The following is a 57027-nucleotide window of genomic DNA, read 5'->3' on the forward strand; positions in this document are numbered from 1 at the left end:
GCTAGTGACTAACGTGCTCGGCTAGCTCACGGTAGCGCGAATAGCAAACCGCTCCCCGCAGCTGCTATCGAGCAGCCGCAGAATAGACGCAACGTCCGTCTGACCACAACCAGGGGCCGCAATGGCCCCCGCCTCAGCTCAATGTCTGCGGCGCACGCGCTCGAGCACGTGATGCTCGGCGAGCCAGTGGTGCATCATGCCTTCCCCGTTGTGTTCCTTCCGGTAAGCGCGCGATTCGAAAATCGATAGCCCCAAAAGAACGAGCAGGCCGACAGCAAGGCCAGCGAGCCCAGCGATGGTTTCGGTATCCATGGCAGCCTCCTTGGGTTGCAGCCATATCACCATCTTAGGACAGAGGCGGCCAGGAAAAAATGATGGTGTTTGCGAACCGGCGCGTCACGCGCGCAGCCTGTACACTGCTGCGCGGCAACATTTTTTTGGGATTTAAATCGATGTCACGTGTCTGGCTGGCCATCGCAATGGCCGCACTGCTTTCGGCTTGCGCCGACAATTCGGCGAGCAAGCATCATGGTCCGCCGCCTCACGATCCCGCCGACTATCACGGCGTACCGACCGACGACCGGCCGCCCGTGATGATCGAAACGCCGCCCGCGCAGTAATCGGCCCCGAGCAGGCAGAGCAGCGAAGCAGCAGAGCAGGGGAAGAGGACGATGAAGCCGCGCGCCTCAAGGAGCCTTGAGGCGCTCAGCGAGCCATCGCAGGCTGAATCGCTCCCGTAATGCGCGGGAGGAGCGGATAGAGTGTCAGACCGCGCGCCGCCATGAAGATCAGCAGCGCGGCCCAGAGCCCGTGGTTGCCGAACGGCGCAACGAGCGCCCACGAAGCGGCGAGAAACACCAGCAACGAAATCGCCATCGCCTGCATGAGCTCGCGTGTGCGCGTGGCGCCGATGAAGACGCCGTCGAGCAGGAAGCCCCACACAGAGATAATCGGCGAGAGTGCTGCCCACGGCAGGAAAGCCCGGGCCGCGGCGCGGACCGTCGACTGATCGGTGAGCTTGTCGATGATCCAGCCGCCGGCGCCCCAATAGACTACCGAGAATCCGAGCGCGCCGAGCGCCGCCCAGAACAGGTTCACCTTGACGGCTTGGCGGAACGCATGGCGGTCGCGCGCGCCGATCGCTGCGCCGACCAGCGCCTCACTCGCGTGAGCGAATCCGTCGAGCCCATACGCCATGAAGGTCTGAAAGTTCAGCAGCAGCGCGTTGGCGGCGAGGATCGCGTCGCCCTGCCGCGCGCCCAGGTGGGCGAACCAGCCGAACGAACCGAGCAGACATATCGTCCGCAAAAAGATGTCGCGATTGATCGCGACTAGCCGTTTGAGCGCGGCCGGTTCGACGGCGGCGCGCCAGTCGAGCGGCGTGAGCCCGCGCGGGCGCAGATGCCAGAGCACTGCCGCGCCGAAAAAGAAACCAACTGTGTCGGCGGTCGCGGTCGCCGCGCCGATGCCGGCGATACCCCAGCCGAAGCCGTAGACGTAAGCCAGCACGGCCACAATATTGACGGCGTTGATCAGCACTTGCGAGACCAGCGCGATACGCACGCGTTGCATCCCCAACAGGTAGCCGAGGACGACGTAGTTCGCCAGCGCGAACGGCGCCGAGCCAATGCGCGCGTGGCTATACACGGTGGCGTTGCGCTGCACCGCGTCGCTGCCGCCGATCAGCGCGAGCGCGTAATGGATCAGCGGCGTCTGCACGAGCAGGATGAACGCGCCGATGCCGAACGCCAGCACTAACGCGCGTACGACATTCACGCGCAATGCCGCCTGGTCGCCGGCGCCGTGCGCCTGCGCGATCAGTCCGGTCGTGCCCATGCGCAGGAAACCAAAGCCCCAGAAGACGAAATTGAAGAAGAGGCCGCCGAGCGCGACGCCGCCCAGATCGGCGGCGCGGCCCAAATGCCCGGCGACGGCCGTGTCGACGGCGCCGAGAATCGGCTGGGTGAGATTGGCGAGGACGATCGGAAACGCGAGCGTCAACACGCGCCGATGCCAGTCGCCCCGCGAAGGCAGGGAGGCGCCGTCGCTCAACTGCGCTCCTGCACGCAGACCCACGGCGAGACGACCACCGCCCACAATTCCGGCTTGCGATCGGCGAAATCGGCGGCCGTCTCGGCTTGCATGCGCTGCACGAGACCCGACGAGAGCCACTGCGTCACGCGCGTGCCGTCGTCGCTTGCGATCGCTTCGGCGACGCTCACGAGGTCGAGGTCGCGCGCCACCGAAAGCAGCTTGCCTTGGGCGAAGAAACGCTCGAGATCCTGCCAGTCGATCTTGGCGGTCTCTCCGAGCAACTTGGCGTAGAGGGGGCTGGGCGTGGCGTTGTCGTTTTGGGTCATGATCGTGAGAATCGATTGCGGCCGATACTATAAACGATAGACGGCGAGGCGGTCTGGCGCTTCCGAACTGCGACGCTCAGGCGTGCAATCCCGCTTGCGCTGACGTGCGCATTTCGTCTGATAAAAAGTCGGTAAATTAACGATTAACGCTTTATTCGATCGGCGCGAACTGAAGGATATGAAGAAGCGCGGATTAATCGGACGAAAGGCAAATTGGCAATGCCCGTAAAACGTGATCGCCGTGAGCCGATTGGAAAACGGAGTCGGGTGTTCCAAAAAACCAACTTCGGCGAATAATTGCATTCCTTTGTGCGTTGGACCACTTAATGACTATCGGTGGCGCGCGGGTCGAAACTGCTCGCTGCGGTGCAGTGAAGGCAGTCCGTTCCGTCACTCGCGCGCTATTGATCAGTCTGTCGCAAAGTCCCGCCGCAAAAGGCTTTTCGGCGAAACGGCCGCGCAATCGTGCGCGCGCTGCAACGCGCATTTTTATGCGTGTAAGGCGGCGCTTTACAACATCGTTTCACCAGGGAAAGTCCGGGCGACACATAATCCGTGCGCCGCGACACATATTCGATCTAATTAAGTGATTGCGCGGGCAGGGTCGCGTTGATAGATTGCCATTCGGCGCATGGTAAACCGGTCCTTTGCCGATATGCGCCAAACCCCCGTTAGCCCGGCGCCACGCCGGGCTTTTTTTGTGCGTTCTATTTCATTCGCCGCGAGCGTTAATCGAGTAAAACGACGCGGCGAATGAGAACGTTCAGCGCGGCGGCAGATCGCGTGCCGGGTCGATCGAGCGCCCCTGGTAACGGAGTTCGAAATGGAGCATCACGCGGTCGTTATCCGAATCGCCCATCGCGGCAATCTTCTGTCCTTGCGCAACCGACTCGCCTTCCTTTACGAATAGCGCCTGATTGTGCGCATACGCGGTGAGGTAATCGCCGCCATGTTTGATGATGAGCAGGTTGCCGTAGCCACGCAGGCCGTTGCCCGCGTACACGACGGTGCCGGGCGCGGCGGCGACGATCGGCGTGCCGGGAGCATTCACGATGTCGATGCCTTTCGAGTTGCGGCCGTCGAAGTTGCGGACCACCTGGCCGGCGGTCGGCCAGATCAGCGAAATGGACGAGACGGGTGCGGGCGCCGGACCCGAGCTGTCGGGCGCCGACTCGCGAGGCGCGGCAGCCGTGGCGCGCGGCGTGGTGCGCTCCGCGCCCGCCGCGGAACCGGCCGGCGGCGCGACGCGCAACACCTGGCCGACTTCGATCGCATCGGGGTTCGACAGATTGTTCCAGCGAACGATGTTCGACACCGATTGCCGATTGCCGCGCGCGATCTTGCTGACCGTGTCGCCGCGTTCCACGCGGTAGAAACCCGGGCCGACCGGTGCCGAGCCGCAGGCGGCGAGCAGCGCGACGAGCGCCGCGCACGCGAGTTGTCTGAATCCTCGTCTAAATCGTTGTGCCAATGTTGAACCTCGCAGGACGCCGTCGCGCGGTTCGACCGGAAGGCGAAACGCGGCGGCAAAACGTCTGATTTTAACGGTTTTGCCGCCGCGCCAGCGCCTTTCAAGCCGGCGGGAACGGATGCGTCAGACGAGCGCTTCGACGTGCAGACGCAGCGTCGCGGTTTCGGTCGCGCCCGGCGCGAGCCAGCGCAGACCGAGCCCGTTGTGGATCGCGTCGGGCAGACCGAGCCACGGTTCGACGCAATAGAAGTCCGAATCGGCGGCTTCCGTCCACGTCGTCACCGCGTACCACGGCAGCGAATCGGGACGGTCGAGATCGATCGTGACCGCGCGCCGCAGGCCCGGCGTGACGAGGCGCACCGGGACCGACGGCGGCGTCGGTTCGAGCACGTGAAAGCGGTCGATGATGCCGGCGTCGTCGAGACGATAGAGCGTCTCGCCGCGCTCCGGCGCGCTGATCGAACCGTCGGGCGACTGGTGACGGCGCACCGCCAGCGGCATCTCGAGCGTGCTTTCAGCGCGCTGCGCGTGCGGCAGCGCAAAGTAAAAGTGATGGCCCGCGTACCAGGGCAGCGGCGCGTCGCCGGTATTGGCGACGGTCAGCGACACGTCGAGCGTGTGATCGTCGGCGAGACGGTAAGCGGCCTCGAAGCGAAAGCCGAACGGATAGCCCGCGCGCGTCGCCGCCGAGTCGTCGAGCGTCATGCTCACGCCACGCCCGTCGTCGTCCACCTGGGCGGCAAACGGCAGGTCGCGAGCGAAACCGTGCATCGGCAGATCGCGCACGACGCCGTCGGCGTCACGCCAGCGGCCGATCTGGCCATCGACGAAATGGCGCCCAAGAAATGGAAACAGCAACGGATTGCCGCCGCGTATGCGCGCGGGCTGCTCCCAGTTCGCGTTGTCGGGCCAGCGGATGACCGCTTCGCCGCCGACGTGCCACGAGAGCAGGCGGCCGCCGGCCCACGGTGCGAAGCGCAGCGTGGAGACGCCGCTGTTGAGTTCGAGAAGGTCCTGCGGAGGGCGTATTTCCATGGCCTGTCACTGAGTCGAGGGGAAGGAAAGGCCGCGCCGGAGCGGCGGCGGGCCGCGATTGCACGATTCTGGCGCAATTCTGGTCCGAGTCGCGCGGGTGCGCCGGATTGTGCGCCGCTTTCAGATGCGTGAAAACCCTCGTCGGGAAATCGTGGGTGTTGTGCAAGGCTGGCCGCCGCCATAATCGGCCTGAATGAATGTGCGATTTCGCACACTGCACGAGTGAAGGAGGGCGCGGAAAATGGATATCGCAATGGCCATGAGCATGGGATTGTTCAGCCTGTTCGTCGGGAGCAGCGCGTACTTCTTCTACAAGATGGCGCGCTAAGCGAAAAAACGCGCAAGCAGCGAGCCGTACACCGCGTGTGGCTTGCAGTTATCTTTCATTCTGGCTGGCGTTTGCCGGCTTGTTCCTTTCTGAATGGCGCGCGCTCGCTGCGCCTTCTGTCCATATCGCCGCTATTTTGTTGCGACGCGGTAACTTTTCCGACAAATGAGTCTTGAAGCTTGGCGCTGCAATTCGGGCCAGGCATAATCGGTGCGCTTTGCCGCACTGTCCCCGCGATGGTCGGCGCCATGTCCAACCATTCCGAGGATCCGCGCGTGAGTCTCTCGTTTCTTTTCTTCCTGAGCGTGCTGCAAGGCGTCACCGAACTGTTCCCGGTCAGCAGCCTCGGTCACACGCTGCTTGTGCCGGCGCTGTTCGGCATGCATATCGACAAACACGCTCCGCAACTGTTGCCGTTTCTCGTCGCGCTGCATCTCGGCACGGCGATCGCGCTGCTCTGGTATTTCCGTGCGCGTTGGGTCGCGCTGATCAGCGGTTTCTTCGCTTCGCTCGGCGGCCGCAAGAACGACGACGGTCACATGATGTGGGCGCTGATCATCGGCACGATTCCGACCGGCATCGTCGGTCTGGTACTCGAAAAGCGCATCGAGGCGATCTTTCACGACCTGCGCATCGTCGCCGCCGCGCTGATGGTGAACGGCGTGCTGCTGTGGCTCGGTGACCGTCTCCAGCAGGCGCGCGCGCATCGCGCGCCCGAAAAGCTCACGTTTCGCCAGGCGTTCCTGGTCGGTCTTGCGCAGATCGGCGCGCTGATTCCGGGTTTCTCGCGCAGCGGTTTGACGATGATCGCCGGTAACGCAGCGGGTCTCACGACCGAGAAGGCCGCGGAGTTCTCATTCCTGCTCGGCACGCCGATCATCTTCGCGGCGGGCGTGCTCGAACTGCCGAAGCTGTTCCATGCGCGCGACCAACTGACGACGGCGCTCGTCGGCGGCGTGCTGACCGGCATCGCCGCGTGGCTGAGCGTGAAGTTCCTGATGCGCTATTTCGAGGGCCGCGGCCGTCTGGCGTCGTTCGGCCTGTACTGCGTGATCGCGGGCGCGATTTTCCTCGGCTGGTTCGTGATGCATCCGCAACCCGCTTGATGGCGAGCTGTGGGCGGGACGTCCGGCGCGAGGCGAACGCGGTATAATCCACGCCCGTCTTCGGCCGCGCCCCGCGTTGGGCCGAAAATGCGCAGATTTTCCACGCGACAGTAGCTCAGCTGGATAGAGCATCGGCCTTCTAAGCCGAGGGTCGGGGGTTCGAGCCCCTCCTGTCGCGCCAAACAAAAAAAGCCCGCAATTTGCGGGCTTTTTGCCATTTATCTGCGATCACCATCGCGCGCGCCTCAACGAAAAGACGCCCCTCAAGCCGCCAGCTTCATCTGCGCGACGATCACCTCGCGCAACCTCGCGAGCCGCTCACGAAGTACGAAGGGTTGATCGATACTCGCGATCCTGAGCGCCGGCGCACTCGCGCGTCCGATCACAATCGTGCCGAAGTCGAACAACGCGCCCACCGGTCCTTGACGCACATGCACGCGGCGCACATCGCCCAGCTCGAACGCGACACGGCGATGACGCACGATGCCGAAGGTCGCGATCACGCGCTTTCTCGTCAGCGCGAGTTGCGTCGTCAGCAGCAGGGCGATTGCGAACGCGAACAACAACACGCCCGCGCCAAACAACATCGCCGCCGAAAACATCGCGTCGCCGAGACAGCCCACCAGCACGCCCCAGATCATCAACACGATGCCGAACGTGATCCACGGGCTCATGGCCCACATGCTGAGATGGCCCTCATAAACGACCCGCTCTCCGGGAGGCAGCACCGATTCGACGCGCACCATGTTTGATCTCCATTAAATATTGCCTAGTCAACTAATAACAGACTAGTGGATATGATGGAGTCGTGACTGTGGTCAAAAGTCGCGTTAGAAATGCTGCTCAAAACGCCAATAAATCGCGCTGTGTCAAAAAATAGCGGGCAGCCACATGGCTGCCCGCGAAGAAAGCTGGACACCCTGATGTCCAGCGATCGATGGCCGTTGTCGATCAGCGCATCAACGTCTCAAAACATCAGAGCTTCAGGTCGAGCGCGTTGGTCAAATCGCCCATCGCCTGGCCGCCGTTGCTCTTGAGCGCGGCGTCGCGCGTGGTGATGCCTTGCAGCGTCGGCAGCGAGAAGCGGCGCGTGATCAGGCGCAGGATCGACGTCGTGTCGTACTGCGTATGGTCGACGTAACCCTTCTTCGCGTAAGGCGAAATGACGAGCGCCGGAATGCGCGAGCCCGGACCCCAGCGGTCGCCCTTCGGTGGTGCCACGTGATCCCAGAAGCCGCCGTTTTCGTCGTAGGTCACCACGACAACCATGTCCTTCCACTGCGGGCTCTTCTGCAGATGCGAAATCACGTCGGCGATGTGCTGGTCGCCGCTCGCCACGTCGGTGTAGCCCGCGTGCTCGTTCAGGTTGCCCTGCGGCTTGTAGAACGACACTGAGGGCAGCGTGCCCGCGTCGATCGCCTTGATGAACTCGCTGCCGTCCATGCCGCCGTCGAGCAGGTGAGCCGCGCGCGCGGCGGTGCCCGGCGCGTAGTTCGAGAAGTAGTTGAACGGCTGATGGTGCGGCTGGAAGTTCGGCGCCGTCATGTTCGCGCCGTAGATCACGTTCGAGGTGCTGTTCTGCACCGCGCTCACGGCCGCGCCCCATGCGCCGCCGTACCACGCCCACGTGACGTTCGCGTTCGAGAGCAGGTCGCCGATGTTCTGCGCCGACTGCGGCGGCATCGTCGAGGCGTTGTTCGGATCGGCGAGATTCGCGTCGCCGCCCGAGGCGGCCGTATTGCCGCTTGGCTGATACGGCGGCTGCATCGTGTTGACGGCGTAGAAGTCGGGCGTCAGGTTGCCCGACTTCACGAACTTCGGCACGCCGGTGAGCGCCGAGGCCGGCGAGTTCGAAGCGAGCGTGAGCGACACGCCGTCGGCGTTGACGCTGGAAATGGTCGGCTGGGCGGTGGCCGTCGCGGCGTTCGCGTAGTACGGCGTGCACGCGCAGATCAACCATTGGTGGTTCAGGAACGAGCCGCCGAACGCGCCCATGAAGAAGTTGTCGGCGAGCGTGTATTGCTGCGCGATCTTCCAGAGCGGCAGTTTTTCGGTGCTGGTCGTGTAGTGGCCCATCACCAGGCCGCCCGAGTCGGCCCACGCGGCGAACATGTCGTTCTTGCCGCCGTGGATCTGCATCTGGTTTTCGTAGAAGCGGTGATAGAGGTCGCGCGTCGTCGTCGAGAGCGGGACGTTGAAGCCGTTCGGATCGTCGATGGCGAAGGGCGCGTTCGCCATGTTTTCGGTCATCGCCGCGGTAACGACGGGCGTCACGCCCGTTTGCGTCAGGCCGTTCCAGACCGTCGGCAGCGTGGCGAGCACCGAGCCGTCGCGATCGAGCTGCTGCGCGCTCGCGGCCGTGACGTTCTGCAGGCCGTTGGCGCCGGGGAAGTTGCCGTACAGGTTGTCGAAGCTGCGGTTTTCCGCATAGATCACGACGATGTTCTTCACCGACGACAGGCCCGGCTTGCTGTCATTGCCGCCGCAGGCCGCGACGGCCAATGCCGCCGCCGCTGCTGCGATCGGCGTCGCATAGAACCATTTTCTGTTGAACATTTTTTCTCTCTCGCGTTGGGGGCGCCGGGCGGCGAGCGCGGGAGTGACACCGGCCGTCGGGCGAGGCGCAGTGTCTCAGCGAAATTTGACAGCTATATGTAAATAATTACATTTAGCTTTTCTTATCCCTCGATTTGCGTAACGCGCAAATTACACGGCGTCATTGGAATGTCATGAGCCTGACATACGCTTTCGCGACTTCGATGCGTTGCCTGCTGGATGCATCGGTTTTCGCGGCAGCGCGGTGCGCGGGTTCGACGGACCGGACCTGAGCGTACTTTCGCGCGCGCCGCACACCAGTTCGGGGATCAGTTTATGTGGCATCGTTCGGCGCGACGTGCGGCGCTTGAGGGCAGTCTTTCCAACACGCATTCGCAGACTTGCGCGCGCAGGCCGCGCGGTGTTGGCCACGGCCGTTTGCTGATCGCGGCCGCGTTGCTGTCGATGCTGGCGGCCTGCGACGGCGGCACGCAGGACGCGTCGGCCAGGGTGGAAAACGGCACGCAAAACGGCGCGAGCGCACAGGACGCGCAAGCCCGATCGAAGGCCAACGCACCGGTCAACGGCGCGAAGCTGATCAAGATTTCCGCATCGACGGCCGCGACGCCGACAGCCCAGCTGACAGCCCAGCCGACAACTCAACCGCACGCCCAGTCGCGCGCCGAGGTCTACGCGCAGGTGCGCCGCATGACGGCGCTCGGCAAGCAGATGTTCTTCGACCCGTCGCTGTCGGGCTCGGGCAAGATGTCGTGCGCGACCTGCCACAGCCCGAATCACGCGTTCACGCCGGCCAATGCGCTCGACGTGCAGATCGGCGGCGCCGACATGCATCGTCAGGGTATGCGCGCCGTGCCCACGCTCAAGTATCTGCAATCGGTGCCCGCGTTTGCCGAGCACTATCACGATTCCGACGACGAAGGCGACGAGAGCGTCGACGCGGGCCCGACCGGCGGCCTCACGTGGGACGGTCGCGTCGATCATGGCGGCGACCAGGCGCGCATTCCGCTGCTGTCGTCGTTCGAGATGGCGAGCACGCCCGCGAAGGTGACGGCGGCGGTGCGTGCGGCGCCGTACGCCAACGCGTTTCGCGAGGCCTTCGGCGAGCACGTTTTCGACGACGACAACGCCACCTTCCAGGCCGTGCTGAAGTCGCTCGAAACCTTCGAGCAGGCGCCCGAGGTGTTCTATCCGTACACCAGCAAGTACGACGCGTATCTCGCGGGCAAGACCGCGCTCAGCGCCGCCGAATTGCGCGGCCTGCAACTGTTCAACGACGAGAAGAAGGGCAATTGCGCGAGCTGCCACATCAGCCAGCGCGCCAAGGACGGCGCGCCGCCACAGTTCAGCGACTTCGGCCTGATTGCGATCGGCGTGCCGCGCAATCGCACGCTCGCCGTCAATCGCGATCCGCGTTTCTTCGATCTCGGCGCGTGCGGGCCCGAGCGCACGGATCTCGATCATCGCGCCGAATTCTGCGGCCTGTTCCGCACGCCGACGCTGCGCAACGTCGCGCTCAAGAAGACGTTCTTCCACAACGGCGTCTATCACTCGCTCGAAGACGTGCTGCGCTTCTACGCGCGGCGCGACACGAATCCGCAGGAGTTCTATCCGGTGGTGAAGGGCAAGGTGAAGAAGTTCGACGATCTGCCGCAGCAATACTGGGCGAACCTGAACACGGAGCCGCCGTTCGACCGCAAGCCCGGCGATGCGCCGGTGTTTTCCGACGCGGAGATCAAGGATGTGATGGCGTTTCTCGACACGCTCACCGACGGCTGGCAGCCCCCGGCGCACTGAGCGCGCGCATGTAAGCGTGCGTTCCGTTCAGGACGACACGATCAGCAGGCAGGTCGCCGTGAGCATCACGAACGACACCAGCAGGCAGATGAAGCCGCCGCGCACCGCGAACTCCGGCCAGGCCGGCGCCTGATCGACGACGCCGAAGCTCAGGTCCGCCATGGCCGGATCGGTGCACGGCGCCTTTGAATGGTGGGCGAGCACCGCCATCAGGCCGATGCACAGCAACGCCAGGACGACGGCGAACAGGCTGAGCGCGGCGGCGTAAGTCATGACAGAAAAATCCTTGTATCACGTCAGTGGATGACAGAGGAATCGTAGAGCCGGGGCAGGCAGGCAGCTATCGGACCAATCCGAAAAACCGTGGGGCAGACTGACGTGGAGCGTCGGACGAAAACAGGGCCCGTGCTATCCTTTTTGAGATCCAACGATTGCCCTACAAGATCGCTCTACAAGGAGAACATTCGATGTCGAAGTCGCCCCGAGTTCTGTCAGGTATTGCCGCCGTGTTGCTGCTCGCGTTCGGCGCGAGCGCGCAGGCGGCCAATCTGGGTTTTCTGCATGACACGCCCGCGTCGTGGATGAAGCAGGCGGACTACGACTCCCTCACGCACGCCGTGCGCGACGCGGTCGCCAACAAGGCGGACGGCGAGTCGTCGACCTGGAACAACGACGGCCTGCGCAACAGCGTCAAGATCGACGCCACCATCACGCCCACCAAGACGGAAAAGGACGGCAACAAGACGTGCCGCGACACGGACGTCGTCGTCAACGCGAAGGGCCAGACGATGACGCTGCATCCGCAGTTCTGCCGCGAAGGCGAGGGTCAGTGGGTCTACCAGAAGCGGCACTGAGCGCGTGGTGAACGGCAAGACCGTGTCGTGCGGCATCGTGCTGCTCGACCCCGAGGGGCGCGTGCTGCTCGCGCACGCGACCGGCACCGACCATTGGGACATTCCGAAGGGACAAGGCGAGACGGGCGAAACCGAGGTGCAGAGCGCGCGGCGCGAGATGGTCGAAGAGACCGGTATCGACGTGAGCGCCGCGCGGCTCGTCGATCTCGGGCGTTTCGCGTATCGGCGCGACAAGGATCTGCATCTGTTCGCGGCGCGCGCGCTGGCGAGCGAGAGCGATCTGTCGCGCTGCGTGTGCGTGTCGATGTTTCCGCGCCGCCACGACGGCGCGATGATTCCCGAGATGGACGCCTGGCGCTGGGTCGCGCCCGCCGACGTCGCTCAGTACGCGAGCCGCAGTCTCACGCGCCTGTTCAACACGGCGCTGTCGCTGACGGAGCTACATCGGCGGATCGAAACGGCCTGAGCCGGCCTGAGCGCATCGCCCGCCGTCGCCATAAAAAAAAGCCCGCACGGCAAACGTGCGGGCTTTTTCATTCGCGCGATGCTGCGCCGGCGGCCTTACTTGCCCCAGCTGTCGCGCAGACCGACGATGCGGTTGAACACCGGCGCGCCCGGCTTCGAGTCGTAGCGGTCGGCGACAAAGTAGCCGTGACGCTCGAACTGGAAGCGGTCTTCCGGCGCCGCGTTGCGCGCGCCCGGCTCGACGAACGCCTGGACGACGCGCTTCGAGTCCGGATTCAGCGCTTCGAGGAAGTCGCGGCCGCCCGCGTCCGGCTGTTCTTCGCGGAACAGGCGGTCGTAGAGGCGCACTTCGGCCGGCACGGCGTTGTCGGCGCTGATGAACTGGATCGTGCCCTTGACCTTGTAGTTGCTCGAGCCTTCGGTGCCCGACTTGCTGTCCGGGAAGTAGTTGCAATGCACGGCGACGATGTTGCCGTCGGCATCCTTCTCCGCGCCCGTGCATTCCACGACGAAGCCGTACTTCAGGCGCACCTTGTTGCCCGGGAACAGGCGGAAATAGCCCTTGGGCGGCGTTTCCTGGAAGTCCTCGCGCTCGATCCACAGTTCACGCGAGAACGTGAATTCGCGGACGCCGCGCTCCGGATGATGCGGATGCACCGGCGCGCTGCACTGCTCCGACTGACCTTCGGGATAGTTGTCGACGATCAGCTTGAGCGGATCGAGCACGGCCGTCGCGCGCGGCGCCTTGTCGTCGAGGTCGTCGCGCAGCGCGCCTTCGAACACGCTCATGTCGATCCACGAATCGACCTTGGTCACGCCGATACGCTCGCAGAACAGCTGGATCGCTTCGGGCGTGAAGCCGCGGCGGCGCACGCCGACGATGGTCGGCATACGCGGATCGTCCCAGCCGTCCACGTGGTTTTCGGTCACGAGTTGCAGCAGCTTGCGCTTGCTGGTGATCGCGTACGTGAGGTTCAGGCGCGAAAACTCGATCTGTTGCGGCAGCGGACGCGTGAACACGCCGGCGTCGGCCAGTTCGTTGAGCACCCAGTCGTAGAGCGGACGGTGATCTTCGAATTCGAGCGTGCACAGCGAATGCGTGATGCCCTCGAGCGCGTCCGAAATGCAGTGCGTGTAGTCGTACATCGGATACACGCACCACTTGTCGCCCGTGCGGTAGTGATGCGCGAAGCGGATGCGGTAGATGACCGGGTCGCGCATGTTGAAGTTCGGCGACGCCATGTCGATCTTCGCGCGCAGCACGTGCGCGCCTTCCTCGAACTCGCCGGCCTTCATGCGGCGGAACAGGTCGAGGTTTTCGTCGACGGAGCGCTCGCGGAACGGCGAGTTCTTGCCCGCTTCCGTGGCCGAGCCGCGGTTCGCGCGCATCTCTTCCGGCGTCTGGCTGTCGACGTACGCCTTGCCGCGCTGGATCAGCAGCTCGGCAAATTCGTAGAGCTTGTCGTAGTAGTCGCTCGCGTAGAAGAGGTACTCGTGGTCTTCCTTCTTCCAGTCGAAGCCGAGCCACGTGACCGCGTCGATTATCGAGTTGACGTATTCGACGCTTTCCTTTTCCGGATTGGTGTCGTCGAAGCGCAGGTGACAGACGCCGCCGTAGCGCTGCGCCACGCCGAAGTTCAGGCAGATGCTCTTCGCGTGGCCGATGTGCAGATAGCCGTTCGGCTCCGGCGGGAAGCGCGTTTCCACGCGCTGCGCCCACTTGCCCGAGCGGTTGTCGTCGTCGATGATGTTGCGGATGAAATTGGATGCCGCAGGCGCGTCCGTGCGGTCGGCGTCTTTACGTTCGGTATTCATGCGAAAAGGGAAGTCGTTCGAGGGCGCGCCGCACATCGCACTGCACGTTGCAGGCCAACGTTGCAAGCCGGGCGCCCGGTGGTGCCTTCCATTCTACCTGACGCGCCCCACCGTGCCAGCCCTGGCGCCGGAGCGGGGCGCACAACGCCGCGAAGCAAGGAAAAAATGACGACGATCGACACACGGGTGCGGGTTTTGCCGGGCTACATGAACTCGGGGCCGGGTCACTGGCAGACGCGCTGGGAGACCGCACACGCGGGCTTCGCGCGCGTGGCGATGCCCGACTGGCTGCATCCGGACTGCGCGGCGTGGTGCCGTGCACTGGAGGCGGCGCTGGCGGCCGAACCGCAGCGCGACGGTGAGCGTGAAGGCGAGGGCGGCGTGCTGCTGGCGGCGCACAGCCTCGGCTGCCTGACGGTGGCGCACTGGGCGGCGCGTTTTTCGAGCGCGGCGACGCGCGCGAAGGTCGCGGGCGCGCTGCTGGTGGCGCCGCCGGACCCGCATGGCCCCGAATTTCCGCGCGACGCGAGCGGCTTCGATCCGGTGCCGCTGGCGGCGCTGCCGTTCCCGAGTGTCGTGGTCGCGAGCAGCGACGATCCGTACGGCGGGCTGGATTTCGCGCAACGCTGTGCGCAGGGCTGGGGCAGCCGCTGGGAGGCGATCGGCGCGCGCGGGCACATCAACGCCGAAAGCGGCCTTGGCGACTGGCCGCAGGGCTTTGAATGGCTGATGTCGATGGGTTGATGTCGATGGCGCTAAACGAAATCCGGCGGCGCGCGAAGCGAAGTCCGCTCGCCGCCGGCGCGCCGCCAAGGCGTCAAAGCACGCCTTTTGCGCGCAATGCCTCGATCTGCTCGTCGCCGTAACCGAGCACGCCGCGCAGCACGTCGGCCGTGTGCTCGCCGAGCGTCGGCGGATGGCTCGCCACCACAGGCGGCGTCTCGCTCATCCGGATGGGATTGCGCACGAGCCGCGCCATGCCGCCCGTCGGGTGCGGCACGTCCACCTGCAGGCCGCGCGCGATCACCTGCTCGTTCTCGAACACTTCGCCCAGATCGTTGATCGGCCCGCACGGCACGCCCGCGGCTTCGAGCGAGCCGATCCAGTCGGCCTTGCTGCGCGTGCGGATGAGGTCGGCGACGATCGGCACCAGCGTGTCGCGATGGCGCACGCGCTCCGGATTGGTCGCGAAACGCGCGTCGTCGGCGAGATCGGCGCGGCCCGCGACTTCGACGAACTTGCGGAACTGCCCGTCGTTGCCCACGGCGAGAATGATCCAGCTATCGCTCGTCTGGAAGGCCTGATAGGGCACGATGTTCGGATGCGCATTGCCCCAGCGCACAGGCGGCTTGCCGCTCGCGAGGTAGTTCGTGTTCATGTTCGCGAGCATGGCGACCTGCACGTCGAGCAGCGCCATGTCGATGTACTGGCCCGCGCCCGTGCGGTCGCGGTGCGCGAGCGCCGTGAGCACGGCGATGGTCGAGTACATGCCGGTCATGAGGTCGGCGATCGCCACGCCGGCCTTCTGCGGGCCGCCGCCCGGCAGGCCGTCGCGCTCGCCCGTGATGCTCATGAAGCCGCCCATGCCCTGCACGATGAAGTCGTAGCCCGCGCGCGGCGCATACGGGCCGGTCTGACCGAAGCCCGTCACCGAGCAATAGACGATGTCCGGCTTCACTTCGCGCAGCGAGTCGTAGTCGAGCCCGTACTTCTTCAGCTGCCCGACCTTGTAGTTCTCCAGCACGACGTCGCTCTGCGCGGCCAGCTCGCGCACGATGCGTTGACCTTCCGGCGTGGCGATATCGACGGTCACCGAGCGCTTGTTGCGGTTCGGCGCGAGATAGTAGGCGGCCTCGGCGGTGTCCTCGCCGTCGGGCGTTTTGAGATACGGAGGCCCCCAGTGGCGCGTGTCGTCGCCGGCGCCCGGACGCTCGACCTTGATCACGTCGGCGCCGAAATCGGCGAGAGTCTGCGCGCACCACGGTCCGGCGAGAACGCGGGTGAGATCGAGTACGCGGATATGGCTGAGAGCGCCCATGCTGTATGTCTTCCAATATCGTTTTGAGGCGGGCCGTCGAGGCGGCCGTTGCGTCCATATTAAGCGATTCGCGCTCTGCACGGCTTATTTCGGTACAAAGTTTCGCTTGGCGGAACAAATTGCCGCGCGACAGCGCTCGCCCGACGCCCCGCGCGCAACGAATCGTCAAGCGCGTGCACACGCCGCCGCATACGGCGTGGCAGCGATGCACGCCGGTCCGCGGACGCCGCCGCGCGCGTGCGTCGATCCCGTATAATCGTTCGATTCAGCATCGAGGAGACCGCGCACGCGCAAGCTGCGGCCCGTGTTTTCGAGATCAAACAAGATTCAGCACAGACGCCCCGAAGGTAAATACAGCACGCCATGAAAGCCTCCGAAATCCGCGAGAAATTCCTCAAGTTCTTCGAGTCGAAGGGCCACACGATCGTGCGCTCGTCGAGCCTCGTGCCGGGCAACGACCCGACCTTGCTCTTTACCAACTCGGGCATGGTGCAGTTCAAGGACGTGTTCCTCGGCGCCGAATCGCGTCCGTACTCGCGCGCGACCACTGCGCAGCGCAGCGTGCGCGCGGGCGGCAAGCACAACGACCTCGAAAACGTCGGCTACACGGCGCGCCACCACACGTTCTTCGAGATGCTCGGCAACTTCTCGTTCGGCGACTACTTCAAGCGCGACGCGATCCACTACTGCTGGGAACTGCTGACGAAGGTCTACAGCCTGCCGGCGGACAAGCTCACGGTCACGGTCTACAAGGAAGACGACGAAGCCTTCGACATCTGGGCGAAGGAAATCGGCGTGCCGGTCGAGCGCATCATCCGCATCGGCGACAACAAGGGCGCGCGCTACGCGTCGGACAACTTCTGGCAGATGGCCGACACCGGCCCGTGCGGCCCGTGCTCGGAAGTGTTCTACGACCACGGTCCGGACGTCTGGGGCGGCCCGCCGGGATCGCCTGAGGAAGACGGCGACCGCTTCATCGAGATCTGGAATCTCGTGTTCATGCAGTTCAACCGCGACGCGCAGGGCAACATGACGCCGCTGCCCAAGCAGTGTGTCGACACCGGCATGGGTCTCGAACGTCTGGCCGCCGTGCTCCAGCACGTGCACAGCAACTACGAGATCGACCTGTTCCAGAACCTGATCAAGGCCGCCGCGCGCGAAACCGGCATCAGCGACCTCACGAACAACTCGCTGAAGGTGATCGCCGACCACATCCGCGCATGCTCGTTCCTGATCGTCGACGGCGTGATTCCGGGCAACGAAGGCCGCGGCTACGTGCTGCGCCGCATCGTGCGCCGCGCGATCCGCCACGGCTACAAGCTCGGCAAGAAGGGTTCGTTCTTCCACAAGCTGGTGAACGATCTGGTCGTCGAAATGGGCGCGGCCTATCCGGAACTGACCGAAGCGCAACAGCGCGTGACGGATGTGCTCCGCCAGGAAGAAGAACGCTTCTTCGAGACCATCGAGCACGGTATGTCGATCCTCGACGGCGCGCTGGCCGACCTCGAAGCGAAGGGCGGCAAGACGCTCGACGGCGAACTCGCGTTCAAGCTGCACGATACCTACGGCTTCCCGCTCGACCTCACGGCGGACGTCTGCCGCGAGCGCAACGTCACGGTCGACGAACCGGCGTTCGACGAAGCCATGGCGCGCCAGCGCGAGCAGGCGCGCGCCGCGGGCAAGTTCAAGATGGCGCAGGGTCTCGAATACTCGGGCGCCAAGACCACGTTCCACGGTTACGAAGAGATCGCGTTCGACGACGCCAAGGTCGTCGCGCTGTATGTCGACGGCTCGTCGGTCAACGAAGTGAAGACCGGTCAGGACGCCGTGGTCGTGCTCGACCACACGCCGTTCTACGCGGAATCGGGCGGCCAGGTCGGCGACCAGGGCGTGATCTCGAACGCGAGCATCCGCTTCGCCGTCGCCGACACGCTCAAGGTGCAGGCCGACGTCTCGGGCCACCACGGCACGCTGGAGCAGGGCACGCTGAAGGTCGGCGACGTCGTGAAGGCGGAAATCGACGCCGTGCGTCGCGCCCGCACGGCCCGCAACCACTCGGCCACGCACTTGATGCACAAGGCGCTGCGCGAAGTGCTGGGCGCGCACGTGCAACAGAAGGGCTCGCTCGTCGACGCCGATAAAACGCGCTTCGACTTCGCCCACAACGCACCGATGACCGACGACGAAATCCGTCGCGTCGAGCAGATCGTCAACGCGGAAGTGCTCGCGAACGCGCCCGGCATCGTGCGCGTGATGTCCTACGACGAAGCGGTCAAGGGCGGCGCGATGGCGCTGTTCGGCGAAAAGTACGGCGACGAAGTGCGCGTGCTCGACCTCGGCTTCTCGCGCGAACTCTGCGGCGGCACGCACGTGACGCGCAGCGGCGACATCGGCCTGTTCAAGATCGTGGTGGAAGGCGGCGTTGCGGCGGGCATCCGCCGCGTGGAAGCGATCACCGGCGACAACGCCGTGCGCTTCGTGCAGGACCTCGACGCGCGCATCAACGCGGCGGCGGCGGTGCTCAAGGCGCAACCGGCCGAACTCACGCAGCGCATCGTGCAGGTGCAGGATCAGGTGAAGTCGCTCGAAAAGGAACTGGGCGCGCTCAAGTCGAAGCTGGCGTCGAGCCAGGGCGACGAACTCGCGGGCCAGGCGATCGACGTGAACGGCGTGCACGTGCTCGCCGCCACGCTCGAAGGCGCGGACTCGAAGACGCTGCGCGAAACGGTGGACAAGCTCAAGGACAAGCTCAAGAGCGCGGCCATCGTGCTGGCGGCCGTCGAAGGCGGCAAGGTCAGCCTGATCGCGGGCGTGACCGCCGAGGCCAGCAAGAAGGTCAAGGCCGGCGAACTCGTGAACTTCGTCGCCCAGCAGGTGGGCGGCAAGGGCGGCGGCCGTCCGGACATGGCGCAGGCGGGCGGCACCGAGCCGGCGAACCTGCCGGCAGCGCTCGCGGGCGTGAAGGGCTGGGTCGAAGCGAAGCTGTAATCGCGCAGATTCGCCGATGAAAAAAGGGCTGTCCGCAAGGGCAGCCCTTTTTGTTTTTGTGCCGACGAGCGCGCGTGCTTCAGGCCACAGCCGCCGCGGCGGCTTCGGCGGGCGTGTGCGTTTCACCGCGCGCATGCGCAAGCAACGCCGACTTCAGCGCATCGAGCGCCGGCGACAGATGCCCGCGCCGCCAGACAAGCAGCGTGTCGATCTGGCCGAGCGTGCCGAGCGAATGCACGGCGATGTCGTCGGCATTGCGCTGCAGATCGAGCACCGAGCGCGGCGCGACGGCCACGCCCGCACCTGCCGCCACGCACGCGACGATCGCGTGATACGAGCCGAGCTCCAGCACGCGCGTGGGCCGGATGCCGTGCTCCAGATACCACGCCTCCACGTAGTTGCGATACGCGCAGCCGCGCTCGAACGCGACCAGCGTCGAGAGCGCGACGTCGCCCGGCTGGCGGATCGGCCGATGCCCGCGCGGCGTGATCATCACCAGTTCCTCGCGATAAACGCTTACGTGCTCGAAGACGTCGGCGGCGGGCGGACCCGCGAACGGCGTCGCGACCAGCGCGGCGTCGATCTCGAATTCGCGCAGCCGCTCCATCAGACAGCCAGTCGTGGCCGTTTCCAGTTCGAGCGTGACGTCGGGCCATGCCTGGTGATAGCGCGCGAGCACGCCGGGCAGACGGCTCGCGGCAGCGCTTTCCATGGTGCCGAGCCGCAGCCGCCCCGCCGGCCGCGCCGCCTTGAGCGCGTGACGCGCTTCATCGGCGAGCGCGAGCATCCGTTCGGCGTAGGGCAGCAGCGTTTCGCCGGCGGGCGTGAGCACGAGGCGGCGGCCGTTGCGCGTGAACAGCGGCGTGCCAAGCTCCTCCTCGAGCTGCTTGATGCGCGTGGTCACGTTCGACTGCACGCGGTTGAGCTTGGCGGCGGCGCGCGTCACGCCGTTTTCGCGGACGACGGCCCGGAAGATCGCGAGCTCGGCGAGATCCATGATAGTTCTCTAAACGGGAATGATTCGTTCATCATAATTCATTTTTAAGGAAGGTTTTCAGCGACTACCATGCTGGGAAACCTCGTTGCGCGATGCCGCCTCGCGTCGCCCATGCCGCCCCGTTTTCTCGACTTTTCTCCGCCCTGTTTCGCCGATCATGACCGACCTTGCCGCCCGCCGTTCCGGCTCCCAGACCGCCCGCCGCCCGCATGCCGCCCGACGCGCCGCGCTCGCGTGCATGGCGACGCTCGCCGCAGCGCTCGGCATCGGACGTTTCGCGTTCACGCCGCTCCTGCCGCTGATGCTGCACGGCGGCGGACTCGATCTGCAACACGGCGGCTGGCTCGCGTCGCTGAACTACGCGGGCTACTTCGTCGGCGCGGTCGGCTGCGCGGCGCTGCGTTTCGCGCCCGCGCGCGTCGTGCGCGCCGGGCTGGCGGCGACGGCGCTGCTCACGCTCGTCATGGGCCTCACGCACGCGTTCTGGATCTGGGCCATCGTGCGCTTCCTGGGCGGCGCGGTGAGTGCGGCGACCTTCGTGTTCGCGTCGCAATGGGGACTGCGCCGGCTCGCGCAACTGGGCGCGCACGAGTGGGGCGGCGTGATCTTCACGGGACCGGGCGTCGGCATCGCGCTGACGGGGCTGGCCGTGAGCGCGGCGGGCGCGCTCGGCGGCATCGATGCGCGCGTCGGCTGGCTCGGGTTCGGGCTGGTGTGCGTGCTGATCGCGGTCTGCGTGTGGCCCGTTTTCGGCGATGAAACGCGCGAGGCGGGCGAGGCGGCGACGTCAGCGGCAGCGTCTGGATCGCCTGCATCGACTGCGTCCGCCGCTTCGGCGCAAGCCGCAACGTCTTCCGGCAGTGGCAGCACGTCGAACCGCGCCGACGCCTTCTGGCTCGTCCTGCTCTACGGCGTGCCGGGCTTCGGCTACATCATCACGGCGACTTTCTTGCCGGTGATCGCGCGCCACGCTCTGCCGGGCTCGATGTGGCCCGACCTGTTCTGGCCGATGTTCGGCGTCGCGTTGATCGTGGGCGCGCTCTCGGCGGCGCGTCTGCCGCTGCACTGGGACAACCGCCTGATGCTGGCCGTCTCGTACGTATTGCAGGCGCTCGGGATCGCGCTCGGCATCGTCTGGCCGAACGCCGCAGGCTTCGCTTTCGGCAGCGTGCTGATCGGCTTGCCGTTCACGGCGATTACGCTGTTCGCGATGCGCGAAGCGCGCCTGCTGCGCGGCGAACACGCGGCCGCGCTGATGGGCTACGCGACGGGCGCTTACGGCATCGGCCAGATCGCCGGGCCGCTGGTGGCCGCGCCGCTGGCGGCGTCGAGCGGCTCGTTCACGAGTTCGCTCGCGCTCGCCGCCGCCGCGCTCGTGCTCGGCGCGCTGGGGCTCGTTTGGCGCGCGCTGCGTTCGCGCGCCTGAAACGGGTCGAGCGGCACCGCCGGTTTCGTCAGGATCGCCAGGCGCCTCCCGCATCTCCCGCCATTTGGTGAACGTGTTTCGTGGAATGTTGCGCCGCTGCGCGCCGTCACGTCCACGCCCGTCGAAGCCCGCTCGCACGCCAACGCCGATAGCGCACTAAAATGGCTGCTTCGCGCCGCCTGCGCGCGCCCACCGGGCGGCTCGCGGCGGCGCGGTTGTGTCCCGCGCCTGCTTCCTGCGTCTGTGCCCTGCGAATCCATCGAGCCATGAGCGAATACCAGTTTTGCCCGCGCTGCGCCTCGCGTCTCATCGAGCGCGCCGACGCGGCGCACGAAGGCGGCCGCGTGCGCCGCGCCTGTCCGGCCCCTGTCTGCGGCTACACGCATTGGGACAATCCGCTGCCCGTCGTGGCGGCCATCGTCGAATATGAAGGGCGCATTCTGCTGGCGCGCAACGCGGCCTGGCAGGAGGGCATGTTCGCGCTGATCACCGGTTTCCTCGAAAACGGCGAGACGCCCGAAGAGGGCATCGCGCGCGAAGTGCTCGAAGAAACCTCGCTGCACGCCCAGAGCGTCGAGCTGATCGGCGTCTACGAATTCATCCGCAAGAACGAACTGATCATCGCGTATCACGTGAAGGCGACGGGCACGATCGCGCTGTCGCCGGAACTGCTCGAATACCGTCTGGTCGAGCCCGCGAAGCTGCGGCCCTGGCGCGCGGGCACCGGTCAGGCGCTCGGCGAATGGATGCGCCGTCGCGGCCTGCCGTTCGAGTTCGTCGAGCGGCCGGGGCAGTGAGTCCGGCGCGCCGTCATGCCGCCTGTGCCCGCGCAGGCTTTCTCAACCTCATGCTCCCGATCCGATGAACCGACCGCTCGCCCGTGACCGTTCCGGCTATCGCCACTTCCTCACCATCACCACGCGCTGGATGGACAACGACGTCTACGGACACGTCAACAACGTCGTCTACTACAGCTATTTCGATACCGTGGTGAACGAGTATCTGATCCGCGCGCAGGCGCTCGACATTGAGCACGGCGAGACGATCGGCCTCGTGGTCGAGACGCAGTGCAATTACTTCGCGCCGCTCGTCTTTCCCGATCGCGTGGAGGCGGGGCTGCGCGTGGCGCGGCTCGGTTCGTCGAGCGTGCGTTACGAGGTCGGCCTGTTTCGCGAGGGCGACGCCACGCCCGCCGCGCAGGGCCATTTCGTGCACGTCTATGTCGATCGCGAGACGCGCCGTCCCGTGAAAGCGCTGCCTGACGCGTTGCGCGCGGCGCTCGCGCCGCTCGTCGTCGAGGATGACGCCGACACCAGCGCACGAAGCTAGCCGCCGCGCACATCGACACGCTGTCGTGCAGGCCTTTCTCATCGATACGCTCAACGGCGCGAGCTACGGCCTGCTGCTGTTCCTGCTCTCCGCCGGGCTCACGCTGATCTTCAGCATGCTCGGCGTGCTCAACTTCGCGCACGCGAGCTTCTACATGCTCGGCGCGTATCTGGGCGTGACGCTCGCGGGCTGGTGCGGCTTCGGCTGGGCGCTCGTGCTCGCGCCGCTCGCGGCCGGACTCGTGGGCGCGCTGTTCGAAGTCGCGCTGCTGCGCCGCGCGCGGCCCGGCGGTCCGCTGAATGCGCTGCTGCTGACGTTCGGCGCGGCCTGGGCGATCGGCGAAATCGTCAAGCTCGTCTGGGGTTTGCAACCGCTCGCGGCGACCGTGCCCGCGTGGCTCGACGGTCCGCTGTTCACTTTCGGCGGCGCGGCGTTCTCGCGCTATCGCGGGTTCGCGATGCTGATGTCGGCGGCCATGCTGCTGCTGATTTTCGTCGCGCTGCGCGTGTCGCAGACGGGCCTCGTCGTGCGCGCCGCGCTCACGCACGCGGCCGCCGTCGAAGCGCTCGGCCACGACGTGCCGCGCGTGCGCACGCTGGTCTTCGCGCTCGGCACCGCGCTCGCGGCGTTGGCGGGCGTGGTGGCCGCGCCGCTGTTCGTCGTCGAGCCCGCGATGGCCGAATCGGTCGGCTCGATCGTGTTCGTGGTGGTGGTGACGGGCGGGCTCGGCTCGCTCGGCGGCGCGTTCGTGGCGTCGCTCGCAGTCGGTTTCCTGCAGACCTTCGCGGTGGCGAGCGACGTGTCGTTCGGTGCGCTCGCCGCGCGCGCGGGCGTGACGCTCGCGCCCGCGTGGAGCGCGCTCACGCTCGCGCAGGCCGCGCCGCTGCTGCCGTATCTGTTGCTCGTCGCGATGCTCGCCGTGCGTCCGCAAGGGCTGTTCGGCCGGCGCGGCGAGGATGCGTGACGCCATGCGCGCCAAACCTCACGCCGATCGCCCCTTCGCTCGCACGCCGCACACGCGTGTTTCGGCGCTGATGTGGCTCGCGCTCGCGGTGCTGCTGGTCGCGCCGCCGCTCGTTTCGGCGTGGCTTTCGCCGTCGGGCGCGCCGCAAGGCTGGCTGCTGGCCTGCCTCGCGCAAGCCGCCGCGATGATCGTGTTCGCGCTCTCGTACAACCTGCTGCTCGGCGAGACCGGCTTGCTCTCGTTCGGCCACGCCGTGCCGGCCGGGCTCGGCGCACTGGCGGCCGCGCATTGCTTCAACCGCTACGCGATGGCGTTGCCGCTGCTGCCCGTGATCGGCGGCGTGGCGGGCGCGGCAGTCGGCGCGTTGACGGCCTGCGTCGCCGCGCGCCGCGCGGGCACCGCGTTCGCGATGATCACGCTCGGCCTCGGCGAACTGGTCGCCGCCGCGGCGTGGGCGCTGCCCGGCTGGTTCGGCGGCGAGGCCGGCGTGCCGATCGATCGCGCGAGCGGCCCGGCGCTCGCGGGCTGGAGCTTCGGCCCTGATCGTCAGGCGTACTGGCTGATCGCGGCGTGGTGTTTCGCGGCGTGCGTGGCGATGCGCGTGCTGTCGCGCGCGCCGTTCGTGCGCCTCGCCAACGCCGTGCGCGACAACCCGCGGCGCGCCGCGTCGCTGGGCGCGTCGCCCGCGCGCGTGCGGGCCGCGATGATCGTGCTGGGCTCGGCGTTCGCGGGCGTTGCGGGCACGCTCGCGCTCATCAACGTCGAACTCGCCGCGGCCGAGAGCGTCGGCATGATGCGTTCGGCGGCCGTGCTGATCGCGACGGTGACGGGCGGGGCGGGCGCGTTCTTCGGCCCGGTGCTCGGCGCGCTCGTGTGGGTGGCGTTCAGCGTGGGCGTGGCGAGCCTCTCGCGCGCGTGGATGCTCTACGTGGGCGTGTTTTTCATCGTCGTCGTGCTGATGGCGCCCGAGGGTCTCGCGGGCCTCGCCGCGCGCGAACGCGCGACGCTCGCGCGCACCGGCTGGCGGGCCTGCGTCGCGCCGTGGTGCCTGGCGCTGCTCGCAGCGATCAGCGGCTCGCTCGCGTTCGTGCTCGCGGTGCAGTGGGCCTACGCCATCCGTTTCGGCGACGACGATGCGTCGGCCAACGCCTTCGCCGCGCTGTCCACGCATGCGCAGTGGTCGCTCGGCGCGGCGATCGGCGTGTTCAGTGCAATCGCCTGGCTGGCCGCACGCCGCGCCTCTGCGCTGCGACGCGCGCGCTTCGGCGCGAACGTCGCTCACCCGGAGGCGCAGCCATGACGATCGCACTGCGGCTGAGCGGTATCGAAAAGCGTTTTGGCGCGACGCCCGTGCTGCGCGGCGTCGATCTCGACGTGCGCGCGGGCGAACGTCACGCGCTGATCGGCCCGAACGGCGCGGGCAAATCCACGCTTTTCAGCCTGATCGCAGGCGAGCAGCGCGCGAGCGCGGGCCGCATCGAACTGCACGGCCGCGACGTCACGCGGCTCGGCCCGCCCGCGCTCGCGCGCCGTGGCCTCGCGCGCAGCTTCCAGACCACCAGCGTGTTCGCGCGTCTCTCGGTGCGCGAGAACCTGCGCTGCGCCGTGCTCGCCTCGTTGCGCGGCGGCGCGGGCTTCGCGGCGCGCTGGTTCGGCTCCGCACAGGCCGACGCGCGCGCCGCAGACGTGCTCGACGCCATCGGCCTCGCGCATGCCGCCGAACGCGAAGCGGCGACGCTGAGCTACGCCGAACAACGCGCGCTCGACCTCGGCCTCGCGCTCGCGGGCGGCGGGCAGACGCTGCTGCTTGACGAGCCCACGGCAGGCATGAACCGCGCCGAAGCCGCGCGCGCGCTGGCGCTGATCCGCGCGACCACGGCGGGCAAGACGCTGCTGCTGGTCGAGCACGACATGGACGCCGTGTTCGGTCTCGCCGATCGCGTCTCGGTGCTGGTGCAAGGCCGCGTGATCGCCACCGGCACGCCGCAGGCGATTCGCGCCGATGCCGCCGTGCGCGAGGCCTATCTGGGCGCCGACTTCGGCGCGGCATCGTCATGAGCACGACGAGATCGTTACTGCTCGACGTCGCGGGCCTGCGCGCGTGGTACGGCGCGAGCCAGGTGCTGCATGGCGTCGATCTGCGCATCCACGCGGGCGAAATCGTGGCGCTGGCGGGCCGCAATGGCTCGGGGCGCTCGACCTTTGCAAAGGCGCTGATGTCGATGGTCGCCGCCGATGGCGTGCGCCGCTTTGCTGGCGTCGATCTCGCGCCGCTGCGGACCTTCGAGATCGCGCGCCTCGGCCTGGGCTACGTGGCGGAGCAGCGCGACGTTTTCCCCACGCTCAGCGTCGACGAGAACCTGCGGCTCGGTGTCGTGAAGCGCGGCCGCCGCACGCCGCGCTTCACGCTCGACGAAGCGCGCGCGCTGTTCCCGATCCTGCACGAGCGGCGCGCGGCGCGCGCGGGCGTGCTCTCGGGCGGCGAGCAGCAGATGCTCGCGCTGGCCCGCGCGCTGATGGGCGATCCCGATCTGTTGATCGTCGATGAACCGGCCGAAGGATTGTCCGCGCAGATGACCGCGCGCGTCGGCGATGCGCTGCGCGCGTTGCGCGAGCGCGGCGTCGCGGTGCTGCTGATCGAGCAGCGGCTCGCGCTCGCGCCGACGCTCGCCGATCGCGTCGCGGTGATGGGGCATGGCCGCATCGTATTCGAGGGCGCGCCGGCGGAACTCGCGCAGCGCGAGGACATCGTGCGCGAATGGCTCGGCGTCGGTTGAGATCGTTGCGTGCTCAACGAGGTTGAGCGACGCGCGCGAGCGCCGTCATCGGTCCGATGTGCGCGAGCGCGGCGCGCTGCTGCGCGTCGCGCACGAATAGCGAACCCGCGAAACCGAGCGCATTGATCGACATGCCGTCCACGCATTCCTGCGTGCGCGGCACCACCAGCATCCCGCGCCGCGTGACGAGCAGGTTGTAGGGCGCACGTTGATGCGCGAGTCCTTCCACGTCGATCGCGCCGATTCCCACCGCATCGAGCAGCGCGCGATAGGTGCGCCACGCATGCCGCGCGGCCTCGTCGGCGCTGCCTTGCAGCAGATCGAGCGCGGCGAGTGCGTGCGCGAACGGCAAGCCCGGCACGCGCGCGATGCCGCTTTTGACTAGCGCCGATTGCCATAAAACTTCCATCGGCAGCGCGGTTTCGGTCACATCATCGAGCGGCAACGGCACCGCCTGCAGATGTTTGTGCGGCTGACTCGCGCCCGCCGCCGCGCCGCCGTTGTAGAAACCGAGCGCGTCGAACCCGCGCAAGGCGACGAGCAGCGCCGCGAAATCGTCTAGATCGAGCAGCGCTTCCTGCGGCACGAAACGCCGCGTGACGATCAGCAGATGATCGTCGATCACGTTGTACTTGTTGAGCAGCGCGAGATGCGTCGGCGAGAGCGTGCCGACGCACAGATCGTCGTTGCAGGGCAGAAATGGGTTGCGGCGCGTTGCGCTGCTTTCAATGGCCTCGGTGCGCCGCGCCATCTCCTTGCGCGCGAGGCTCGACACCTGGCGCACGGCGAAACGCACGCCGCCGTCGTCGAGATGCGTGAGGACCGTGTCGATGGGTTGCAGCGCGCCGCATTGCAGCGCGTGGCGCGTTTGCGCGTCGAGCGCGGCGCGCAGCGTGGCGGACGTGAGCGGTGTCGATGTCATCGGCGAATGTGTGACGGACCCGGCGCTCACGCCTTGTACCCAATCGCGCGCAGCAGATCCTTGCGCCAGCGCACGTCGTCGTCGGTCTCGACGCCGAGCGGCGGCGCGCCATCCACCACGCCGACGATGCCGCGTCCGCGATCGGTTTCCGCGATCAGCACGTCGGTCGGATTGGCCGTCGCGCAGAAGATGCGGCACACCTCGGGAACGGCTTTGACCGCGTTGAGCACGTTGACGGGAAAGAAGCCGTCGCCGAGAAACACGATGAAGCTGTGGCCCGCCGCGATGCGCAGGGCGTTATCGGTCGCCATGTCGACGAGCGCTTCGTGCGTGCCCGAGCGGCGCACGAGGCGCTTGCCCGATGCCTCGCAGAAGGCCAGCCCAAACGCGATGCCCGGCGCCGCGCCGTACAGCGCTTCGTGCAGGTCCTCGACCGTTTTGATGAAGTGCGATTGCCCGAGGATGAAGTTGGTCGCTTCGGGCTTGACGATTTCAACCGTGGAAAGCTGCATGGCGGACCTCGCGCGAACGTCTCGAAGGCAGAGGCTTCCAGCATGGTTCGAAGTCGCGGCCAATGCAAGCGGCGCGGATCGTCGACGAAAAAACGGCCGGCGCCTTCGCAGGCAGCCGGCCGTTTTCGGTGCGACGCGCGCAGCGCGGTTTAAGCAGCGGCCTTCGCGCGTTTCTTTTTCCCTTCGACGTCGGGCAGGAACACCGTGAGAATGCCGATCAGCGGCAGGAACGAGCAGACCTTGTAGACGAACGTGATGCTGGTGGCATCCGCGAGCTGGCCGAGCACGGCCGCGCCGATGCCGCCGAGACCGAACGCGAAGCCGAAGAACAGGCCCGCGACCATGCCCACCTTGCCCGGAATCAGTTCCTGCGCGTAGACGAGGATCGCCGAGAACGCCGAGGCCAGCACGATGCCGATGATCACCGTGAGCACGCTGGTCCAGAACAGGTTCGCGTAGGGCAGCAGCAGCGTGAACGGCGCGACGCCCAGGATCGAACCCCAGATCACGTACTTGCGGCCGATGCGGTCGCCGACCGGGCCGCCGATGATCGTGCCCGCGGCCACGGCGGCGAGGAACACGAACAGGTGCACCTGCGCGGCCTGCACGGGCAGATGGAAGCGGTCGATCAGATAGAACGTGAAGTAGCTGTTGATGCTCGCGAGGTAGAAGTACTTCGAGAACACCAGCAGCACGAGGATGCTGATGGCCATCGCCACGCGTCCACGCGAGAGCGCGACGGCAGGCGCTTCGGCGCGCTTCTTCTTGAGATTCGGATGCGCCTTGTACCAGCGGCCGATCTGCGTGAGCACGAACATCGCCACCAGCGCGGCCACCGAGAACCACGCGATGCTGCGCTGACCATGCGGAATGATGATCGCGGCGGCCAGCAGCGGTCCGAGCGACGAGCCCGCGTTGCCGCCGACCTGGAACAGCGACTGCGCGAGGCCGTGGCGGCCGCCCGAGGCCATGCGCGCAACCCGCGACGACTCCGGATGGAACACCGACGAGCCGCAGCCAACCAGCGCGGCGGCGACCAGCAGCACGCCGAAGCTCGGCGCGACCGACATCAGCAGCAGGCCGCAGAGCGTGAAGCCCATGCCGACGGGCAGCGAATACGGCATCGGGCGCTTGTCCGTATAGACGCCGACGAGCGGCTGCAACATCGACGCCGTGATCTGGTACGTGAGCGTGATCAGGCCGATCTGCGTGAACGACAGCGCGAAGTTGTCCTTGAGCATCGGATAGATGGCCAGGATCAGCGACTGGATCATGTCGTTGAGCAGGTGCGAAAAACTGATCGCACCGAGCACGCTGTAGACCGTGCGCTGCACGGCCGGCGCGGCGGAAGGTGTGGCGGTGGACGCTGCGGACGCAGCGGCGGCGCCGGACAGGGCGCGCTTGTCGAGGCTGGTTTCCATATGTCTTTGGCAGGAGAGCATCAAGCGGACGCCGGCTGAATGCGCGAGGCAATCAATGCGGCAACGGCATGAAAGGGTCGTATATAGGAGTTATGAAGCGCAGTGTAATGTGTCTTGGAAGAATCGTACGGACAAGTTTTGTCGCGATTCGGACACCGATCGCCGCGATTCCGCCGCGACGCCTTGCCGCAGGCGTCTCGCGCAAACGGGAAATTTGTCGCGGCAATTTTGGCGGCGGATTTTGGCCGGTTATAACCCGCGAAGATGCGCGAACATTTCCGCGACATTACGGGGCCGGTACGCGGACGACGACGCCAGTGCGACACGCTAAAGATCGCGCGGCGCCGTGCCGTTGACCGGAGTTGAGGCGTTGCGCCATGCATGAGTCGCCACGAGCGCTCAGCGAGAGGCGTCGGCGGGTTTGGGCGGATATCGGAGAGCCTGGACGCAGCCGGCGCGGCGCACGTCGTACAACAAGCTGGAGACCGATAACGATGCGAGCAATGACTGAAGCGAGCCGCCATGCGGGGTTCGTGCCGGACGAATTGGGGGCGCCAGGCGCAAACGGCGCAACGGGGCGCGGTGGCAGTAAAGGCAAGGGCAAGAGCAGGAAGCGCGCGGCGGCGGACACCGCCTCGCACCTCTCGGTGAAAGCGACGCTGCGTCTCGCGTTCGCCGTGGTGCTGGTGGGAACGCTCGCGATTGGGGCGTTCTCGCTCACGCAGATCAGCCGCCTCAACGATTCCACGGAATCGATCTACGAACAGGGGCACGTCGCGAGCCGCGCCGCCGAGGAAGCGCGCGGTCACGTGCTGCGCGCGAGCCGCGCGCAGAAGATGCTGCTCACGGCGACCACGGCGAAGGAACGCGACGAACTCGGCGACGGCATCGAAAAGGATCTGTCCGCGATCGTCGACGAAATGAAGGTGCTCGACGATCTCTCCGCCCACGCCGGCAGCGGCCACGCGCGCGCCGACGCGCTCGCCTCGCAGAAACAGTTCTCCGATGCCATGCAGACCTGGAGCGGCCATCTGCGCGACTTCGTCACGCTCGTGAAGGCGCAGCCGCTCGATCTGTCGCAGATGAGCTGGCAGGTCGGCACCCAGGACGTCTCGCTGCTGGTCGAAACCGAAAAGCTCGAAAAGCTCGTCGATCAACTCGTCGAGCAACGCGGCGCGGCGGCCAAGGCGACCATCGCGGCGTCGGCGTTCATCTTCAAGTCGTCGTTCGTGATGATGGCGGCGGCCACGATCGCGCTGTTCGTCGTGGCGTTCTTCGTCAGCGAATGGGTCGTGCGGCGGCTGTCGCGCGCGCTCGGCGGCGAGCCCGCGCATGCGAAAGCCATCGCCGCGCGCATCGCTTCCGGCGATCTCGCGCAACCGGTCGTCGTGCGCGAGCGCGACGCGCACAGCATGCTCGGCGCGCTGCGCGACATGCAGCAAGGTCTCTCGACGACGGTCGCGGAAATCGCCGCGAGCGCGGAGGCCATCGCCGCCGCGTCCGGCCAGATCTCGACCGGCAATCTCGATCTCTCGCAGCGCACCGAGGAACAGGCCGTCGCGCTCGAACGCACGGCCAGCAGCATGGAGCAACTGACCTCGACCGTGCGCCTGAACGCGGAGAACGCGCAGCAGGCCAGCACGCTCGCGGGCAACGCCTCGCAGATCGCGGAGAAGGGCGGCGCCGTGGTGGGCCGTGTGGTCGCGACGATGGGCGAGATCAACGAGAGCGCCAAGAGCATCGCGGACATCATCGGCGTGATCGAGGGCATCGCGTTTCAAACTAATATTCTCGCGCTGAACGCGGCCGTGGAAGCGGCGCGCGCGGGCGAGGAAGGGCGCGGTTTCTCGGTGGTCGCGGGCGAGGTGCGCAATCTCGCGCAGCGCAGCGCGGCGGCGGCCAAGGAGATCAAGACGCTGATCAGCGCCTCGGTCGAGCGCGTGGCGAACGGGTCGACGCTCGCCACCGACGCGGGCAACACGATGGACGAAGTCGTGAAGGCGGTGCGCCGCGTGAACGACATCATCGGCGAGATTTCGGCGGCGTCCAGCGAGCAGCGCGCGGGCATCGAAGAAATCAGCCGCGCGGTCACGCAGATGGATTCGGGCACGCAGCAGAACGCGGCGCTCGTGGAAGAAGCGACGGCCGCGGCGCAGTCGCTCGACGATCAGGCGAAGGTGCTCAAGCGGCTGGTCGGCAAGTTCCATCTGGCGTGACGGATCGTCCGCGAGCGATCGCGTAAGTGGAAAAGAAAACGCCGCGTTTTACGCGGCGTTTTGCATCGTGACGCGTTTATGTCGCAGCTATTTCGCGTCGCGCTCGATGATCCATTCGTGCGCGGGATCGTTATGGAAGTGCCATTCGCGCCTGGGGCCCGCCATCACGTTCAGATAGTACGAGTCGTAACCGTACGGCACGACCACCGGATGATAGCCGCGCGGCACCATCACGACGTCGTGATCTTCCACGGCGAGGGTTTCGTCGAGATCGCGCGCGTCGGTGTAGACGCGCTGGAACGCGAAGCCTTGCGGCGGATTCAGGCGATGGTAGTAGGTCTCTTCGAGCGCGCTTTCCTGCGGCAGGCGATCGGCGTCGTGCTTGTGCGGCGGATAACTCGACGAATGCCCCGACGGCGTGCGCACTTCCACCACGAGCAGCGATTCCGCAGGCTCGGTCTGCGGAAGAATATCGCAGACGTAACGCGTATTCGCACTCTTGCCGCGCGTCGAACGCTTCATCTGCGCGGACTCTATCAGGCGCACGGGCAGCGTGCCTTTCGCGGGCGCGCTCGCGACGCCCACTTCGGCGTCGCGCGTCGCGCGCACGACGGCTTTCACGCCCGGCGGCACGTAGAGCGCGACCGGCGCGGCGTCCTCGAACACGCTGTCGCGCGAGCCGAGGCTCGAATAGCGCTGACCATCGGCTTCGATATCCACGGCGCCCGAGAGCACGACGATGCAGCTCTCGCGGTCGATCTCGTGCACGTAGACGAGTTCATCCTTGCCGAGCCGGTACGCGGCGAACCCGACATAGCGCCAGCCCGCGCTGGCGGGCGTGACGCGCGCGATCGTCTGGCCTTCGCGCGCGGCCTTCACGAGCAGGCTCATGCTGCCTCCTTCGTTCGAGAAAGTGTTTCGGTATCCGAATCGACCAGCGAACGCAGCGTGCGATAACCCTTCTGCGCATACGCATACGACGGCGCGATCACGGGGTCCTGTTCGGCCTCGACGACGAGCCAGCCGCGATAGCCATGCTGCTTGAGCTTCGCGATGATCGACGCGAAATCCACGGCGCCGTCGCCCGGCACCGAGAACGCGCCCGCGAGCACCGCATCGAGAAAACTCCAGTTGCGATTGCGCGCGAGCTTCACGACGGCGGGGCGCACGTCCTTGCAATGCACGTGGCACACGCGCGCGATATGCTTGTCGAGTTCCGCGACCGGGTCGCCGCCCGCGAAGGTAATGTGGCCCGCGTCGAACAGCAGGCCCACGGCATCGCTCGTGCGCGCCATCAGCTTGTCGACGTCGGCGGGCGTTTCCACGTACGCGCCCATGTGATGGTGATACGCAAGCCGCACGCCGCGCGAAAGCGTATGTCGAGCGAAGGCGTCCACGCGCTCCGCGTATGCGTCCCACTGTTGCTCGCTGAAAAAACGCGGTCGCTGATAGAGCGGTCGCGGCGCGCCCTGAATCGAGTCGGCGACCTCGCCATAGACCATCACCGTCGCGCCGTTCTGCGCGAGCAGATCGAGATGGCGATCCACGGCGGCGATTTCCTCCGGCACGCTGCGCTTCGCGAGCATGCCGGAGTACCAGCCGGACACCAGCGACAAATCGTATTGCGCGAGCAGTGTCTTGAGCGCCTGCGGCTCGCGCGGAAACTTGTTGCCGAGTTCGAAACCCTCGTAGCCGATCTCGCGGCCTTCGGTCAGCGCCGTGGAAAGCGGCGTCTCGCCGCCAAGCGAAGGCAGGTCGTCGTTCATCCACGACAGCGGATTAATGCCGATGCGTACTTCAAATGCGCTCATGTGCGTTCCTCGATCTGTGGAGCGTCGGGTGCTTCATGCTTCGTTTGTGGGGGCGTCGTCGTCTGACGCGTGCGAGGCGTGCGCGTGACGTTCCGCGGTCTGCTGTACGTAGCGCTCGCGCGCCTCGCGCACCGCCGCGCGCGGCGACACTTCCGGCACCGCCACTTCCCACCACCAGCCGCCTTCCTCGGTGGTGCGCGCCGGATCGGTGTCGATGCACACGAGATACGTGCGCGTCGCCGCGCGCGCGCGTTGCATCGCGGCGTCCAGTTCGGCCACGTTCGCGACGTGCTCGGCCTCTGCGCCGAGCGCGCGCGCATGCGCGGCGAAGTCGATCTGCGGCGCGCCGAGCGGACCTTGCGCGCAATCGTCGAACAGATTGTTGAAGGGCGCGCCGCCACACGCCTGTTGCAGACGATTGATGCAGCCGTAACCGCGATTGTCGAGCACGACGATGATGAGCTTCGCGCCCAGCATCACCGAGGTGGCGATTTCGCTGTTCATCATCAGATAGCTGCCGTCGCCGACCATCACGATCACTTCGCGCTCGGGTCGCGCGAGCTTCGCGCCGAGGCCGCCCGCGATCTCGTAGCCCATGCACGAATAGCCGTATTCGACGTGATACGCGCCGGGGCGTCCCGCGCGCCAGAGCTTGTGCAGTTCGGCCGGCAGCGTGCCCGCCGCACACACGACGATGTCGTCGGTATCCGAGCGAGGGGACGAGCGCTGCACGGCGCCGATCACATCGGCGTCGTAGGGCAGGGTGTCGGGTTCCTGCTGCGCGTGCGTGAGTGCTGTCACGCTCGCGCGCCACGCATCGGCGAGACGCGTGGCTTGCGCGGTCCACGCGGCGTCGGCGCGCCAGCCGTCGAGATGTGCATTCAGTTGCGCGTCGAGCGCGGCGATCGCGAGCTTCGCGTCGGCTTGCACGGCGATCGCGTCGAGCTTGAGCGTGTCGAAACCGTTCGCGTTGATACTGACGATGCTCGCGTGCGCGAACAGCGTGTTCGAGCCCGTCGTGAAGTCCTGCAGGCGTGTGCCGACGGCGAGGATGCAATCGGCGTCGCGCGCGAGCGCATTGGCGGCGGGCGAGCCGGTCACGCCGATCGCGCCCGCGTTGAGCGGGTCGTCCCACGCGAGCGCGCCTTTGCACGCCTGGGTTTCGGCGACGGGAATGCCGCGCGCGGCGGCGAACGCTCGCAGCGCTTCCGACGCGCGCGCATAAAGCACGCCGCCGCCCGCGACGATCAGCGGCTGGCGCGCGCGGCTTAACTGCGCGAGCGCCACGTCGATTTCGCTCGCGATGGGCGCGGGCGCATGGAAGTTCACGAGACGCGGCGTGAAGAAGCTGGCCGGGTAATCCCACGCGGTGGCCTGCACGTCCTGCGGCAGCGCGAGCGTGACGGGGCCGCACTGCGCGGCGTCGGTCAGCACGCGCAGCGCGCGCGGCAACGCGCTCAGCAATTGCGCCGGATGCACGATGCGATCGAAGTAACGCGAGACCGGCTTCAGCGCGTCGTTCGCGGAGAGGCCGCCGTCCTGCTGATCCTCGATCTGTTGCAGCACCGGATCGGGTTCGCGCGACACGAAGATATCGCCGGGCAGCAGCAGCAGCGGCAGACGGTTCACGTGCGCGAGCGCCGCGGCGGTGACGAGGTTCGTCGCGCCGGGGCCGATCGAGGTCGTCACGGCCATCATGCGGCGGCGGAAATGCGCTTTCGCATAGGCAATCGCGCTGTGCGCCATCGCCTGCTCGTTGTGCGCGCGCAGCGTCGGCAATTCGTGGCGATATTGATAGAGCGCTTCGCCAAGGCCCGCGACGTTGCCGTGGCCGAAGATCGCGAACACGCCGCCGAACAGCGGTTCGGTGCGGCCCGAACCGTCCTCGCAGGCCACCCGTTGCGCCGCGAGCCAGCGCACCACGGCTTGCGCGGCGGTCAGGCGCACGGTGGCGCCTGGCGGATGCTGCGCAACGCTCGTCGAGCTTTCCTGCGCCGCGTGCGAGATCGGAGCGATGCGTTGATTCATGCTGCTTTCTCCTCGCGCGCGGCTTGATGAGTCTGCGCGGTCTGCGTGGTCAGCGCTTCGGCACGCGCCTCGCGCCACGCGGCGATCAGCGTTTCGAACGCCGTGCGCACGCGTGCGATCACCGTCTTGTCGTCGATATCGCCCTTGAGCCACGCGTAGCTCGGCTCGTAGAAGATCGTGCGGCCGACCGTGAAGCCGCGGCAGGTCTGCGAGGCCGCCGCCGCCTTGAAGCCGCTCATCAATTGATCCATCGGCGCGGAGAGCCCGAGCAGCACCACGCCGCGGCAATGCGGATCGCGCTCGGCGATCAGCGCGTCGACCTCGCGCCATTGCGCCGCGTCCAGCGGTTCGAGCTTCCACCACTCGGGATAGAGGCCGATGTTGTAGAGCCGCTTGAGCGCGCGCGCGATCGTGCCGGGCGGATTCGGCTTGCCGTCGAGTTTGGGCGGAATCACTTCGAGCAGCAGTTCGTGGCCGCTCGCCTGCACGGCGTCGTAGAGCGCGCGCAATTGCGCTTCCTGTTCGAGACGCTGCTCGATCGGTTCGTCGGGATGGAATTGCACGAGGCACTTCACGGTATGGCCGATGGGCCAGCTCGCGAGCGTGGTGCCGATCGAGCGGCCATGATCGAACACGAGCGGCACGGAACCCGGCAACTCGACCGGGCGGCCGATCCACCAGTCGCGGCCCGTGGCGGCGTTGAGCGCGTCCTGACCGTAGCGGTCGTCGATCAGCACGCCGATCTTGCCCTGCAGGCCGAGCGCGCTTTCGGTTTGCGCGACCGCTTCCACATAGAGATTCTTCAGATGCGCAATGCGCGATTCGTCCGCGCCCGTTTGCTGCGCGAGATCGAAGAACTGATTGCGATGATCGAAGGCGAAGCCGAGCACTTCGTCGTGACGCTTGCGCGCGGGCGTGACGCGATGCAGGCGCGCGAGCGTGGCGTCGCGGTCGGGGCGGCGCATGCGCACGGGGTCGGCTTGCGCTTCGCTCAGGAAGTAGTCGAGTTCGGCGGGCGTGGGCATGGCGGGCGCGCAGCCGTGGCGCGAGACGACCAGCGCGCCGCACGCGTTCGCGGCGCGCGCGCAGTCTTCGAGCGGCGCGTCGCGCAGCCAGCCCGAGAGAAAGCCCGAGGCGAACGCGTCGCCCGCGCCGAGCACGTTGAGTACCTCGACTTCCACGCCGCGCTGCATCGGCACGTCGTCGAGCGAATCGGGCACCGCGCCTTCGACGATCTGGCAGCCGAGCGGCCCGCGCTTGACCAGCAGCGTCGCGGACGTGACCTCGCGCACGCGCTTGAGCGCATCGACGAGCGCTTCCTTGCCGCCCGCGATACGGAACTCCTCCTCGGTGCCGATCACGAGATCGAAGTTCGGCAGAATGCGCTGCAGATGCTCGCTCACCCCCGCGCTGGCGACGAAGCGCGTCTCGCCGTCGGCCTTGCCCGTGAGACCCCAGAGCACCGGACGATAATCGATGTCGAGCACCGTGCGCACGTTGTTGCGGCGCGCGTAGTCGAGCGCGGCGAGGCTCGTGCGGTTCACCTGTTCGGTGGAGAAGTGCGTGCCGGTGATCAGCAGCGCTTTCGCGGAGGCGATGAACGCTTCGTCGAAGTCGGCGGGATCGACGGCCATGTCGGCGCAGTTCTCGCGGTAGAAGATCAGCGGGAACGTGTCGCGGTCCTTGATGCCCAGCAGCACGAGCGCGGTGAGACGTTCGGGATCGACGCGAATGTGGCTCGTATCGCAGCCTTCCTTCGCGAGCGTTTCGGTGAGAAAGCGGCCCATGTGGTCGTCGCCGACGCGCGTGAGCATCGCCGACTGCAGGCCGAGGCGCGCGCAGCCGAACGCGATGTTCGCGGACGAGCCGCCCAGATACTTGGCGAACGTGGACACGTCTTCGAGCCGCGCGCCGACCTGCTGCGCGTAGAGATCGACGCCCAGCCGGCCCAGACACACGATGTCGCGGCTGCGGCCCGGCGCAAAACGGCTCGGCGTGGTGCGGGTCGGGTTGGTGGGGATGATAGCCATGAGCATTCCTGATGAGTTCGGTGCGGGACGCGGGCCTGCTCAGATGGTGGCGCCGTCGAGTTCGGCGATCATCTTCTGCATTTCGGCGCCGCCGGCCATCATGTCGAGTACTTCGTTCTTGCTGATCGTGTCTTTCGTGTAGGTGCCGAGCGAGCGGCCGCGATTGAGCAGCGTGAACGAGTCGCCGATGGGGTAGGCGTGATGCACGTTGTGCGTGATGAAGATCACCGAGATGCCTTTCGCGCGCGCCGCGTGAATCAGCTTGAGCACGTTGAAGCTCTGCTTCACGCCGAGTGCGGCGGTCGGTTCGTCGAGAATCAGCACGCGGGCGCCGAAGTGAATGGCGCGCGCGATCGCGAGACACTGGCGTTCGCCGCCCGACATCGTGCCGATGGCCTGATGCGGATCGCGCACGTGGATGCCCATTTCCGAGAGCCGGTCCCGGGCGATCTGCGCGCTCGAATCGAGATCCATCACGTTGATGAAACCGAACAGCTTTTTCTGCGGCTCGCGGCCCATGAAGAAGTTGCGCGCAACGGAAAGCAGCGGCACCAGCGCGAGATCCTGATACACGGTGGCGATGCCGAGGTCGAGCGCGTCTTTCGGCGACTCGAAGCGCACGGGCTTGCCGTCGACAAAGTATTGACCGTCGGTGGGCGCGTGCACGCCGGCGAGCGTCTTGATGAGCGTGGACTTGCCCGCGCCGTTGTCGCCGAGCAGGCAGTGCACTTCGCCGCGCTTCAGGCGCAACGTGACGCCGTTGAGTGCGATGACCTTGCCGAAGTACTTGCTGACGTTTTCGAGCGCGAGAATCGTGTCGCTGCCGGGCGCGGCGGCCTGCGCCGTTTGCGCGTTTTGCGCGTTTTGTGCGCCCGCTGGTGCGAAGTCTTGTGATTCGGACATGGTGAGCCTCCCGTTACGATTGCGCGACGCGGCGGCGCACGTAGTGATTGAAGAGCACGGCGATCAGCAGCATCATGCCGAGGAACACGCGGAACCAGTCCGAATCGATGTTCGTGTAGGTAATGCCGATCTGCACCACACCGAAGATCAACGCGCCGAACGCCGCGCCGATCACCGAGCCGTATCCGCCCGTGAGCAGCGTGCCGCCGATGACCGCGGCGATGATCGCTTCGAACTCCTTTTGCAGACCGCGGTCGGCGGCGGCCGAGCCGATATCGCACACCTGCAGCACCGCGAACAGGCACGAGCAGAACGCGGTCAGCATGAAGAGCGAAATCTTGACGCGCTTGACCGGCACGCCCACGTTCTTCGCGGCGTTCGAGTCGCCGCCCACGGCGAGAATCCAGTTGCCGTAACGCGTCTTGGCCAGCACGAATGCGCCGACGATCACGAGCGCGAACCACCAGAGAATGACCTTCGGCACGCCGGGCACGAGCGGCTGGCCGCTGTCGAGCATCTTGCCGATGCCGATATGCGCGAGCGCCACGAACAGGCCTTTGAACGCGGTGCCGTGAAAGAGCAGGTTGGTCACGTAGTCGGCTTTCGCGACGTCGCCCACGCCCGAGACGATGGTGCGATCGGCGAACATGATCGAGAGCGCGAGCGTGAGGCCGCGCAGGATGAACAGGAACGCGAGCGTGACGATGAACGAGGGCAGCCGCGTGCGCATCACGAGGTAGCCGTTGAGCGCGCCGAGCGCGGTGCAGCCCACGAACGCGAAGACGATCGACAGCGCGATGGGCCAGTGGAAATACATGGTGGGAATCGCCACCATCATGCCCGCGAAGCCGATCATCGAGCCGATTGAAAGATCGAACTCGCCCGCGATCATCAGCAGGCACGCGCCAACGGAAAGGATGCCTAAGTAAGCGGCGACCTGCGACCAGTTCATCACGCCGTCGAGGTCGAACATGCCGGAGCCGCCCGCGCCGATCGCGAACACGGCGAACACGAGCACGGTGCCGGAAATCGCGGCGAATTCGGGGCGGCCGAGCAGATGGCCGAACCACGATTCGCGGCGCACGCGTTCATCGCCATGCGAGGCGCTCGCCTGAGCGGGCTGGGGCGCGCGCGGATCTTGCGCGTCGTCCGGTGCATGCGAGGGAAAGTGTTTGCCGGCTACACCCATGATGTCTCCTGTGTCCCGGACCTATGTGCCGTGATGGCGTGACTGGCCCGGTGAATGACGCGCGGCGAGGCTGGCGAGAGGCGAGTCGGTGTCGCGTGTAGCGAACCGCCGCCGCGCGTGGCTGACGAAATGACGTGACGGATCAGCGGTACTGACCCGCGTACTTCACCACCTTGTCCAGATTCTCTTTGGTGATGAAACCCGGACCCGAGCGGATGTTCTTCGGGCCATAGGACGGTTGCAGTCCGTAGGTTTCGAGGCGCTGCTTGAACTTCGGATTCGCTTCGAGGATCTGGCGGATCTTCGCCGGATCGGTCGTGTGGTCCTTCTTCACGATCGCCAGCACGGCCACGGGAATGTAGCCCTGCAGATACGGTTGCTGGTCGATGGCGAACTGGATCGTGCCCGCGCGGATCGCCTTGGCGATGTCGTCCGAGAAGTCGAAGGTGCAGAAGTAGATCTTGTTCGCGAGGCCCATCTGCTGCACCGCCTTGAGCGTGGCGGCGGCCGGCACCGGGCCGAGCGTGAGGATCGCGCCCGTGTTCGGATGGTTGCGCAGATACGCGCTGACCTTCGACTGGATTTCCGTCGGGTCCTGGCCCGAGTCGATCGTCGAGGTCTTGTAGTCGACGCCGATGGCCTCCGCGAAGCCGCGGCAACGGTCGAACGACACGGTGTTGGTGGCGATGTGGTTCACGCACAGGAACGACTTCACGCCTGCGGCCTTGGCCTTTTCGCCGGCGGCGTGGCCCGCCACGTATTCGGGCTGGCCCACGTGCATGATCGCGCCCAGTTGCGCGCTTTGTTCCTCGGTGCCGGAATTGATCGTCACGAGCGGAATCTTCTTGGCCGTGACCTTGCCGATGGAGCTTTTGAGCACGTCGAAGTCGGCGATGGTGGTGATGACGCCGTCGTAATTGCGCGCGGCCGCCTGTTCGATCAGGCGCGCCATGTCGGCGATGTCGCCGTTGGGCGGATTGCGGTAGTCGGTCTCGACGTTGAAGTCTTCGTCGGCCTGCTTGATGGCGTTCTTGATCACGTTCCACCACGAGTCCGAATCCGGCGCGTGGCTGATCAGCACGAAGTGCGCGTCGGCGGCCTGCGCCGTCTGCGCACCCAATCCGCTCAAGCCGCCCAGTCCCGCTGCCAGCGCGAGCGCCGCGGCCAACCGTCTGAGCATGGTCTTGCCCTTGCGTTGCGTCATTGTCTCCACCTTTCTCGGTCTGTCGTTCGTTTTTGAGGTGAGCGCGGTGCGCGTTCGCCGTGCACGTCGGCATGCGTGCTTCACGTTGCTCATGGACAAGATTAGGCGATCGTTCGAGCCGTTGCAACAGAAATTTCATTGCAAATAAAAATGGAAAATCTGTTCCATTCATGAGCGCGCGTGCCTATAATCGGCTCCGTCGGCTTGCCCTCAAACGCCCGCCCAGCAAGGGTTTTGCGGCACTGCGGCAAGCCAGGGGAAAAAACGATCATGGCCGACGAGACAAGCGACGCCGTAGCGGGCGTCGACGAATTGATGCAGCGCATCGCACACGACTACGAAGCGCTGCCGCGACAGTTGAAGAACGTCGCGACTTACATCGAACAGAACCGCGCGAGCGTGATGATGGACCGCACGAGCGACATCGCCGCGAGCTGCGGCGTGCATCCCTCGGCGGTGGTGCGCTTCGCGCAGCGCTTCGGCTTTTCGGGTTTCTCCGATCTGCAGGCGGTGTTTCGTCAGGCGTACGCGGGCCAGGGCGGCTCGCCCACGAGCTATCAGCAGCGCATCCGCCAGCTGATCGACGAGAAGGACGGCAAGGCCGATCCGGCGCTCGGCGGCACGGTGGCGCGCGAGTTTATCGGCGCGTGCCGCAGCGGGCTGGACGAACTCGAAGCGGGTCTCGACGACGCGCAGTTCGACGCCGCCGTGCGCATGCTCGAACACGCCGACAACCTCTACGTGATCGGCGTGCGCCGTTCGTTCGCGGTGGCGAGCTATATCGTCTACGCGCTGCAGCACACGCGCAAACGCGTGCACCTCGTTTCGGGGCTCGGCGGCATGTATCACGAGCAGATTCGCAGCGTGAAGAAGGGCGACGTGGTGATCGCCATCAGCTTCGCGCCGTACGGCAAGGAAACGCAGTACTGCCTGCGCGTGGCGCAGCAGCATCAGGCGAAGACGCTCGTGATCACCGACAGCCAGCTGTCGCCACTCGCGCGTCACGCGGATGCGCAACTCTATGTGAAGGAGGGGAGCGCGTTCGCGTTCCGCTCGCTGACCAGCACGTTTTGTCTGTGCCAGGCGTTGTTCGTGGCGCTTGCGTACCGGCTCGAACTCAACGTAGAAGAATCGACCGACACCGGAGGATACGATGACTAGTGGAGCAGCAGGCCAGGCGCTGGACGTAGCGGTTTTCGGCGCGGGACGCATCGGCCGCATTCACGCGGCGAATCTCGCGCGCCAGCCCGGCGTGCGCCTGAAGTACGTGATCGACGTGAACCGCGAGGCGGCGCAGGCGCTCGCGGCACAGCACGGCGCGCAGGTGGCCGGGATCGACGAAGCGTTCGGCGATGCGTCGATCGGCGCGACGGTGATCTGCTCGTCGACCGATACGCACTCGGAGCTGATCATGCGGTCGGCGGCGGCGGGCAAGCATATCTTCTGCGAAAAGCCCGTCGATCTCGCGATTGGCCGCGCGCGCGAATGCGCCGACGCCGTGGCGCGCGCGGGCGTGGTCGCGATGATCGGCTTTCAGCGCCGCTACGATCCGACTTTCGCCGCGCTCAAGCAGCGCCTCGACGCGGGCGAAATCGGCACGCCGGAAATGCTGGTGGTGACGAGCCGCGATCCGGGCGCGCCGCCCGTGGAGTACATCAAGCATTCGGGTGGCATCTTCAAGGACATGCTGATTCACGACTTCGACATCTTCCGCTGGATTCTCGACGACGAAGCCGACACCGTGCACGCCACGGGCAGTTGCCTCTCCGATCCGGCCATCGCGGAAGCGGGCGATATCGACGCGACGGCCGTGACGATCCGCACGAAGCGCGGCCGCCTTTGCCAGATCAATACGGCGCGGCGCGCGGCCTACGGCTACGACCAGCGCTTCGAGGTGCTCGGCAGCGCGGGCATGCTGCAGGCCGGCAACATGAAGCCGACCGAAGTGGTGGCGTGGTCGAAGACCTCGGTGGCGCAGGATGTGCCCGAGGCGTTCTTCCTGGAGCGCTATCGCGCCGCGTATGCGAGCGAAATGGCGCATTTCCACGAAGCGGTCACGCAGGGCAAACCGGTGCGCACGACGGTCGCCGACGGCCTCAAGGCGCTGGAACTCGCGGAAGCGGCGGCGCTGTCGTGGCGCGAAGGACGCGTGGTGAAAGTGGGCGCTTGACGCGTTCACGAAGCATCGATGCAGTGTGAGGGGCGTCGCGATTGGTTCGCGGCGTCGCCCAAATAGCTAGGATGACGAAATAGTATTCTGGAGGCGGACTATGCAGGCAAACGAACGTGCCCGGCCGTTGCGCGTGGGCGTGGTGGGACTGGGGCGGCTCGGGCGGCGGCATGCGCTCAATCTCGCGTACCGCGTGCCGGGCGCGGTGCTGGCGGCGGCGTGCAGTCCGCTCGACGACGACCTCGCATGGGCGCGCGACACGCTGCCCGCGACGCGGCTCTACGGCGACTACGCGCAACTGCTCGCCGATAGCGAAATCGACGCGGTCTGGCTGGTCACGCCGTCGTCGCTGCATGCGCAGCAGATCGTCGACGCATTGCGCGCGGGCAAGCACGTATTCTGCGAAAAGCCGCTCTCGCTCGACGTCGCCGAATGCGAGCGCGTGGTCGACGAGGCGCGCCGCCATGCGGGCCAGCAGGTCATGATCGGCTTCATGCGCCGTTTCGATCCGAGCTATCACGATGCCTTCGACAAAGTGCGCGCGGGCAAGATCGGCAAACCGTTTCTCGTGCGCTCGCAGAACTGCGATCTCAATGATCCCGATGGTTTTTTCGTGCGTTTCGCGCCCACCTCGGGCGGCATCTTTCTCGACTGCACGGTGCACGATATCGACGTCGCGCGCTGGCTGCTCGGCAAGCCGCGCGCCACGCGCGTCTATGCGGCGGGCGCGATCGCGCTGCACGACGGCCTGCGCGATTTCGGCGACGTCGACAACGGCGTCGCGATCTGCGAATTCGAAGGCGGCAAGCTCGCGATGTTCTACGCGTCGCGCACGATGGCGCACGGCAACGACACGTCGAGCGAGGTGATCGGCACGGCGGGCGCGCTGGCGATCGGTCGTGTGCCGCGCAGCAACCGCGTCGAGATCTACGACGCGCTCGGCGTGCGCAGCGAATGCACGCCGACGTTCTTCGAGCGTTTCGAGGAAGCGTTTCTGATCGAGGCGCAGGCGTTCGTGGCGTCGGTGCGCGCGCGACTCAACGGCGCCACGGCCGATGCTGGCGAGGGCGCGTCGCTGGAGGATGCGCTGGAGGCGACGCGCATCGGCTGCGCGCTGCGCGAATCGCTGCATACGGGGCAGGCGGTGACGCTCTGACTCGCGCGGGGTGCATCCGCCGTGCGTTCATGGGCGAGCGGAGCAGGGCGCTGCTGCGGTAAAATCGCCGCTATCTGACGTCACGTCAAGCAGAGCACCAGCGCCGCGAGCAGCCTCGGCGGCGCGCCACAGAAGGAAGCACCCCGATGCAGATTCAGGTTCACAAGGAAGTGGATGCACGCGGGCTGAACTGCCCGCTGCCGATCCTGCGCGCCAAGAAGGCGCTCGCCGACATGGAAAGCGGCCAGATTCTCAAGGTGCTCGCGACCGATCCCGGCTCGCAGCGCGATTTCGCCGCGTTCGCGAAGCAGACCGGCAACGAGATCGTGGAGAGCACGCAGCAGGACAAGACGTTCGTGTTCCTGATGCGCCGGCGATAAACTCGCGCGCCGCCGCTCACGCGCATAAAAAAAGCCCGCAATCGCGAGATTGCGGGCTTTTTTCTGTCCGGCGGAAAGCGGATCAGCCTTCCATCAGCCTTCGAGCACCGGGTTGCGCGTGCGCAGGTATTCGGCGAAGTCGTCGCCCACTTCGGGGTGACGCAGCGCGAATTCCACGGTCGCCTTCAGGTAGCCGAGCTTGCTGCCACAGTCGAAACGCGTGCCGTGATACTTGTACGCCAGCACCTGCTCGTCGGCGAGCAGCGACTGGATGGCGTCGGTCAGTTGCAGTTCGCCGCCCGCGCCCGGCTTGATCGAGCGGAGGTGGTCGAAAATGCGCGGCTTGAGCACGTAGCGGCCCACGACGCCGAGGTTCGACGGCGCGACTTCGGGCGCCGGCTTTTCGACGATGCCCGACAGCTTGACGATCGAATCTTCCCACTCCTTGCCGTCGACGATGCCGTACGAGCGCGTTTCCGAGGGCGGGATCTCTTCCACGCCCAGCACCGAGCTATGGTAGTGGTCGAACACTTCGACCATCTGCTGCATGACGGGCGGCGTGCCGTACAGCAGGTCGTCCGCGAGAATCACGGCGAACGGGTTGTCGCCCACGAGCTTTTCCGCGCACAGCACGGCGTGACCGAGACCGAGCGCTTCCGGCTGGCGCACGTAGAAGCAGTCGACGTTGTTCGGCTTGATGTTGCGAACCAGTTCGAGCAGCTTTTCCTTGCCGCGCGCTTCGAGTTCGGCTTCGATCTCATACGACTTGTCGAAATGGTCCTCGATCGCGCGCTTGCTGCGCCCGGTCACGAAGATCATTTCGGTGATGCCCGCCGCGACGGCTTCCTCGACCGCGTACTGGATCAGCGGCTTGTCGACGACCGGCAGCATTTCCTTCGGGCTGGCCTTCGTTGCCGGAAGGAAGCGCGTGCCGAGGCCCGCCACCGGGAATACCGCTTTCGTTACTTTTAGCATGTCTATGGTCCTGGTCGTGGTGGGATGACGCCGCCCGCGCGCCGCCATCCGTCACCTTAGCCGAATCAGGCAGGCAGGCGCGCGAGTTGCGCGGTCAGCTTGCCGAGCGTGGCCTGGAATTCTGCCAGTCGTTTCTGCTCCTGTTCAACCACGGCAGGCGGAGCTTTTGCGACAAAACTTTCATTACCGAGCTTCGCGTTGCACTTCGTCACTTCATTGGACAGTCGTGCGATTTCCTTCGAGAGCCGCTCGCGTTCCGCGGCGACGTCGATTTCCACCTTCAGCACGAGCTTGTCCGTTCCTACGATAGCAACCGGCGCGCCCGCCGAAGCGGCGTCGAGCGCGGCCTCGTCGGCGATGATCTGGACCTCCGAAAGCTTCGCGAGCGCCTGCGCGTAAGGCGCAAACGTGGCGAGGCGTTCGGCGTTGCCGGTGGCCAGCAGCGGCACCTTGACCGCGGGCGAGAGGCTCATCTCGCCGCGCAGGTTACGGCAGGCGTCGATCACGGCCTTCAGGTCGGCGGCCCATTGCTCCGCGGCTTCGTCGACCTTCTTCGAATCCGCGAGCGGGTAGCGCTGCATCATGATCGATGCCTCGCCTTCCTTCGCGTCCTTCGGGTACGCGTCGGTCAGCGGCGCAACCTTCTGCCACAGCGCTTCGGTAATGAACGGAATCACCGGATGCGCGAGGCGCAGCACGGTTTCCAGCACGCGCAGCAGCGTGCGGCGCGTGGCGCGCTGCTGCTCGGGCGTACCGGTCTGGATCTGCACTTTCGCCAGTTCCAGATACCAGTCACAGTATTCATCCCAAACGAACTTGTAAATGGCATTGGCCACATTGTCGAAGCGATAGTCGGCGAAACCCTTCGCGACTTCGGCTTCGGTGCGCTGGAGCTGCGAGACGATCCAGCGGTCGGCCTGCGAGAAGTCCGTGTAGCCGCCCGGGCCGCAATCGCCCGGTTGGCAGTCGCCCGGCTTCGAGAAGCCGCAGTCGTGCCCTTCGCAGTTCATCAGCACGAAACGCGTGGCGTTCCAGAGCTTGTTGCAGAAGTTGCGGTAGCCCTCGCAGCGCGCCAGGTCGAAGTTGACGTTGCGGCCGAGCGTGGCCATGGATGCCATCGTGAAGCGCAGCGCGTCGGTGCCGTAGGCGGCGATGCCGTCCGGGAATTCCTTGCGCGTCTTCTTTTCGATGGTGGCGGCCTGCTTCGGGTTCATCAGGCCCGTGGTGCGTTTGGCGACCAGCGTTTCCAGGTCGATGCCGTCGACGATGTCGATCGGGTCGAGCGTGTTGCCCTTGCTCTTCGACATCTTCTGGCCTTCGGCGTCGCGCACGAGACCGTGCACGTAGACCGTCTCGAACGGCACCTGACCGGTGAAGTGCGTGGTCATCATGACCATGCGCGCCACCCAGAAGAAAATGATGTCGAAGCCCGTGACCAGCACCGAAGAGGGCAGGAAAGCCTTCAGTTCGGGCGTTTCTTCAGGCCAGCCGAGCGACGAGAACGGCACCAGCGCCGACGAGAACCACGTGTCGAGCACGTCTTCGTCGCGCTTGAGCGCGCCGGTGTAACCCTTGGCGTCGGCCTGCGCGCGGGCGTCTTCTTCGGTCTTCGCGACGAAGATTTCACCGTTTTCGCCGTACCACGCCGGGATTTGATGGCCCCACCAGAGCTGACGCGAGATACACCAGTCCTGGATGTTTTCGAGCCACTGGTTGTACGTGGTGGTCCAGTTTTCCGGCACGAACTTGATCTGGCCGTTGCGCACCACGTCGAGCGCGGTTTCGGTGATCGACTTGCCCGGATTGAAGGTGCCTTCCGGCGCCGGCTTGGTCATCGCCACGAACCACTGGTCGGTGAGCAGCGGTTCGAGCACGACGCCCGTGCGGTCGCCGCGCGGCACCATCAGCTTGTGCGGCTGCACCGATTCGAGCGCGCCGAGCGCTTCGAGGTCGGCGACGACCTGCTTGCGCGCCTCGAAACGGTCGAGGCCGCGGTATTGTTCCGGCGCGTTCTCGTTGATCTTCGCTTCGAGCGTGAGGATCTCGATCATCGGCAGGCCGTGACGCTGGCCGACCTGATAGTCGTTGAAGTCGTGCGCCGGCGTGACCTTCACGACGCCCGTGCCGAATTCGCGGTCGACGTAGTCGTCGGCGATCACGGGGATTTCGCGGTCGGTCAGCGGCAGCTTGACCATCTTGCCGATCAGGTGCGCATAGCGCTCGTCTTCCGGATGCACCATCACGGCCGTGTCGCCGAGCATGGTTTCCGGACGCGTGGTGGCGACGGTGAGCGTGGCCGAGCCGTCCGCGAGCGGATAGCGGATGTGCCACAGATGACCGTTTTCCTCTTCGCTCGCCACTTCGAGGTCGGAGACGGCGGTGCCCAGCACCGGGTCCCAGTTCACGAGGCGCTTGCCGCGGTAGATCAGGCCCTGGTCGTAAAGGCGCACGAACACGTCGCGCACGGCGGCCGACATCTTGTCGTCCATCGTGAAGTACTCGCGCGACCAGTCGATCGACGCGCCGAGGCGGCGCACCTGGCCGGTGATGGTCGAACCCGACTGCTGCTTCCATTCCCACACGCGTTCGACGAACTTCTCGCGGCCGAGGTCATGGCGCGAAACTTTCTGCGCGTCGAGCTGGCGCTCGACCACGATCTGCGTGGCGATGCCCGCGTGGTCGGTGCCGGGAACCCACAGCGTGTTTTCGCCGAGCATGCGGTGAAAGCGCGTGAGGCCGTCCATGATCGTCTGGTTGAACGCGTGCCCCATGTGCAGCGTGCCGGTGACGTTGGGCGGCGGCAACTGGATCGAGAAGTTCTTGCGGCCGGGCTCGAAGGTTGCGGCCGCGTAGCCTCGACGCTCCCACTCAGGGCCCCATTGGGCCTCGATGGTCTGGGGCTCGAAGCTTTTCGCTAGCGTGCTGTCGCTCATGGGTGGAATCTGCCGAAAAAGAGATGCGGAAACGATCAATTATAAGGGGAAGTGCCGCGCGCGCCCCGTCCTGTCGAGAGCTTGCATGGCGCGCACGCGGCGGCGGCGCGGTTGAGCGGGTATTGCGAACACGTTGCGCACATGTTGCGCGCCGCGAAGGACGCCGCGAAGGGCGGCATGACGGACGCGCCTTGACGATTCACCCGGGCACGCCGTTCAGGCCCGGATTCCGACCCGGATGGACGCACCGGTCCACGGACGGCAGCGCAGGCGGGCGGGATTTATAATGTCGTCCGGCTTTCCCGTTGCGCCGCCCCGCGCGCGCCTCACTCCTCGCTATTCCATGCCCGAACTGCTCGCGAATCTGAACCCCGAACAACACGCCGCCGTCACGCTGCCAAACGAACCGGCGCTCATTCTGGCCGGGGCGGGCAGCGGCAAGACGCGCGTGCTCATCACGCGCATCGCGTGGCTGATCCAGCAGGGTCTCGCCTCGCCGATGACCATTCTCGCCGTGACCTTCACGAACAAGGCCGCGCGCGAAATGATGAGCCGTCTGCAGGCCATGATGCCGATCGACACGCGCGGCATGTGGATCGGCACCTTTCACGGTCTCTGCAATCGCATGCTGCGCGCGCATTATCGCGACGCGGGCCTGCCGCAGACCTTCCAGATCCTCGATACGGCCGACCAGCTGTCGGCCATCAAGCGTCTGATGAAGGGCCTGAACATCGACGACGAAAAGTACCCGGCGAAGAACCTCCAGTACTTCATCAACAACGCGAAGGAGCAGGGCCTGCGTCCGAAGGACGTCGACGTCACCGACGACTTCAACCGCAAGTTCGTCGAGCTGTACGAGGCCTACGACCAGCAGTGCCAGCGTGAAGGCGTGGTCGATTTCGCCGAGCTGCTGCTGCGCTGCTACGAACTGCTGTCGTATAACGCGCCGCTGCGCGCGCATTACCAGAGCCGTTTCCGCGACATTCTCGTCGACGAGTTCCAGGACACCAACAAGCTCCAGTACGCGTGGCTCAAGCTGCTCGCGGGCCCGGGCAACGCGATCTTCGCGGTCGGCGACGACGACCAGTCGATCTACGCATTCCGTGGCGCGAACGTCGGCAACATGCGCGACTTCGAAGAGGAATTCCGCGTCAAGCATCTGATCAAGCTGGAGCAGAACTACCGCTCGCACGGCCATATTCTCGATGCGGCGAACCATCTGATCTCGCATAACTCGCGGCGTCTGGGCAAGAATCTGCGCACCGACGCGGGGCATGGCGAGCCGGTGCGCGTCTACGAGGCGGCCACCGATTCGCAGGAAGCGGGCTGGATCGTCGAGGAGATTCGCGCGCTCATCAATCAGGGGCTCGCGCGTCACGAAATCGCGATTCTGTATCGCAGCAACGCGCAGTCGCGCACGATCGAGCACACGCTCGTGAACGCCGGCGTGCCGTACAAGGTGTATGGCGGGCTGCGCTTCTTCGAGCGTCAGGAAGTGAAGCACGCGCTCGCGTATCTGCGCCTGATCGACAATCCGAACGACGACACCGCCTTCGCGCGCGTCGTGAACTTTCCGACGCGCGGCATCGGCGCGCGCTCGATCGAGCAACTGGCCGACGCGGCGCGTCTGTACAACTGCTCGATGGCCGCGGCGATTCCCTACGTCACGGGCAAGGCGGGCACGAGCCTCGGCGCGTTCGCCAATCTGGTCGCGAAGATGCGCGCCGAAACGGCGCAGATGAGCCTGCCGGAAACCGTCGAATACACGGTGCGCATGAGCGGTCTCGCCGAGTTCTATCAGAACGAGCGCGAAGGCCAGGACCGGCTGGAGAACTTGCAGGAACTCGTGACGGCGGCCACGGCCTTCGTCAGCGAAGAGGGCTACGGCATGGACACGCCGGCGCGCTCGATTCCGCTGCGTCCGGGCGCGAGCAAGGCGCCGGAACTGGTCTCGCAGGACGGCGAAATCGAAGTGCTCGACGCGGCCACGATCACCGATCCCGCGCAGAATCCCGACGTCATGACGCCGCTCGCGGGCTTCCTCTCGCACGCGTCGCTCGAAGCGGGCGACAACCAGGCGCAGGCGGGCCAGGACGCCGTTCAGCTGATGACGGTGCACGCGGCGAAGGGCCTGGAATTCACGGCGGTGTTCATCACCGGTCTCGAAGAGGGCCTGTTCCCGCACGAGAACAGCGCGATGGAAGCCGACGGTCTGGAAGAAGAGCGCCGCCTGATGTACGTGGCGATCACGCGCGCGAAGGAGCGGCTGTATATCTCGTTCGCGCAGAGCCGTCTGCTGCACGGCCAGACGCGCTACAACGTGCGCTCGCGCTTCTTCGACGAGCTGCCGCAGGAGTCGCTCAAGTGGCTCACGCCGAAGGTCGAGGCGGGCGCGCGTTGGGGCGGCCGCTCGGATAACGCGGGCTGGGGCCGCGACTGGTTCTCGCGCGGCGGCAATGGGAACGGCGGCAATGGTGGCGGCGGCTCGCGCGATCGCGACGCCTACGTGGCCGACAAGACGCCGCTGCCGTCCTACGCGAACGAACAGCGCGCCGCCGAGTCGGGTTTCCGCGTCGGCCAGGCCGTGTTCCACACCAAGTTCGGCGAGGGTGCGATCATCGCGCTCGAAGGCAGCGGCACCGATGCCAAGGCGCAAGTCCGCTTCAAGCGCCACGGCGAGAAGTGGCTCGCGCTGGCGGTGGCCAAGCTCCAGGCCGTCGACTGACGCACACGCCAAAGCGTAAAAAACGGGCGTGCCACGGCGCACGCCCATCACGCCTTTTCCGGAAGATTCCGACGATGAACACCACTTCCCGTCCGCTCGGCGTGCTCGCCGCGCTGCCCCAGGAACTCGGCGACCTGATCGCCGCCATGCAGGCCGAATCGGGCGTCGTCACGCGCACCTTCGGCAAGCGCGATTACCACCTCGGCACCGTGCACGGCGCGCCGTGCGTCGTCACGCTGGCGCGCGTCGGCAAGGTGGCGGCGGCGGCCACGACGAGCGCGCTGATCCACGCGTTCGATGTCGATGCGATCGTGTTTACCGGCGTGGCGGGCGGCGTGGGCGAGAACGTGCACGTGGGCGACGTGGTGGTCGGCGAAACGCTGCTCCAGCACGACATGAACGCCGAGCCGCTGTTTCCGCGTCACGAGATTCCGCTGCTCGCGCGCTCGCGTTTCGACGCCGACCGCGCGCTCGCCGATGCGCTGGCCGCCGCGTGCGAGCGCTTCATCGCGGAAGAGGGCGACGCGCTGTCGGCGCAGTTCGGCGCCGCGCTGCCGCGCCTCGCGAACGCGCGGCCGGGCGTGCATCGCGGCCTCGTGATCAGCGGCGATCAGTTCGTCGCGAGCGCCGCCGCCGTGGGCGCGTTGCGCGCGCTGCTGCCCGACGCGCTGGCGGTGGAAATGGAAGGCGCCGCGATCGCCCAGGTCTGCCACGAATACGACGTGCCGTGCGCGATCGTGCGCACCATCTCCGACACCGCCGACGAACACGCGAGCACGTCGTTTTCGTCGTTTCTCGCCGATATCGCCGGCACCTACTCGACCGGCATTCTCAAGCGTTTTCTCGCGGCCTACACCCCGGTCGCGCGCTGATTTTCAGCGACCTTGGCGTTCGCCTGCGGCGTTGACCGCCTCGCGAATCTGCTGGAGCGCCGACGCATCTTCGATCGTCGGCAGATCGCCGGGCTCGCGGCCTTCCGCGAGCGCCGCGATCGCGCGGCGCAGCAGCTTGCCCGAGCGCGTCTTCGGCAGCATCGAGACGAAATGCACGCGCGCGGGCCGGCCGATCGCGCCGAGCTGGCGGTCCACCGTCGTCGCGATGGCCGTGGCGAGCTTGTCCGCCGCTTTCGGGTCGGCCGCCGCCGCGGCGTCGCGCAACACCACGAAGGCGAGCGCGGCCTGGCCCTTCACCGCATCGTTGACGCCGACCACGGCTACTTCAGCCACCGCCGCGTGCGACGAGATCGCTTCTTCGATCTCGCGCGTGCCGAGCCGATGCCCGGCCACGTTGATGACGTCGTCGGTGCGCCCGAGGATCGTCACGTAGCCGTTTTCATCCTGCATGCCCCAGTCGAAGGTCGAATACACCTGCTGGCCGGGCACGCTTTCCCAGTACGTTTTCACGAAGCGCGCGTCGTCGCCCCAGACCGTCTGCATGCAGCCGGGCGGCAGCGGATAACCGAGGGTGATGACGCCTTTTTGGCCGCTCGCGCAGGGCTCGCCGGTGTGCTCGTCGCGCAGCACGAGGTCGTAGCCATAGCAGGGCACGCCCGGCGAACCGAGCTTCTGCGGCAGCGCTTCCACGCCGCCCTGGTTCGCCAGCATCGGCCAGCCGGTTTCGGTCTGCCAGTAGTTGTCGACGACCGGTTTGCCGAGCGCGTCCGAAATCCAGGTGGCGGTCGGTTCGTCGAGCGGTTCGCCCGCGAGAAAGAGCGTGCGCAGGCTCGACAGATCGGCGGCGTGCAGCAGCGCCGGGTCCTGCTTCTTGAGCACGCGGATCGCCGTGGGCGCGGTGAACATCAGGTTGATCTTGTGCTGTTCGACGAGCCGCCACCAGATGCCGCCGTCGGGGCGGATCGGCGTGCCTTCGTACATCACCGTGGTCATGCCCGCGAGCAAGGGCGCGTAGATGATGTAGCTGTGGCCTACGACCCAGCCGATGTCCGAGGCGGTGAACATCGTATCGCCCGGGCGGCCCTCGAAGATGTAGTCCATCGACGCCGCGAGCGCGACCGCGTAGCCGCCCACGTCGCGCTGCACGCCCTTCGGTTTGCCCGTGGTGCCGGAGGTGTAGAGGATGTACGAGGGCTCGTTCGATTCGAGCCATTCGCACGGTATGCGGGCGTCGTAAAACTGCTCGCGCAACGGCTCGTAGTGGACCAGATAGGGCGCGTCGAGGCGTTCGGGTGCGAGCTGGCGGTCGATCAGCAACACGTGCGGCGGCGCGTGTGCCGCGCGCGACATCGCTTCGTCGACGAGCGGCGCGTAGTCGATCACCTTGCCGCCGCGCGCGCCGGCGTCGGCGCTCACGAGCAGCATGGGCTTCGCGTCGTCGATGCGGGCGGCGAGACTCGGCGCCGCGAAGCCGCCGAACACGACCGAATGGATCGCGCCCAGCCGCGCGCAGGCCAGCATGGCGAACACGGCCTCGGGAATCATCGGCAGATAGATCAGCACGCGGTCGCCGCGCTTGACGCCCAGCGAGCGCATCACGGCGGCCATGCGGTTCACTTCGGCGTGCAGGTCGGCGTAGGTGTAGCGCCGCTCGATGCCGGTTTCCGTCGAGACGTAGACCAGCGCGTTCTGCTGCGCGCGCGAGGCGAGATGGCGATCGACGGCGTTGAAGCACAGGTTCGTGCGCCCGCCCGTGAACCAGCGCGCGAAGGGCGGATTCGAGCGGTCTAGCACGGCGTCGAAGGGCGTTTCCCAGTGGACGCGCGCGGCTTCGCGGCGCCAGAAGGCGTCGGGCTGTTCGATCGACTCGCGGTGAAAATCGCGGTAACGGCGCATGAGGTGTTTCCTCCCGTGCGATGGGGCGCGGACTGCCGGAACTGGCCCTGGAGTGTCGAGCATAGTGCAGTGCAATGCGAGCGGGCAACGCGGGTTGACCCGTGGGCGCGGCGCGGATCCGGCGGGCGTGGCGGCGATGTGGCGGCGATGTGGCGAAAGCGGCCCGCGCGTTCGCCCGCGTCAGGCGATTTCGTCGGCGCAGCCGGCGCGCTCCGCGCGATGTTCGGTGCGATGTTCGGCGGCCTCGGTCGCCGCGAGCGGCTGGGGGCGCGCATGCCAGCGCCGCAGCCAGCGGCAGGCGGCCGCGACGGCCGGATCGAGCTGGGCGCGCACGGCGTCGTGGAGATCCGCGCCATATTCGGCATGCGCTTGCGGCTGCACGCCGATCAGCACCAGTTCGCGCGGATAGCGGCCCTTGAGCTGCGCGCAGGCGAGCGCATCGGCGAAATCCATCTGGTGCAGATTCACGGCGTGCGTGCGCAGGTGCGCCGTGGCGTCGTCGCCCGTGCGCGCGCACAGCGTGCCGGGCGGCTGGCCAAAATCGGCGGCATTGAACACGATCATGCGCTGCGCCGACTCCACGAGCGGCAGGAGCGCGCGGCCCTGCGTGCCGCCATCGACGCACTCGACATGCGGCGCGCACTGCCACGCCGATCTGAGCCGTTCGAGCGCGCGCACGCCGAAGCCCGCGTCGCCCCATTGCACATTGCCGATTCCGAGCACGACGATGCGCCCCGGCGTGAGCGCGCGCGCCGTCGTTTCCGACAGCGCCGCATGGCCGGACGCAAAGATAAAAGGAAGGTGCTCGGAGAGAAAACCCACGCTGGCAATCCGATCTAGGACGTAAAAATAAGAATAGTCCTAGGTGCAGCCGGTTTTGGGTTTGATGACCGTCAATGACGCGGAGATTTGGACTGTTTCTGAGACAATTTTTTCAAGCCCGAATGGTCGGCCGTCGGCCAATGCCTGGAATCTGGCAAGAACTGTCATGCGAACTTCAGGTGCGCGCGTCGGTGCGCACCACGAAAAAGAGCGCCCGAAGGCGCTCTTTTTCGTGTCCCGTGCTCGCGGGCGTCGGCGGACCGGCTGGCCGCGCGACGCTTGCGCGCACGTTCGGCGCTTGCTCAGGCGCCGGGCTTCACGACCACCGTGCAGGTCGTGCCGGCCGCGAGCACCATGCCGTCGGGCACCTTGTCGATGTGGATGCGCACCGGCACGCGCTGCGCAAGGCGCACCCAGTTGAAGGTCGGATTCACGTCGGCGAGCAGTTCGCGGCTTTGCGGATTGTCGCGGTCGTAGATGCCGCGCGAGATGCTTTCCACGTGACCTTCGAGCGTGCCGCCGCTCATCAGTTTGATCTCGGCCTTGTTGCCCACCTTCACGTGCGGCAGCTTGGTTTCCTCGAAGTAGCCGTAGACCCAGAACGAGTGGCTGTCGACCACGGCGAGCTTCGCCTGGCCCGCGATCGCGTAGTCGCCCTTGAACACCTGCAGATTGGTGATGTAGCCGTCGACCGGCGAGATCACGCGCGTGCGTTCGAGGTTGAGCTTGGCGGCGTCGAGGGCGGCGATCGCCTGCTGATACTGCGCCTGCGCCGAATTCGCGGTGTGCGAGGCGTTTTCGCGGTTTTCCTGCGAGACCACGAGGCTGTCCATGTCGGCGCGGCGGCGGGCGTCGTCGAGCTTCATGGTCAGCTCGGCCTTGCGCGCGGCCACGGCGGCCTCGGCCTGCTCGACGGCGATCTGATAGTGCGACGGGTCGATCTGCATCAGCAGGTCGCCCTTGTGCACGAACTGGTTGTCCTTCACGGGCAGCTCGACCACCGCGCCTGAGACGTCGGGCGCGATGTTCACCACTTCGGCGCGCACGCGGCCGTCGCGCGTCCAGGGTTCGTCCATGTAGTGGACCCACAGCGCGCGGCCCACGAGGATGGCGATGACGAAGATGATCGCCGTCGCGATAAAGCCAATGATATTTCTGATAGTCATGATTCTACGTAGCCGGTTCAACGATAGACGGCGAGTCCGAGCACGCAGCACACGACTACGAGCAGACTCACGCGAAACAGGGACGGGTGCCACACGAGACGGTAGAGGCCGGTGCGGGCCAGCACGGAATCGAGCACCCAGGTGATCGCCGCGCCCAGGATGAAGAGCAGGACGATCGCCGGAATGTAGGCGTCGAGAAACGCAACGTCACGAGGCATGATGGGCTCCTTGCGCATTGCCGGAAGTGGGGGCCGCGCCGTTCTGGCTGAACGGCGCGAGCGGCGATTGCGGATCGATCAGCGCGGTGCGGATGAAATGCAGATGGCTGAGGATGCGCTGCACCGGATGGCGTTCCTCGCGCGGCGCTTCGTCGTTGAGCACGCGTTCGAGCAGATCGCGGCAGGCGGCGATGGCGCCTTCGTTCGCGGCGAGCGCGGCGGCGTAACGCTGCGCGCCCGGCTGGTCGAACAGCGCGCTCAGGTTCTTGAGCGTCGCGTCGACGTGGCCGCGCCAGGCCGTGTCCTTCGCGAAGCGCGGATGCGCGGGCAGCGCGGCCAGATCCTCGCGCAGATCGATCGCGGCGTTGCCGGTTTCGAGCGTCGCGAACATCCAGCGCAGCGTCTCCTGGCGGAACGCCTGATCGTTGCCCGCGAGCGCGCTGAGCTGGAACATCAGGTCGCGCGTGCCGCTTTCGAAGCGGTTGCGCAGACCCGCAAGGCCGGTCAACCGCGCGCGGCACGCATGCACCACCTGGCCGCGCAGATTCGCGAGCAGACGGTTGCGCAGCCACGGCGTCGACGGCGGCAGCAGCACCGCGAACGCGGCGGCCGAGACGACCATCGAAAGACACAGCGCGAGCGCATCGTTGATATAGCCGGTCGGGTTGTACTGCACCACGTTGTCCGGGCCCGCGAGGAAGCACAGGAAGATGCAGTAGCCCATGCCGTAGCCCGCGTAGGCCGGACGCGTCGTCAGGAACACGCCGAAGGCGAGCGCGGGCACGAGCGCGACGCACAGCATCGGAAAGCCGTCGATGTGCGGGAACACGCCGAAGGTCAGGATCATGCCGACGAGCGACGCGAGCATCGTGCCGCCCGCCATCTGGCTCGCCATGCGCGCGGGCTGCGGCGAGGCCGAGGCGAGCGCGCAGGTGGCGGCGGCGTTGAGCACGAGGTTCGTGCCGCTCGGCCAGGCCGTGGCGATCCAGAACGCGCCCAGCAGACCCATCACGATCGCGGCGCGCACGCCGTGCACGCCCGCCGCGACGAGGTTGGTCTTGGGCACGTAGCGCGCGATCCACTTTTCGCGTGCGTGAGTGTCGACGGCGAGCGAGGCGTAGGTCGCCGTGTACTCGTTCATCTCGTGCACGAAG

50 protein-coding genes and 1 tRNA gene (1 of these 51 only partly in view) are annotated in these 57027 nt (G+C 66.4%); 22 read left to right on the forward strand and 29 right to left on the reverse strand.

The window, feature by feature from the left end; genetic code table 11:
• Positions 1-138: 138 nt before the first annotated feature.
• The gene (locus SB764_RS35130; protein WP_167371432.1) at positions 139-312 is read right to left on the reverse strand and encodes a hypothetical protein; all 174 of its coding nucleotides are present in this window, start codon (positions 310-312) and stop codon (positions 139-141) included.
• A 140-nt stretch (positions 313-452) separates the two neighbouring features.
• Between SB764_RS35130 and SB764_RS35135 the strand changes: the two genes are divergently transcribed.
• The gene (locus SB764_RS35135; RefSeq protein WP_167371431.1) at positions 453-620 is read left to right on the forward strand and encodes a hypothetical protein; all 168 of its coding nucleotides are present in this window, start codon (positions 453-455) and stop codon (positions 618-620) included.
• Positions 621-705: 85 nt separating this feature from the next.
• On the opposite strand, the gene SB764_RS35140 is transcribed toward SB764_RS35135, so the two are convergent.
• From SB764_RS35140 to SB764_RS35160, 5 genes are all read right to left on the reverse strand, one after another.
• Complete coding sequence (locus SB764_RS35140) at positions 706-2052, reverse strand: MATE family efflux transporter (protein WP_074987465.1); 1347 nt, start codon at positions 2050-2052, stop codon at positions 706-708.
• On the reverse strand, positions 2049-2360 hold the full coding sequence (locus tag SB764_RS35145; RefSeq protein ID WP_065057929.1) for a DUF2288 domain-containing protein: 312 nt from the start codon (positions 2358-2360) through the stop codon (positions 2049-2051). Before SB764_RS35145 ends, SB764_RS35140 begins: the two co-directional genes overlap by 4 nt.
• Positions 2361-3123: 763 nt before the next feature.
• Entirely contained in the window at positions 3124-3831 is a 708-nt protein-coding gene (locus tag SB764_RS35150) for a peptidoglycan DD-metalloendopeptidase family protein (RefSeq protein WP_318298082.1), read from the reverse strand.
• A 123-nt stretch (positions 3832-3954) separates the two neighbouring features.
• On the reverse strand, positions 3955-4866 hold the full coding sequence (locus SB764_RS35155; protein ID WP_321893487.1) for an aldose epimerase: 912 nt from the start codon (positions 4864-4866) through the stop codon (positions 3955-3957).
• A gap of 383 nt (positions 4867-5249) precedes the next feature.
• Complete coding sequence (locus SB764_RS35160) at positions 5250-5444, reverse strand: hypothetical protein (protein ID WP_321893489.1); 195 nt, start codon at positions 5442-5444, stop codon at positions 5250-5252.
• 25 nt (positions 5445-5469) lie between these two features.
• On the opposite strand from SB764_RS35160, the gene SB764_RS35165 reads away from it, so the two are divergent.
• Together SB764_RS35165 and SB764_RS35170 are read left to right on the forward strand one after the other, a co-directional pair.
• On the forward strand, positions 5470-6300 hold the full coding sequence (locus SB764_RS35165) for an undecaprenyl-diphosphate phosphatase (protein ID WP_065057932.1): 831 nt from the start codon (positions 5470-5472) through the stop codon (positions 6298-6300).
• Positions 6301-6404: 104 nt separating this feature from the next.
• Positions 6405-6481, forward strand: a tRNA-Arg gene (locus SB764_RS35170).
• A gap of 82 nt (positions 6482-6563) precedes the next feature.
• On the opposite strand, the gene SB764_RS35175 is transcribed toward SB764_RS35170, so the two are convergent.
• Both SB764_RS35175 and SB764_RS35180 read right to left on the reverse strand, forming a co-directional pair.
• The gene (locus tag SB764_RS35175; protein WP_161495543.1) at positions 6564-6974 is read right to left on the reverse strand and encodes a PH domain-containing protein; all 411 of its coding nucleotides are present in this window, start codon (positions 6972-6974) and stop codon (positions 6564-6566) included.
• Between the two features lie 301 nt (positions 6975-7275).
• Positions 7276-8856, reverse strand: coding sequence for an acid phosphatase (locus SB764_RS35180; RefSeq protein ID WP_410866183.1), 1581 nt, complete (start codon positions 8854-8856; stop codon positions 7276-7278).
• A gap of 315 nt (positions 8857-9171) precedes the next feature.
• Here SB764_RS35180 and SB764_RS35185 point away from each other — a divergent pair, with 315 nt between their 5' ends.
• Entirely contained in the window at positions 9172-10650 is a 1479-nt protein-coding gene (locus SB764_RS35185) for a cytochrome-c peroxidase (protein ID WP_410866184.1), read from the forward strand.
• A gap of 27 nt (positions 10651-10677) precedes the next feature.
• On the opposite strand, the gene SB764_RS35190 is transcribed toward SB764_RS35185, so the two are convergent.
• The gene (locus SB764_RS35190; RefSeq protein ID WP_065065898.1) at positions 10678-10923 is read right to left on the reverse strand and encodes a hypothetical protein; all 246 of its coding nucleotides are present in this window, start codon (positions 10921-10923) and stop codon (positions 10678-10680) included.
• Positions 10924-11117: 194 nt separating this feature from the next.
• On the opposite strand from SB764_RS35190, the gene SB764_RS35195 reads away from it, so the two are divergent.
• Entirely contained in the window at positions 11118-11504 is a 387-nt protein-coding gene (locus SB764_RS35195; RefSeq protein ID WP_110329559.1) for a hypothetical protein, read from the forward strand.
• 7 nt (positions 11505-11511) lie between these two features.
• The gene (locus tag SB764_RS35200) at positions 11512-11970 is read left to right on the forward strand and encodes an NUDIX hydrolase (protein ID WP_183717365.1); all 459 of its coding nucleotides are present in this window, start codon (positions 11512-11514) and stop codon (positions 11968-11970) included.
• Positions 11971-12065: 95 nt separating this feature from the next.
• On the opposite strand, the gene SB764_RS35205 is transcribed toward SB764_RS35200, so the two are convergent.
• The gene (locus tag SB764_RS35205) at positions 12066-13784 is read right to left on the reverse strand and encodes a glutamine--tRNA ligase/YqeY domain fusion protein (RefSeq protein WP_065065896.1); all 1719 of its coding nucleotides are present in this window, start codon (positions 13782-13784) and stop codon (positions 12066-12068) included.
• A gap of 165 nt (positions 13785-13949) precedes the next feature.
• On the opposite strand from SB764_RS35205, the gene SB764_RS35210 reads away from it, so the two are divergent.
• A complete protein-coding gene (locus SB764_RS35210; protein WP_110329557.1) occupies positions 13950-14528 on the forward strand; it encodes an RBBP9/YdeN family alpha/beta hydrolase in 579 nt (192 codons plus the stop codon).
• Between the two features lie 73 nt (positions 14529-14601).
• On the opposite strand, the gene SB764_RS35215 is transcribed toward SB764_RS35210, so the two are convergent.
• A complete protein-coding gene (locus SB764_RS35215; protein WP_065065894.1) occupies positions 14602-15822 on the reverse strand; it encodes a CaiB/BaiF CoA transferase family protein in 1221 nt (406 codons plus the stop codon).
• A 363-nt stretch (positions 15823-16185) separates the two neighbouring features.
• Between SB764_RS35215 and alaS the strand changes: the two genes are divergently transcribed.
• Positions 16186-18810, forward strand: a complete 2625-nt coding sequence (alaS, locus tag SB764_RS35220) for an alanine--tRNA ligase (protein ID WP_065065893.1) — start codon at positions 16186-16188, stop codon at positions 18808-18810.
• A gap of 79 nt (positions 18811-18889) precedes the next feature.
• Here the strand turns inward: alaS and SB764_RS35225 are convergent, their stop codons facing one another.
• A complete protein-coding gene (locus tag SB764_RS35225; RefSeq protein ID WP_110329555.1) occupies positions 18890-19807 on the reverse strand; it encodes a LysR family transcriptional regulator in 918 nt (305 codons plus the stop codon).
• 157 nt (positions 19808-19964) lie between these two features.
• On the opposite strand from SB764_RS35225, the gene SB764_RS35230 reads away from it, so the two are divergent.
• The 7 genes from SB764_RS35230 (at position 19965) to SB764_RS35260 (ending at position 26303) form a co-directional block, all read left to right on the forward strand.
• Entirely contained in the window at positions 19965-21233 is a 1269-nt protein-coding gene (locus tag SB764_RS35230; protein WP_410866185.1) for a YbfB/YjiJ family MFS transporter, read from the forward strand.
• Between the two features lie 266 nt (positions 21234-21499).
• Positions 21500-22030, forward strand: coding sequence for an NUDIX domain-containing protein (locus SB764_RS35235; RefSeq protein ID WP_065065890.1), 531 nt, complete (start codon positions 21500-21502; stop codon positions 22028-22030).
• A gap of 64 nt (positions 22031-22094) precedes the next feature.
• The gene (locus tag SB764_RS35240; RefSeq protein ID WP_110329553.1) at positions 22095-22562 is read left to right on the forward strand and encodes an acyl-CoA thioesterase; all 468 of its coding nucleotides are present in this window, start codon (positions 22095-22097) and stop codon (positions 22560-22562) included.
• Positions 22563-22587: 25 nt separating this feature from the next.
• The gene (locus SB764_RS35245; protein ID WP_410866186.1) at positions 22588-23526 is read left to right on the forward strand and encodes a branched-chain amino acid ABC transporter permease; all 939 of its coding nucleotides are present in this window, start codon (positions 22588-22590) and stop codon (positions 23524-23526) included.
• A 4-nt stretch (positions 23527-23530) separates the two neighbouring features.
• Positions 23531-24826 carry a branched-chain amino acid ABC transporter permease gene (locus SB764_RS35250; RefSeq protein WP_321905926.1) on the forward strand — a complete coding sequence of 432 codons (1296 nt, stop codon included), beginning with the start codon at positions 23531-23533 and terminating at the stop codon, positions 24824-24826.
• On the forward strand, positions 24823-25584 hold the full coding sequence (locus tag SB764_RS35255; protein WP_124262264.1) for an ABC transporter ATP-binding protein: 762 nt from the start codon (positions 24823-24825) through the stop codon (positions 25582-25584). Before SB764_RS35250 ends, SB764_RS35255 begins: the two co-directional genes overlap by 4 nt.
• Positions 25581-26303, forward strand: a complete 723-nt coding sequence (locus SB764_RS35260; RefSeq protein WP_410866187.1) for an ABC transporter ATP-binding protein — start codon at positions 25581-25583, stop codon at positions 26301-26303. The genes SB764_RS35255 and SB764_RS35260 overlap by 4 nt, the downstream gene beginning before the upstream one ends.
• 13 nt (positions 26304-26316) lie before the next feature.
• Here the strand turns inward: SB764_RS35260 and SB764_RS35265 are convergent, their stop codons facing one another.
• The 3 genes from SB764_RS35265 to SB764_RS35275 all read right to left on the reverse strand — a co-directional run bounded on the left by SB764_RS35265 (position 26317) and on the right by SB764_RS35275 (position 29158).
• Entirely contained in the window at positions 26317-27225 is a 909-nt protein-coding gene (locus SB764_RS35265) for an ATP adenylyltransferase family protein (RefSeq protein ID WP_410866188.1), read from the reverse strand.
• 26 nt (positions 27226-27251) lie between these two features.
• Positions 27252-27737 (reverse strand): adenosine-specific kinase, encoded by a 486-nt coding sequence (locus SB764_RS35270; RefSeq protein ID WP_065065883.1) that lies wholly within the window; start codon positions 27735-27737, stop codon positions 27252-27254.
• Positions 27738-27886: 149 nt separating this feature from the next.
• Positions 27887-29158 (reverse strand): MFS transporter, encoded by a 1272-nt coding sequence (locus SB764_RS35275; RefSeq protein WP_065065882.1) that lies wholly within the window; start codon positions 29156-29158, stop codon positions 27887-27889.
• Between the two features lie 503 nt (positions 29159-29661).
• On the opposite strand from SB764_RS35275, the gene SB764_RS35280 reads away from it, so the two are divergent.
• Positions 29662-31374: a methyl-accepting chemotaxis protein gene (locus SB764_RS35280; RefSeq protein ID WP_373681713.1), complete on the forward strand. Its 1713-nt coding sequence runs from the start codon at positions 29662-29664 to the stop codon at positions 31372-31374.
• A gap of 87 nt (positions 31375-31461) precedes the next feature.
• Here the strand turns inward: SB764_RS35280 and iolB are convergent, their stop codons facing one another.
• The 7 genes from iolB to SB764_RS35315 all read right to left on the reverse strand — a co-directional run bounded on the left by iolB (position 31462) and on the right by SB764_RS35315 (position 40539).
• Positions 31462-32265, reverse strand: coding sequence for a 5-deoxy-glucuronate isomerase (gene iolB / locus SB764_RS35285; RefSeq protein ID WP_110329546.1), 804 nt, complete (start codon positions 32263-32265; stop codon positions 31462-31464).
• On the reverse strand, positions 32262-33185 hold the full coding sequence (gene iolE / locus SB764_RS35290) for a myo-inosose-2 dehydratase (RefSeq protein ID WP_074987449.1): 924 nt from the start codon (positions 33183-33185) through the stop codon (positions 32262-32264). The genes iolB and iolE overlap by 4 nt, the downstream gene beginning before the upstream one ends.
• Positions 33186-33218: 33 nt before the next feature.
• Positions 33219-35213 (reverse strand): 3D-(3,5/4)-trihydroxycyclohexane-1,2-dione acylhydrolase (decyclizing), encoded by a 1995-nt coding sequence (gene iolD, locus SB764_RS35295; RefSeq protein ID WP_410866189.1) that lies wholly within the window; start codon positions 35211-35213, stop codon positions 33219-33221.
• Complete coding sequence (locus SB764_RS35300) at positions 35210-37243, reverse strand: bifunctional 5-dehydro-2-deoxygluconokinase/5-dehydro-2-deoxyphosphogluconate aldolase (protein ID WP_065065901.1); 2034 nt, start codon at positions 37241-37243, stop codon at positions 35210-35212. The genes iolD and SB764_RS35300 overlap by 4 nt, the downstream gene beginning before the upstream one ends.
• Before the next feature lie 39 nt (positions 37244-37282).
• A complete protein-coding gene (locus SB764_RS35305) occupies positions 37283-38146 on the reverse strand; it encodes an ATP-binding cassette domain-containing protein (RefSeq protein WP_244144456.1) in 864 nt (287 codons plus the stop codon).
• Between the two features lie 13 nt (positions 38147-38159).
• A complete protein-coding gene (locus SB764_RS35310) occupies positions 38160-39335 on the reverse strand; it encodes an ABC transporter permease (protein WP_065065876.1) in 1176 nt (391 codons plus the stop codon).
• 142 nt (positions 39336-39477) lie between these two features.
• Positions 39478-40539 (reverse strand): sugar ABC transporter substrate-binding protein, encoded by a 1062-nt coding sequence (locus SB764_RS35315; RefSeq protein ID WP_074987446.1) that lies wholly within the window; start codon positions 40537-40539, stop codon positions 39478-39480.
• 270 nt (positions 40540-40809) lie between these two features.
• On the opposite strand from SB764_RS35315, the gene SB764_RS35320 reads away from it, so the two are divergent.
• The 4 genes from SB764_RS35320 (at position 40810) to SB764_RS35335 (ending at position 44245) form a co-directional block, all read left to right on the forward strand.
• Positions 40810-41700, forward strand: a complete 891-nt coding sequence (locus SB764_RS35320; protein WP_065065874.1) for a MurR/RpiR family transcriptional regulator — start codon at positions 40810-40812, stop codon at positions 41698-41700.
• Positions 41693-42709, forward strand: coding sequence for an inositol 2-dehydrogenase (gene iolG, locus SB764_RS35325; protein WP_065065873.1), 1017 nt, complete (start codon positions 41693-41695; stop codon positions 42707-42709). Before SB764_RS35320 ends, iolG begins: the two co-directional genes overlap by 8 nt.
• A gap of 100 nt (positions 42710-42809) precedes the next feature.
• The gene (locus tag SB764_RS35330; RefSeq protein WP_183717380.1) at positions 42810-43865 is read left to right on the forward strand and encodes a Gfo/Idh/MocA family oxidoreductase; all 1056 of its coding nucleotides are present in this window, start codon (positions 42810-42812) and stop codon (positions 43863-43865) included.
• A 152-nt stretch (positions 43866-44017) separates the two neighbouring features.
• Entirely contained in the window at positions 44018-44245 is a 228-nt protein-coding gene (locus SB764_RS35335; protein WP_027815106.1) for a sulfurtransferase TusA family protein, read from the forward strand.
• A gap of 93 nt (positions 44246-44338) precedes the next feature.
• Here the strand turns inward: SB764_RS35335 and galU are convergent, their stop codons facing one another.
• Both galU and SB764_RS35345 read right to left on the reverse strand, forming a co-directional pair.
• A complete protein-coding gene (galU, locus tag SB764_RS35340) occupies positions 44339-45220 on the reverse strand; it encodes a UTP--glucose-1-phosphate uridylyltransferase GalU (RefSeq protein WP_065065871.1) in 882 nt (293 codons plus the stop codon).
• 65 nt (positions 45221-45285) lie between these two features.
• Positions 45286-48153, reverse strand: coding sequence for a valine--tRNA ligase (locus tag SB764_RS35345; RefSeq protein WP_065065870.1), 2868 nt, complete (start codon positions 48151-48153; stop codon positions 45286-45288).
• A gap of 343 nt (positions 48154-48496) precedes the next feature.
• On the opposite strand from SB764_RS35345, the gene SB764_RS35350 reads away from it, so the two are divergent.
• Both SB764_RS35350 and SB764_RS35355 read left to right on the forward strand, forming a co-directional pair.
• The gene (locus SB764_RS35350; protein ID WP_183717382.1) at positions 48497-50878 is read left to right on the forward strand and encodes a UvrD-helicase domain-containing protein; all 2382 of its coding nucleotides are present in this window, start codon (positions 48497-48499) and stop codon (positions 50876-50878) included.
• Between the two features lie 74 nt (positions 50879-50952).
• Positions 50953-51750, forward strand: a complete 798-nt coding sequence (locus SB764_RS35355; RefSeq protein ID WP_074987440.1) for a 5'-methylthioadenosine/adenosylhomocysteine nucleosidase — start codon at positions 50953-50955, stop codon at positions 51748-51750.
• Between the two features lie 3 nt (positions 51751-51753).
• On the opposite strand, the gene SB764_RS35360 is transcribed toward SB764_RS35355, so the two are convergent.
• The 5 genes from SB764_RS35360 to SB764_RS35380 form a co-directional block, all read right to left on the reverse strand.
• Complete coding sequence (locus SB764_RS35360) at positions 51754-53667, reverse strand: propionate--CoA ligase (protein WP_110329542.1); 1914 nt, start codon at positions 53665-53667, stop codon at positions 51754-51756.
• Between the two features lie 180 nt (positions 53668-53847).
• Complete coding sequence (locus SB764_RS35365) at positions 53848-54489, reverse strand: HyaD/HybD family hydrogenase maturation endopeptidase (RefSeq protein ID WP_410866190.1); 642 nt, start codon at positions 54487-54489, stop codon at positions 53848-53850.
• 302 nt (positions 54490-54791) lie between these two features.
• On the reverse strand, positions 54792-55655 hold the full coding sequence (locus tag SB764_RS35370) for an HlyD family secretion protein (protein ID WP_065065866.1): 864 nt from the start codon (positions 55653-55655) through the stop codon (positions 54792-54794).
• Between the two features lie 17 nt (positions 55656-55672).
• Positions 55673-55876 (reverse strand): DUF1656 domain-containing protein, encoded by a 204-nt coding sequence (locus tag SB764_RS35375; protein WP_173816805.1) that lies wholly within the window; start codon positions 55874-55876, stop codon positions 55673-55675.
• On the reverse strand, positions 55863-57027 hold the 3' portion of the coding sequence (locus tag SB764_RS35380) for an FUSC family protein (protein WP_410866191.1). It continues 1094 nt past the right edge of the window; only the last 1165 of its 2259 coding nucleotides appear in the window; the start codon falls outside the window, past its right edge; the stop codon is at positions 55863-55865. The genes SB764_RS35375 and SB764_RS35380 overlap by 14 nt, the downstream gene beginning before the upstream one ends.

Origin of the sequence: Paraburkholderia sp. SIMBA_027, assembly GCF_046535315.1 — a bacterium.
Taxonomy (GTDB): Bacteria; Pseudomonadota; Gammaproteobacteria; order Burkholderiales; family Burkholderiaceae; genus Paraburkholderia; species Paraburkholderia tropica.

Excerpts from the sequence above, each read along its gene's own strand:
- SB764_RS35145 (WP_065057929.1), bottom strand. The coding sequence starts at position 2,360 with ATGACCCAAAACGACAACGCCACGCCCAGCCCCCTCTACGCCAAGTTG.
- SB764_RS35160 (WP_321893489.1), bottom strand. The coding sequence starts at position 5,444 with ATGGCGCCGACCATCGCGGGGACAGTGCGGCAAAGCGCACCGATTATG.
- SB764_RS35130 (WP_167371432.1), bottom strand. The coding sequence starts at position 312 with ATGGATACCGAAACCATCGCTGGGCTCGCTGGCCTTGCTGTCGGCCTG.
- SB764_RS35205 (WP_065065896.1), bottom strand. The coding sequence starts at position 13,784 with ATGAATACCGAACGTAAAGACGCCGACCGCACGGACGCGCCTGCGGCA.
- SB764_RS35280 (WP_373681713.1), top strand. The coding sequence starts at position 29,662 with ATGACTGAAGCGAGCCGCCATGCGGGGTTCGTGCCGGACGAATTGGGG.
- SB764_RS35225 (WP_110329555.1), bottom strand. The coding sequence starts at position 19,807 with ATGGATCTCGCCGAGCTCGCGATCTTCCGGGCCGTCGTCCGCGAAAAC.
- SB764_RS35300 (WP_065065901.1), bottom strand. The coding sequence starts at position 37,243 with ATGGCTATCATCCCCACCAACCCGACCCGCACCACGCCGAGCCGTTTT.
- SB764_RS35370 (WP_065065866.1), bottom strand. The coding sequence starts at position 55,655 with ATGACTATCAGAAATATCATTGGCTTTATCGCGACGGCGATCATCTTC.
- SB764_RS35330 (WP_183717380.1), top strand. The coding sequence starts at position 42,810 with ATGCAGGCAAACGAACGTGCCCGGCCGTTGCGCGTGGGCGTGGTGGGA.
- SB764_RS35255 (WP_124262264.1), top strand. The coding sequence starts at position 24,823 with ATGACGATCGCACTGCGGCTGAGCGGTATCGAAAAGCGTTTTGGCGCG.
- SB764_RS35345 (WP_065065870.1), bottom strand. The coding sequence starts at position 48,153 with ATGAGCGACAGCACGCTAGCGAAAAGCTTCGAGCCCCAGACCATCGAG.
- SB764_RS35265 (WP_410866188.1), bottom strand. The coding sequence starts at position 27,225 with ATGACATCGACACCGCTCACGTCCGCCACGCTGCGCGCCGCGCTCGAC.
- SB764_RS35175 (WP_161495543.1), bottom strand. The coding sequence starts at position 6,974 with ATGAGCCCGTGGATCACGTTCGGCATCGTGTTGATGATCTGGGGCGTG.
- SB764_RS35260 (WP_410866187.1), top strand. The coding sequence starts at position 25,581 with ATGAGCACGACGAGATCGTTACTGCTCGACGTCGCGGGCCTGCGCGCG.
- SB764_RS35355 (WP_074987440.1), top strand. The coding sequence starts at position 50,953 with ATGAACACCACTTCCCGTCCGCTCGGCGTGCTCGCCGCGCTGCCCCAG.
- SB764_RS35320 (WP_065065874.1), top strand. The coding sequence starts at position 40,810 with ATGGCCGACGAGACAAGCGACGCCGTAGCGGGCGTCGACGAATTGATG.
- SB764_RS35215 (WP_065065894.1), bottom strand. The coding sequence starts at position 15,822 with ATGGGCGCTCTCAGCCATATCCGCGTACTCGATCTCACCCGCGTTCTC.
- SB764_RS35190 (WP_065065898.1), bottom strand. The coding sequence starts at position 10,923 with ATGACTTACGCCGCCGCGCTCAGCCTGTTCGCCGTCGTCCTGGCGTTG.
- SB764_RS35210 (WP_110329557.1), top strand. The coding sequence starts at position 13,950 with ATGACGACGATCGACACACGGGTGCGGGTTTTGCCGGGCTACATGAAC.
- iolG (WP_065065873.1), top strand. The coding sequence starts at position 41,693 with ATGACTAGTGGAGCAGCAGGCCAGGCGCTGGACGTAGCGGTTTTCGGC.
- SB764_RS35195 (WP_110329559.1), top strand. The coding sequence starts at position 11,118 with ATGTCGAAGTCGCCCCGAGTTCTGTCAGGTATTGCCGCCGTGTTGCTG.
- SB764_RS35230 (WP_410866185.1), top strand. The coding sequence starts at position 19,965 with ATGACCGACCTTGCCGCCCGCCGTTCCGGCTCCCAGACCGCCCGCCGC.
- SB764_RS35240 (WP_110329553.1), top strand. The coding sequence starts at position 22,095 with ATGAACCGACCGCTCGCCCGTGACCGTTCCGGCTATCGCCACTTCCTC.
- SB764_RS35270 (WP_065065883.1), bottom strand. The coding sequence starts at position 27,737 with ATGCAGCTTTCCACGGTTGAAATCGTCAAGCCCGAAGCGACCAACTTC.
- SB764_RS35310 (WP_065065876.1), bottom strand. The coding sequence starts at position 39,335 with ATGGGTGTAGCCGGCAAACACTTTCCCTCGCATGCACCGGACGACGCG.
- SB764_RS35185 (WP_410866184.1), top strand. The coding sequence starts at position 9,172 with ATGTGGCATCGTTCGGCGCGACGTGCGGCGCTTGAGGGCAGTCTTTCC.
- alaS (WP_065065893.1), top strand. The coding sequence starts at position 16,186 with ATGAAAGCCTCCGAAATCCGCGAGAAATTCCTCAAGTTCTTCGAGTCG.
- iolD (WP_410866189.1), bottom strand. The coding sequence starts at position 35,213 with ATGAATCAACGCATCGCTCCGATCTCGCACGCGGCGCAGGAAAGCTCG.
- SB764_RS35360 (WP_110329542.1), bottom strand. The coding sequence starts at position 53,667 with ATGCGCCGTTACCGCGATTTTCACCGCGAGTCGATCGAACAGCCCGAC.
- SB764_RS35315 (WP_074987446.1), bottom strand. The coding sequence starts at position 40,539 with ATGACGCAACGCAAGGGCAAGACCATGCTCAGACGGTTGGCCGCGGCG.
- SB764_RS35155 (WP_321893487.1), bottom strand. The coding sequence starts at position 4,866 with ATGGAAATACGCCCTCCGCAGGACCTTCTCGAACTCAACAGCGGCGTC.
- iolE (WP_074987449.1), bottom strand. The coding sequence starts at position 33,185 with ATGAGCGCATTTGAAGTACGCATCGGCATTAATCCGCTGTCGTGGATG.
- SB764_RS35235 (WP_065065890.1), top strand. The coding sequence starts at position 21,500 with ATGAGCGAATACCAGTTTTGCCCGCGCTGCGCCTCGCGTCTCATCGAG.
- SB764_RS35305 (WP_244144456.1), bottom strand. The coding sequence starts at position 38,146 with ATGTCCGAATCACAAGACTTCGCACCAGCGGGCGCACAAAACGCGCAA.
- galU (WP_065065871.1), bottom strand. The coding sequence starts at position 45,220 with ATGCTAAAAGTAACGAAAGCGGTATTCCCGGTGGCGGGCCTCGGCACG.
- SB764_RS35135 (WP_167371431.1), top strand. The coding sequence starts at position 453 with ATGTCACGTGTCTGGCTGGCCATCGCAATGGCCGCACTGCTTTCGGCT.
- SB764_RS35350 (WP_183717382.1), top strand. The coding sequence starts at position 48,497 with ATGCCCGAACTGCTCGCGAATCTGAACCCCGAACAACACGCCGCCGTC.
- SB764_RS35180 (WP_410866183.1), bottom strand. The coding sequence starts at position 8,856 with ATGTTCAACAGAAAATGGTTCTATGCGACGCCGATCGCAGCAGCGGCG.
- iolB (WP_110329546.1), bottom strand. The coding sequence starts at position 32,265 with ATGAGCCTGCTCGTGAAGGCCGCGCGCGAAGGCCAGACGATCGCGCGC.
- SB764_RS35275 (WP_065065882.1), bottom strand. The coding sequence starts at position 29,158 with ATGGAAACCAGCCTCGACAAGCGCGCCCTGTCCGGCGCCGCCGCTGCG.
- SB764_RS35250 (WP_321905926.1), top strand. The coding sequence starts at position 23,531 with ATGCGCGCCAAACCTCACGCCGATCGCCCCTTCGCTCGCACGCCGCAC.